This window comes from Flavobacterium sp. GT3P67 (assembly GCF_004349155.1).
Classification (GTDB): Bacteria; Bacteroidota; Bacteroidia; order Flavobacteriales; family Flavobacteriaceae; genus Flavobacterium; species Flavobacterium ranwuense.
In genome coordinates this window covers 288,357-346,027 of sequence record NZ_SMLF01000001.1, presented here as the reverse complement: position 1 = coordinate 346,027, position 57,671 = coordinate 288,357, and the positions used below count along the sequence as shown (strand labels likewise).

General features: G+C 35.1%; 50 protein-coding genes (2 of these 50 cut by a window edge). 41 read left to right on the top strand and 9 right to left on the bottom strand.

Annotation, left to right across the window (positions count from 1 at the left end; translation table 11 throughout):
- From E0H99_RS01465 to dusB, 28 genes are all read left to right on the top strand, one after another.
- Window positions 1-1,054 carry the 3' portion of a phytoene desaturase family protein gene (locus tag E0H99_RS01465; protein ID WP_131990478.1) on the top strand. 602 nt of this gene lie to the left of the window's left edge, so 1,054 of the gene's 1,656 nt are visible here — the last part of the coding sequence; its start codon lies off the left edge, out of view; the stop codon is at window positions 1,052-1,054.
- A 47-nt stretch (window positions 1,055-1,101) separates the two neighbouring features.
- The gene (locus tag E0H99_RS01460) at window positions 1,102-2,010 is read left to right on the top strand and encodes a dialkylrecorsinol condensing enzyme DarA (protein WP_131990476.1); all 909 of its coding nucleotides are present in this window, start codon (window positions 1,102-1,104) and stop codon (window positions 2,008-2,010) included.
- Between the two features lie 12 nt (window positions 2,011-2,022).
- Complete coding sequence (locus E0H99_RS01455) at window positions 2,023-3,156, top strand: beta-ketoacyl-ACP synthase III (RefSeq protein ID WP_131990474.1); 1,134 nt, start codon at window positions 2,023-2,025, stop codon at window positions 3,154-3,156.
- A gap of 6 nt (window positions 3,157-3,162) precedes the next feature.
- Window positions 3,163-3,597 carry a hypothetical protein gene (locus E0H99_RS01450; RefSeq protein ID WP_131990473.1) on the top strand — a complete coding sequence of 145 codons (435 nt, stop codon included), beginning with the start codon at window positions 3,163-3,165 and terminating at the stop codon, window positions 3,595-3,597.
- Window positions 3,598-3,606: 9 nt separating this feature from the next.
- Window positions 3,607-4,095: an ABC transporter permease gene (locus tag E0H99_RS01445; protein WP_131990472.1), complete on the top strand. Its 489-nt coding sequence runs from the start codon at window positions 3,607-3,609 to the stop codon at window positions 4,093-4,095.
- 1 nt (window position 4,096) lies between these two features.
- A complete protein-coding gene (locus E0H99_RS01440; RefSeq protein ID WP_131990471.1) occupies window positions 4,097-4,501 on the top strand; it encodes a hypothetical protein in 405 nt (134 codons plus the stop codon).
- A complete protein-coding gene (locus E0H99_RS01435) occupies window positions 4,501-5,499 on the top strand; it encodes a BtrH N-terminal domain-containing protein (protein ID WP_131990470.1) in 999 nt (332 codons plus the stop codon). The genes E0H99_RS01440 and E0H99_RS01435 overlap by 1 nt, the downstream gene beginning before the upstream one ends.
- A gap of 63 nt (window positions 5,500-5,562) precedes the next feature.
- Window positions 5,563-6,261, top strand: coding sequence for an ABC transporter ATP-binding protein (locus tag E0H99_RS01430; protein ID WP_165930250.1), 699 nt, complete (start codon window positions 5,563-5,565; stop codon window positions 6,259-6,261).
- Complete coding sequence (locus E0H99_RS01425) at window positions 6,251-7,534, top strand: ABC transporter permease (RefSeq protein ID WP_131990468.1); 1,284 nt, start codon at window positions 6,251-6,253, stop codon at window positions 7,532-7,534. Before E0H99_RS01430 ends, E0H99_RS01425 begins: the two co-directional genes overlap by 11 nt.
- Entirely contained in the window at window positions 7,509-7,958 is a 450-nt protein-coding gene (locus E0H99_RS01420) for an acyl-CoA thioesterase (protein ID WP_131990467.1), read from the top strand. Before E0H99_RS01425 ends, E0H99_RS01420 begins: the two co-directional genes overlap by 26 nt.
- Before the next feature lie 4 nt (window positions 7,959-7,962).
- Window positions 7,963-9,102, top strand: a complete 1,140-nt coding sequence (locus tag E0H99_RS01415; RefSeq protein WP_131990466.1) for a beta-ketoacyl synthase N-terminal-like domain-containing protein — start codon at window positions 7,963-7,965, stop codon at window positions 9,100-9,102.
- Window positions 9,102-9,719: a 3-oxoacyl-ACP synthase gene (locus E0H99_RS01410; protein ID WP_131990465.1), complete on the top strand. Its 618-nt coding sequence runs from the start codon at window positions 9,102-9,104 to the stop codon at window positions 9,717-9,719. The genes E0H99_RS01415 and E0H99_RS01410 overlap by 1 nt, the downstream gene beginning before the upstream one ends.
- Before the next feature lie 3 nt (window positions 9,720-9,722).
- Window positions 9,723-9,980, top strand: coding sequence for a phosphopantetheine-binding protein (locus E0H99_RS01405; RefSeq protein WP_131990464.1), 258 nt, complete (start codon window positions 9,723-9,725; stop codon window positions 9,978-9,980).
- Between the two features lie 169 nt (window positions 9,981-10,149).
- A complete protein-coding gene (locus tag E0H99_RS01400) occupies window positions 10,150-11,352 on the top strand; it encodes a beta-ketoacyl-[acyl-carrier-protein] synthase family protein (RefSeq protein WP_131990463.1) in 1,203 nt (400 codons plus the stop codon).
- Window positions 11,349-12,413: a beta-ketoacyl synthase chain length factor gene (locus tag E0H99_RS01395; protein ID WP_131990462.1), complete on the top strand. Its 1,065-nt coding sequence runs from the start codon at window positions 11,349-11,351 to the stop codon at window positions 12,411-12,413. Before E0H99_RS01400 ends, E0H99_RS01395 begins: the two co-directional genes overlap by 4 nt.
- A gap of 53 nt (window positions 12,414-12,466) precedes the next feature.
- Window positions 12,467-13,183, top strand: coding sequence for a polysaccharide deacetylase family protein (locus E0H99_RS01390; RefSeq protein WP_240723422.1), 717 nt, complete (start codon window positions 12,467-12,469; stop codon window positions 13,181-13,183).
- On the top strand, window positions 13,173-13,808 hold the full coding sequence (locus E0H99_RS01385; protein WP_131990460.1) for an outer membrane lipoprotein carrier protein LolA: 636 nt from the start codon (window positions 13,173-13,175) through the stop codon (window positions 13,806-13,808). Before E0H99_RS01390 ends, E0H99_RS01385 begins: the two co-directional genes overlap by 11 nt.
- Complete coding sequence (locus E0H99_RS01380) at window positions 13,774-14,412, top strand: hypothetical protein (protein ID WP_165930242.1); 639 nt, start codon at window positions 13,774-13,776, stop codon at window positions 14,410-14,412. The genes E0H99_RS01385 and E0H99_RS01380 overlap by 35 nt, the downstream gene beginning before the upstream one ends.
- A gap of 5 nt (window positions 14,413-14,417) precedes the next feature.
- On the top strand, window positions 14,418-14,999 hold the full coding sequence (locus E0H99_RS01375) for an outer membrane beta-barrel protein (RefSeq protein ID WP_131990459.1): 582 nt from the start codon (window positions 14,418-14,420) through the stop codon (window positions 14,997-14,999).
- Between the two features lie 14 nt (window positions 15,000-15,013).
- A complete protein-coding gene (locus E0H99_RS01370) occupies window positions 15,014-15,655 on the top strand; it encodes an outer membrane beta-barrel protein (RefSeq protein WP_131990458.1) in 642 nt (213 codons plus the stop codon).
- A gap of 5 nt (window positions 15,656-15,660) precedes the next feature.
- Window positions 15,661-16,038, top strand: coding sequence for a 3-hydroxyacyl-ACP dehydratase (locus tag E0H99_RS01365; RefSeq protein WP_131990457.1), 378 nt, complete (start codon window positions 15,661-15,663; stop codon window positions 16,036-16,038).
- Window positions 16,035-16,520, top strand: coding sequence for a hypothetical protein (locus tag E0H99_RS01360; RefSeq protein WP_131990456.1), 486 nt, complete (start codon window positions 16,035-16,037; stop codon window positions 16,518-16,520). The genes E0H99_RS01365 and E0H99_RS01360 overlap by 4 nt, the downstream gene beginning before the upstream one ends.
- A gap of 17 nt (window positions 16,521-16,537) precedes the next feature.
- Window positions 16,538-17,719 (top strand): DUF2062 domain-containing protein, encoded by a 1,182-nt coding sequence (locus E0H99_RS01355; protein WP_131990455.1) that lies wholly within the window; start codon window positions 16,538-16,540, stop codon window positions 17,717-17,719.
- A 3-nt stretch (window positions 17,720-17,722) separates the two neighbouring features.
- Window positions 17,723-21,409: a 1-acyl-sn-glycerol-3-phosphate acyltransferase gene (locus E0H99_RS01350; protein WP_131990454.1), complete on the top strand. Its 3,687-nt coding sequence runs from the start codon at window positions 17,723-17,725 to the stop codon at window positions 21,407-21,409.
- Window positions 21,406-22,923, top strand: coding sequence for a phytoene desaturase family protein (locus E0H99_RS01345; protein WP_131990453.1), 1,518 nt, complete (start codon window positions 21,406-21,408; stop codon window positions 22,921-22,923). Before E0H99_RS01350 ends, E0H99_RS01345 begins: the two co-directional genes overlap by 4 nt.
- A 17-nt stretch (window positions 22,924-22,940) precedes the next feature.
- Entirely contained in the window at window positions 22,941-24,611 is a 1,671-nt protein-coding gene (locus E0H99_RS01340) for a C45 family autoproteolytic acyltransferase/hydolase (RefSeq protein WP_131990452.1), read from the top strand.
- Window positions 24,608-25,906 (top strand): phenylacetate--CoA ligase, encoded by a 1,299-nt coding sequence (locus E0H99_RS01335; RefSeq protein WP_131990451.1) that lies wholly within the window; start codon window positions 24,608-24,610, stop codon window positions 25,904-25,906. The genes E0H99_RS01340 and E0H99_RS01335 overlap by 4 nt, the downstream gene beginning before the upstream one ends.
- Before the next feature lie 79 nt (window positions 25,907-25,985).
- Window positions 25,986-26,978 (top strand): tRNA dihydrouridine synthase DusB, encoded by a 993-nt coding sequence (gene dusB / locus E0H99_RS01330; protein WP_131990450.1) that lies wholly within the window; start codon window positions 25,986-25,988, stop codon window positions 26,976-26,978.
- Window positions 26,979-27,018: 40 nt separating this feature from the next.
- Here dusB and E0H99_RS01325 read toward each other — a convergent pair whose 3' ends face one another.
- From E0H99_RS01325 to rbfA, 3 genes are all read right to left on the bottom strand, one after another.
- A complete protein-coding gene (locus tag E0H99_RS01325) occupies window positions 27,019-28,446 on the bottom strand; it encodes an MATE family efflux transporter (protein WP_131990449.1) in 1,428 nt (475 codons plus the stop codon).
- A gap of 167 nt (window positions 28,447-28,613) precedes the next feature.
- Window positions 28,614-29,813: an ABC transporter permease gene (locus tag E0H99_RS01320; protein WP_131990448.1), complete on the bottom strand. Its 1,200-nt coding sequence runs from the start codon at window positions 29,811-29,813 to the stop codon at window positions 28,614-28,616.
- Between the two features lie 3 nt (window positions 29,814-29,816).
- The gene (gene rbfA / locus E0H99_RS01315; RefSeq protein ID WP_131990447.1) at window positions 29,817-30,209 is read right to left on the bottom strand and encodes a 30S ribosome-binding factor RbfA; all 393 of its coding nucleotides are present in this window, start codon (window positions 30,207-30,209) and stop codon (window positions 29,817-29,819) included.
- 251 nt (window positions 30,210-30,460) lie between these two features.
- Between rbfA and E0H99_RS01310 the strand changes: the two genes are divergently transcribed.
- From E0H99_RS01310 to E0H99_RS01285, 6 genes are all read left to right on the top strand, one after another.
- Window positions 30,461-33,610 carry a UvrD-helicase domain-containing protein gene (locus E0H99_RS01310; protein ID WP_131990446.1) on the top strand — a complete coding sequence of 1,050 codons (3,150 nt, stop codon included), beginning with the start codon at window positions 30,461-30,463 and terminating at the stop codon, window positions 33,608-33,610.
- Between the two features lie 71 nt (window positions 33,611-33,681).
- Complete coding sequence (gene kbl, locus E0H99_RS01305; protein ID WP_131990445.1) at window positions 33,682-34,875, top strand: glycine C-acetyltransferase; 1,194 nt, start codon at window positions 33,682-33,684, stop codon at window positions 34,873-34,875.
- Between the two features lie 133 nt (window positions 34,876-35,008).
- Window positions 35,009-36,442, top strand: a complete 1,434-nt coding sequence (locus E0H99_RS01300) for an OmpA family protein (RefSeq protein WP_131990444.1) — start codon at window positions 35,009-35,011, stop codon at window positions 36,440-36,442.
- Between the two features lie 65 nt (window positions 36,443-36,507).
- The gene (locus E0H99_RS01295) at window positions 36,508-39,273 is read left to right on the top strand and encodes a PD-(D/E)XK nuclease family protein (RefSeq protein WP_131990443.1); all 2,766 of its coding nucleotides are present in this window, start codon (window positions 36,508-36,510) and stop codon (window positions 39,271-39,273) included.
- Between the two features lie 54 nt (window positions 39,274-39,327).
- Window positions 39,328-39,579, top strand: a complete 252-nt coding sequence (locus E0H99_RS01290; RefSeq protein ID WP_131990442.1) for a hypothetical protein — start codon at window positions 39,328-39,330, stop codon at window positions 39,577-39,579.
- Complete coding sequence (locus tag E0H99_RS01285) at window positions 39,576-40,247, top strand: ATP-binding cassette domain-containing protein (RefSeq protein WP_131990441.1); 672 nt, start codon at window positions 39,576-39,578, stop codon at window positions 40,245-40,247. Before E0H99_RS01290 ends, E0H99_RS01285 begins: the two co-directional genes overlap by 4 nt.
- On the opposite strand, the gene E0H99_RS01280 is transcribed toward E0H99_RS01285, so the two are convergent.
- Window positions 40,244-41,026, bottom strand: coding sequence for an alpha/beta fold hydrolase (locus E0H99_RS01280; protein ID WP_131990440.1), 783 nt, complete (start codon window positions 41,024-41,026; stop codon window positions 40,244-40,246). The genes E0H99_RS01285 and E0H99_RS01280 overlap by 4 nt on opposite strands.
- 129 nt (window positions 41,027-41,155) lie before the next feature.
- On the opposite strand from E0H99_RS01280, the gene E0H99_RS01275 reads away from it, so the two are divergent.
- Window positions 41,156-42,340, top strand: coding sequence for an AbiH family protein (locus tag E0H99_RS01275; RefSeq protein ID WP_131990439.1), 1,185 nt, complete (start codon window positions 41,156-41,158; stop codon window positions 42,338-42,340).
- Window positions 42,341-42,387: 47 nt separating this feature from the next.
- Here the strand turns inward: E0H99_RS01275 and E0H99_RS01270 are convergent, their stop codons facing one another.
- Window positions 42,388-43,188: a TIGR00266 family protein gene (locus E0H99_RS01270; RefSeq protein ID WP_131990438.1), complete on the bottom strand. Its 801-nt coding sequence runs from the start codon at window positions 43,186-43,188 to the stop codon at window positions 42,388-42,390.
- Window positions 43,189-43,587: 399 nt separating this feature from the next.
- The gene (locus E0H99_RS01265) at window positions 43,588-44,880 is read right to left on the bottom strand and encodes an aminopeptidase P family protein (protein ID WP_131990437.1); all 1,293 of its coding nucleotides are present in this window, start codon (window positions 44,878-44,880) and stop codon (window positions 43,588-43,590) included.
- A gap of 125 nt (window positions 44,881-45,005) precedes the next feature.
- Here E0H99_RS01265 and E0H99_RS01260 point away from each other — a divergent pair, with 125 nt between their 5' ends.
- A complete protein-coding gene (locus E0H99_RS01260) occupies window positions 45,006-47,861 on the top strand; it encodes a WD40/YVTN/BNR-like repeat-containing protein (protein WP_131990436.1) in 2,856 nt (951 codons plus the stop codon).
- Between the two features lie 54 nt (window positions 47,862-47,915).
- Here the strand turns inward: E0H99_RS01260 and aceA are convergent, their stop codons facing one another.
- Complete coding sequence (aceA, locus tag E0H99_RS01255) at window positions 47,916-49,196, bottom strand: isocitrate lyase (RefSeq protein ID WP_131990435.1); 1,281 nt, start codon at window positions 49,194-49,196, stop codon at window positions 47,916-47,918.
- Window positions 49,197-49,255: 59 nt separating this feature from the next.
- Window positions 49,256-50,857, bottom strand: a complete 1,602-nt coding sequence (gene aceB / locus E0H99_RS01250) for a malate synthase A (protein WP_131990434.1) — start codon at window positions 50,855-50,857, stop codon at window positions 49,256-49,258.
- Window positions 50,858-50,974: 117 nt separating this feature from the next.
- Between aceB and E0H99_RS01245 the strand changes: the two genes are divergently transcribed.
- The 4 genes from E0H99_RS01245 (at window position 50,975) to E0H99_RS01230 (ending at window position 56,259) form a co-directional block, all read left to right on the top strand.
- The gene (locus tag E0H99_RS01245; RefSeq protein WP_131990433.1) at window positions 50,975-52,456 is read left to right on the top strand and encodes a helix-turn-helix domain-containing protein; all 1,482 of its coding nucleotides are present in this window, start codon (window positions 50,975-50,977) and stop codon (window positions 52,454-52,456) included.
- A gap of 292 nt (window positions 52,457-52,748) precedes the next feature.
- Window positions 52,749-53,411 (top strand): succinate dehydrogenase cytochrome b subunit, encoded by a 663-nt coding sequence (locus E0H99_RS01240; protein ID WP_131990432.1) that lies wholly within the window; start codon window positions 52,749-52,751, stop codon window positions 53,409-53,411.
- A gap of 12 nt (window positions 53,412-53,423) precedes the next feature.
- Complete coding sequence (locus E0H99_RS01235) at window positions 53,424-55,424, top strand: fumarate reductase/succinate dehydrogenase flavoprotein subunit (RefSeq protein ID WP_131990431.1); 2,001 nt, start codon at window positions 53,424-53,426, stop codon at window positions 55,422-55,424.
- A gap of 88 nt (window positions 55,425-55,512) precedes the next feature.
- A complete protein-coding gene (locus E0H99_RS01230) occupies window positions 55,513-56,259 on the top strand; it encodes a succinate dehydrogenase/fumarate reductase iron-sulfur subunit (protein WP_131990430.1) in 747 nt (248 codons plus the stop codon).
- Window positions 56,260-56,375: 116 nt separating this feature from the next.
- Here E0H99_RS01230 and E0H99_RS01225 read toward each other — a convergent pair whose 3' ends face one another.
- Window positions 56,376-56,939: a hypothetical protein gene (locus tag E0H99_RS01225; protein WP_131990429.1), complete on the bottom strand. Its 564-nt coding sequence runs from the start codon at window positions 56,937-56,939 to the stop codon at window positions 56,376-56,378.
- 75 nt (window positions 56,940-57,014) lie between these two features.
- Between E0H99_RS01225 and E0H99_RS01220 the strand changes: the two genes are divergently transcribed.
- Window positions 57,015-57,671: the 5' portion of an amidohydrolase gene (locus tag E0H99_RS01220; RefSeq protein ID WP_131990428.1), read on the top strand. It continues 114 nt past the right edge of the window; 657 of the gene's 771 nt are visible here — the first part of the coding sequence; its start codon is at window positions 57,015-57,017; its stop codon lies beyond the right edge, outside the window.

Sequence of the window (57,671 nt, the reverse complement as noted above, 5' to 3'; positions counted from 1 at the left end):
TTTTCCGGTACATTGCTCTGTGATGAGCCACTATTTTGATGGTGGATTTTATCCTATGGGCGGTGGTGGTGGCATTGTAAAAGCAATGACCAACGGAATTAAAAAATACGGTGGCGAAGTGCGAGTAAAGCAAGCTGTCGAAAAAATTATTATTGAAAACAAAAAAGCAGTTGGAGTTCAATTAAAAAGTGGCCAAAAAATTTGGGCTAAAAATATTGTTTCCAATGCCGATCCGTCCATTACTTATCTCAATTTGATTGGGAAAACGCATTTGAGCAAAAGCTTGTTTGAAAAATTGGAGAAAACAAAATACTCGGTTACCTCATTGATTTTATTCTTGACTTTAGATATGGATGTTACTCAATATGGGATTGATTCTGGAAACATCTGGATGATGAAAGATGAGCATGACGACGCAAATTTTGAAGATTTAATGAGCAATGATTGTACTGAAGGCGATTCATTTCCTGCGGTGTTTATTAGTTGCACGACCATGAAAGACCCGGTAAGTTTCAACGGGAGATACCATAATTTTGAAGTGGTAACGTATGTGAATTATGATAATATCAAAGAATTCAATGCTTTGGAAGAGTATCATGATGAAAGCTATACCATCTTCAAAGAGAAAGTCATCAGTAAATTGATGAACAATATCGAAAAAGTTATTCCTAATGCCAAACAAAATATAGTTCAGGCCGAATTAGGGACGCCAAAAACGAATGAGTTTTACATTAATTCTACTAAAGGGAATGTCTATGGAACGGAAAAAACATTAAATCAGGTGGGCCCTTTTTCTTATAAAAATAAATCCGAAATAGAGAATCTGTTTCTTTGTGGGGCAAGCACGCTTTCACACGGAGTTGGTGGCGCAACGCATTCAGGAGTCATGGCGGCGGCCTCAATTTTGAATTGCAGACCAGAAGATTTATTGGTGGAAGATGCCAATCAGAAATTGCGAATTTATGATGCCGAAGATGTATCAACATGGCCAGAATGGATTCATGTAAAAAGATCAGATAAGAGAAGAACTTTCAAGGGAGTAAAAGTCTATTAGTATAAATTGTATTTTTTAGTTAGATTCGTGTTTTATAAATTGTAAAAATGAAAAACGTCCTCGTTATATATTATTCTCAGTCGGGGCAATTGGAGTCTATTGCCAGAAATGTTGCAAAGCCGCTTCTGGATTCCGATGAAATGAATGTTTTATTTCATGAAATTAAGTTAGAAAAACCATTTCCTTTTCCTTGGAAGAATGAAGAGTTTTTTGGCGCTTTTCCGGAATCTTTTTTACAGATACCTTCACAATTAAAGCCCGTTTCTTCGGAAATATTGAATACAAAGTTCGATTTAATCCTTTTGAATTATCAAGTTTGGTATTTGTCTCCCTCTATTCCAATTAATTCTTTTTTGAAAAGTCCTGAAGCTAAAATTCTTTTAAATAACATCCCTGTTGTAACTATAAGCGGTTCAAGGAATATGTGGATAATGGCTCACGAAAAAATTAAAGCTTTGTTGAAACAAAACAATGCGCAGTTAAAAGGGAATATTGCTTTGGTTGACAGAGTTGGTAATCTAATTAGTGTCATTACAATTGTAGAATGGATGTTTTCGGGTGTAAAAAAGAAATATCTAGGACTCTTCCCTTTACCGGGAGTTTCTGAAAAAGACATCCAGGAATCGTCTAAATTTGGAAATGTAATCCTGTCCAGTTTACAAGAAAATAATTTTGGCCAATTGCAACCCCAGTTAGTGGCAATTGATGCTGTCAGGATTAGTTCCTATCTGGTAACTGTAGATAGAACCGCCAACAAAATCTTCCAGAAATGGTCCAATTTTATCATTAAAAAAGAAGCGGAATCGAGAAAATTTTGGTTGAAGTTTTTTAAAGTTTATTTATTGCTCGCAATTTGGTTAATATCGCCAATCGTATATATTCTTCACGTTCTTACCTATCCATTCAAGATTAAAAAAGTAAAAAAAGAAATTCAGTATTTTCAAGGAGTTCAATAAAATAAGTTAATTATGTTTGAAGTATACATTACAAAAATTGGAAAATGTTTGCCAAATGAAGCCATTTCAAATGACGAAATGGAAAATTATTTAGGCCTTATAAATGATACCGCTTCCAAAGCAAGAAGACTGATATTAAGAAACAACAAAATTGTTAGTCGTTATTATGCTATTGATAAGGACGGGAACAGTACCCATAATAATGCCGAATTGACTAATAATGCCATTCAGGAATTGTTTGACGATAGTTTTACAGCCCAGGATATGGAATTGCTTTCCTGTGGAACTACAACACCAGATTTACTTGTGCCATCTCATGCGTCGATGGTTCACGGCTTGCTAAAAAACAAAAACCTTGAGTTAAATTCATCTGCGGGTGTATGTTGCGCAGGTATGAGTTCTTTGAAATATGGGTTCCTTTCCGTAAAATCCGGAAGTACAAAAAATGCCGTTTGCACAGGTTCCGAAAAACTTTCTTCATGGATGCTGTCCGGTAAATTTGAGAATGAAGTTGTTAATTTAAAAAATCTGGAAGAGCAACCTATACTTGCTTTCAAAAAAGATTTCTTAAGATGGATGTTGTCTGATGGAGCTGGAGCTTTTTTATTAGAAAACAAACCCAAAGGAGACATCTCTTTGAAAATTGAGTGGATGGAAGCCTATTCTTATGCATACGAGCTCGAAACGTGTATGTATGCTGGCGGAGATAAATTAGAAAATGGAGAAATAAAACCTTGGAATGACTATAATCCTGATCAATGGCTGAAAGAGTCTTTGTTTGCTTTTAAACAAGATGTTAAATTATTGGATGAGTTTATATTGGATAAGGGAGTGCAAAGTGTGTTTGATGCATTGTCAAAAAATAATATTACCGCCAACCAAATTGATCATTTTTTGCCACATGTTTCTTCTCATTATTTTGTTGACGGTTTAAATAAATTACTTACTGAAAAGGGTCTTGATATTCCAATGGAAAAATGGTTTATGAATCTGGGAACTGTTGGAAATGTTGGTGCAGCATCAATTTATTTGGCATTAGAAGAATTAATGAATTCCGGAAAATTAAAAAAAGGAGATAAGATACTTTTATCTGTTCCAGAAAGCGGACGATTTTCTTATGCTCTTGCCTATTTAACGGTTTACTAAAAACGTATGGAATCAACAAATGCAGTGTTTCAGAAAGATTTTGTGGAAAAATTGTTGCCACAAAAATTTCCATTTGTAATGGTGGATAAGTTGTATTCATACACTGAAACAGCTTTGGTTTCTGGACTGAAAATTGAAAATGACAATTTGTTTTTTCATGAAGGAAACTTTGTGGAATCCGGATTAATAGAACATATGGCACAATCGGTGGCGTTGCACACTGGTTATCAGTTTTACTTGAAACAGGAACCGGCACCAACGGGCTATATTGGTTCAATCAAGGATGTTGTAATAAAAAAAATGCCAAAACTGAATGACGAAATCCAAACAACGGTTACGATTCTTCAGGAATTTGGGGGGATAACCTTGGTTGATATAGTGACAAAATTGAATGATGTGGAAATTGCAAAAGGTCAGATGAAAACAGTTTTAGCAAAATAATTTTTCAAAATGGACACTTCAATTGACATAAAAAATTATTTGCCACACCGAGCTCCAATGCTGATGGTAGACATGGTTTTGAAAATGGATAATGAAAAAGTTGAAACCGTTTTCGAGATAAAAGAAACCAATATTTTTATCAAAAATAATATTTTTGTTGAAGTAGGATTGATTGAAAATGCGGCGCAGACTTGCTCGTCAATTGTAGCCAAGGGTTATTTTGTAGATGAAAATAATGAAGACAAAGAAGGAGTAAATGTGGTTGGATTTATAAGTGCTTTAAAAACATTAAAAATATATGCGCTTCCAAAAGTAGGTAGTATCATTACTACCAGAGCGACGTTAGTTTCAAAATTTGTAACTGATACTTATAGTTTGTGTACCATGAGTTGCCAAACTTTCCATAAGGAAGAATTGCTTTTAGAAGGAGAAATTAATCTTTTCATTCGTCCAACCCCAGCCCTCCCCAAAAAAGAGAGAGCAAAAAAAAGATTGTAAGATGAAAAAAGAAGAAGTACCGCAGGACAAAGGCAATCTTTCAAATAAAAACATGAGAGAATTGGTTTATGCAACCGATGAAAAAGGGAATTACACCACCGCTTTGAGTACCGGTTGGGAGCCAAAAACAATTGCTCTTTCTAATTCTATTGAAGAAATAAGTGAGCGTATTGCTATTGCAAAAGAGCAAGTAAAAAATAATGAAGTGAGTCCCATTTGTTATTTTATGGAATTCAGCAGAATGGATATTGCTGTTTTATCCAGTTATGTAGGCATGTGGCAATGGCGTGTAAAACGACATTTTAAACCCAAGATATTTGCTGGATTAAGCGATAAAATTTTGCAAAAATATGCTGACGCCTTCAATATTTCTGTTGCTGAATTAAGAAATTTTAAACCTCATTAATGGAAACTAATTTTACGCACCATCAATCTGCCCATTGTGAAAACGGAGTAGCTTCCAATTTGTTAAAACACAATGGTTTGAATATTAGCGAACCAATGGTTTTTGGAATTGGCTCAGGTCTTTTCTTTGTTTATTTGCCTTTTCTAAAAGTAAATTATGCTCCTGCCATCAGTTACAGACCATTGCCTGGACAAATTTTTAATAAACTGGCCAAACGTTTAGGCTTGAAAATAAAAAGGCAAAAATTTTCCAGCGAAGCTAATGCTACTAAGGCATTAGACGAAAATTTAAAAAACAATATTCCATCAGGATTGCAAGTTGGGGTTTATAACCTTACCTATTTCCCGGATGAATATCGTTTTCATTTCAACGCCCATAATCTTGTTGTGTATGGCAAAACCGAAACTGATTATTTAATCAGTGATCCAGTAATGGAAAACGTTACGACTTTAACACATGAAGAATTAAATAAAGTGCGTTTTGCCAAAGGGGCTTTTGCGCCAAGAGGACAAATATATTATCCAATTCAGATTCCACAAAATGTGGATTTGAAAAGTGCCATCATCAAAGGAATAAAAAATACCTGTCGTGATATGTTGGCTCCAATGCCTATTATTGGTGTTCGGGGAATCCGATTTGTAGCCAAGCAAATCAGGAAATGGCCTATCAAGAACGGTACTAAAAAAGCCAATCATTATTTGGCTCAAATGGTGCGAATGCAGGAAGAAATAGGTACTGGTGGCGGAGGTTTTAGATTTATATACGCCGCTTTTTTAGAAGAAGCTTCCGTTATTTTAGAAAATGGAGAACTAAAAATCCTTTCACAAGAAATGACCACAATTGGCGATTTATGGCGGGATTTTGCCGTAGAAGCATCTAGAGTTTATAAAAACAGAAGCACAAAAGCAGATGTGTACAACACGATTGCCGAACAGCTTTTGGATATTGCCGACAAAGAAGAAGTGTTTTTTAAGAAATTGAAAAAAGTAATTAGCTAAAAAAATATATTGCAACCAATCATACAAATATCAAATCTATCTAAAAAGTACAAAGATGCCGAAATGTATTCTTTGAATGACTTTACTTTATCTATAAATGAAGGTGAAATCTTTGGATTATTGGGACCAAATGGCGCTGGAAAAACTACATTAATTTCGATGCTTTGCGGTTTAATAAAACCAACTTCGGGGAGTTTTACGATCGCTAATCTGACGTATGCCAAAAATGCAAATGATATCAAAAAAATTATTGGAGTTGTTCCTCAAGAATATGCGCTGTACCCCACATTAACCGCAAGGGAAAACCTATTGTATTTTGGAAGCATGTATGGCTTGAAAGGTGATATTCTAAAAGATAAAGTAATCGAAAGTCTTGATTTTCTTGGTCTATTAAAATTTGCCGATAAGCGTATAGAAACTTTCTCTGGAGGAATGAAACGCCGTGTAAACTTGATTGCAGGAATTTTGCACAATCCAAAAGTCCTTTTTTTGGATGAACCAACCGTTGGTGTTGATGTACAATCAAAAAATGCGATTATTGATTATTTAAAAGAACTAAACAATAGCGGAACAACCATCATTTATACTTCACATCATTTATCTGAAGCCGAAGATTTTTGTACCGATATTGCCATTATAGATCGAGGTGAAATTTATGCAGAAGGCACACCAATGGGTTTAATAACAGCCACGGCAAATGCCAAAAATCTAGAAGATGTTTTTATTGCTTTAACCGGAAATGAATTGAGAGATGATATATAAACTGTACCGATCGGTTTACAAAGAATTTCTGCTGTTAAAAAGAGATTTAGGCGGAGTAATCATTCTGTTTATCATGCCTTTGGTGTTGATAATTATGGTTACTTTAATTCAAGACAATACACTAAAAAACATAAGCAATACAAAAATCCCCATTCTATTGGTCGATAATGACAAAGGGAAGGTGTCGAAAACCGTTTTTGAAAATTTACAAAAAAGCGAAGTATTTAGTGTCGTTACTCAAATTGATAACGAACCATTGACAGAAGCACTTGCCAAAGAAGCTGTCTTTAAAGGTAAATACCAATTGGCAATTATCATTCCTTCTCGCTTAAGTTTGGATTTGCAGGTTAAAATTGATCAGAACGTCGAGAAAATAGTGAGCAGTTTAGGATTTACAGACAGTTTAGCAATACCGAAAAACACTAAAATTGTCAATCAAAAAGAAGTAAAACTTTATTTTGATCCAGCTACGCAAATGAGTTTCAAAAATGCCGTAATGAGTTCTATTGATAAGATGATTTCGCAAATAGAAACACATTCTATATACACTGCTTTTCAAGAGCAACTGGGCGAAGGCACTGCAAGTTTTGAACAGAAAAGCTTCATTACTTTCAAAGAAATAATTCCAAGGGTAAACAATAAAGAAATAATTCCAAATTCGGTGCAACATAACGTTCCTGCTTGGACACTTTTTGCCATCTTTTTTATTGTAATTCCGTTGTCTATCAACATTGTCAAAGAAAAAACACAGGGAACTTTCGTTCGTTTGCGCACCAATCCTGTTCCCAATAGTATCGTTTTAGCAGGAAAAACAATAACCTATCTCATCATTTGTATGATTCAATTTTACATGATGGTGGCGGTGGCCTTATTCCTATTTCCTCATATCGGATTACCATCACTTAATATTGAAGGCAATTTATTTTTGATGAGCATTGTCGCTTTATTTTCAGGTTTTGCGGCTATTGGCTTCGGAATTTTAATAGGAACCGTTGCTAAAACCCAAGAACAATCAGCACCGTTTGGAGCGACTGCCACCATTATTTTAGCAGCAATTGGAGGTGTTTGGGTTCCCGTTTTTGCAATGCCAAAAGTGATGCAAATCATAGCGCAATCTTCACCAATGAATTGGGGATTGAATGCGTTCTACGATGTACTGTTACGCAATGCCGGTATCCTAGATATTTTACCGGAAATAAGTTTGTTGTTTTTGTTTTTCGTAATTACCATAACCATTGCATTATTGTATGATAAAAAGAAAAGATCCGTATAACGAAGCCACCGCTTTGACCGTTTCTCAAGAAATTAGAGTACGTTTCAACGAAACCGACCCGCTCGGAATTGTATGGCACGGCTATTATATTACGTATTTTGAAGATGGTCGTGAAGCATTTGGTCGGCAACATGGGATTTCATATCTCGATGTTTTCGATAGCGGGTTTACAACTCCCATCGTAAAATCGACTTGTGAGCATAAATTATCATTGCGTTATGGGGATGTGGCTCGAATAGAAACCACAATTGTAGATACGCCTGCAGCAAAAATGATTTTTAGATATACTATTTTTGACGCCAAAAATGAAATTGCTTGTACTGGTGAAACTGTTCAAGTTTTCTTAGACAACAAAGGAGAATTAATGTTGACCAACCCCCCATTTTACGAAGAATGGAAGCGTAAAGTTGGATTACTAAAATAAGAAAATGCTAAAAGAAGTTTATATAACCGAAACGAATTGCATCACACCCATTGGGTTTGATGTCGCCACTAATATCAAAAATATTGACGGCGGAATTTCGGGTATTCAATTGCATCAAGATTCTGGGTTAATGAAAGATCCTTTTTATGCTTCAATAATTGAGGATGAGAAATTAAATACGGCTTTCGCCAAAATTACTCCCGCACAAAATTATACAAGGTTAGAAAAAATGATGATTTTGGCATTGCAACCCATTGTTGAAAAATCAAAGTTAGATTTAAACGAAAAATCAGCCTTTATACTTTCTACCACCAAAGGAAATATTACTGCTTTAGAAAACCCAACTGAAGAAAATATTGCAAAAGCACATTTGCATCAACTAGCCAAAACTATTGCTGATTTTTTTGGATTTGCAACTGAACCTATTGTAGTTTCAAATGCCTGCGTATCGGGAGTTTTAGCAATTTCGGTTGCCAAAAGATTAATTCAAAGCGGCATGTACGACAATGCATTTGTCGTTGCTGGCGATGAGGTTTCGGAGTTTGTTTTGTCGGGATTTAATTCCTTTCAAGCCATGAGCGATTTGCCCTGTAAACCGTATTCCAAAAATAGAAATGGAGTAACGCTTGGAGAAGCTGCTGTAGCAGTTTTGGTTTCATCGAATAAAGAAAATGCTAAAATAAAAATCATCGGTGATGGTTCTATCAACGATGCTAATCATATTTCGGGGCCTTCAAGAACAGGTGAAGGACTTTTTAGAAGTATTGAAAGTGCTTTGGCGGAAGCCGAAATAAATCCAAATCAAATTGATTATATTTCTGCTCACGGAACGGCAACTCCTTTCAATGACGAAATGGAAGCGATTGCATTTAATAGATTGGGACTTGAAAATGTTCCCGTTAATAGTTTGAAAGGGTATTATGGACATACTTTGGGAGCATCCGGATTGCTGGAAACCGTCATCGGAATCCAGTCGGTTCTGGAAAGTAAATTGTTTGCTTCTTTTGGATTTGATGAATTGGGAGTAAGCCAATCCATAAACATCATTAAAAAAAGTGAAACTAAAAACAGTCATTATTTTCTAAAAACAGCATCGGGTTTTGGAGGTTGTAACACGGCGGTTTTATTCGAAAAAGTAAACTAATGACAGCAAAGAAAACCTATATACAATCTTTTTGTAGCATTCAGAATAACGAAATTATTCTGAACGGAGAAACCGTTTTCAATACAGAACCTACTGTGTTTTCTGATTTTTCAAAGAAGGCCTACCAAAATTTCGAAATGAATTATCCGAAATTTTTTAAAATGGATAGTTTGAGCAAGCTTGCTTTCTTAGGAGCTGAAATGCTTTTGAGGAAAGAAATTGATGCTACAAAAGAGAACAATATTGCCTTGTTATTTGCCAATAAATCATCAAGTTTGGATACGGATGTGAAATTCCAAAACTCTATTTCCGACAAGGAAAATTATTATCCGAGTCCTGCGGTTTTTGTTTACACATTGCCCAATATTTGTTTGGGGGAAATTAGTATTCGGCATCAACTGAAAAGTGAAAATTCTTTCTTTATATTTGAAGCCTTCAATCCAGTATTTATGGTGAATTATGCAAACGTGTTGTTGAACACAAAAAAAGCGGATAAAGTACTTTGCGGTTGGGTAGAATATTACAATGAAGAATCCAAAGCCTTTCTCTATTTAGTAGGTACAGAGGGAAACACAGAACATCAAAAAGAAACAGTAGAAAAATTATATAATAAATAAATTATGGAAGCATTAAAGCAGGAATTAAAAGAAAAAATAATAGCAGTTTTGAATTTAGAAGACATTAATTTGGAAGACATCAACGACAATGACCCTTTATTTGGCGATGGATTAGGACTGGATTCTATCGATGCATTAGAGCTTATCGTTATGTTGGATAAAGATTATGGAATCAAATTAGTCGATCCAAAAGAAGGGAAAGTTATCTTTCAATCTATTGAAACGATGGGGAATTATATTAAAGAGAATAGAACTAAATAATTTAGATTTTAGATTAACGATTTTAGAATTAATAGCTACAGATTTTTACAAAAAATCGATTAAATCTAATCTTTTCGAAAATTTTAAATTTACGATAAATCAAAAATCGTTACCCGAGCCTGAAAGAGCGAACAGGCGAAGCAATCAACATTCAAAAATCAGAAATCCAATGAACAAAGGAGTTGCCATAACTGGAATGGGAATTATCTCTGCTATCGGGAATACGGTAGAAGAAAATTATTTTTCATTAGTGAATAATAAAGTGGCTATTACATCTATAGAAAACATTCCTACGGTTCATAAAGCAGTAATTAAGGTTGGGGAAATAAAGAAAACTAACCAACAATTAGCAGATGAATTGCAACTTGCTGCGGATAATAATTTCTCCAGAACAGCTTTGCTTGGGACAATTGCTGCTAAACAAGCTGTACAAAATGCAGGAATTAGTTCGATTAATGAATACAGAACGGGATTAATTTCGGCAACAAGTGTTGGCGGTATGGACATGACCGAAACACATTATTATGATTATTTTGAAAATGAAAATCTTGTAAAATACATCAGCTGTCATGAAGGTGGTGATGTGGCTCACAAAATTGCCGATGAGCTGGGTTTACAAGGAATGGTAACCACTATAAGTACCGCTTGTTCCTCGGCTGCCAATGCGATTATGCTTGGCGCACGATTGATAAAAACAGGAAAACTGGATCGAGTAATTGTTGGCGGAACCGATGCTTTGGCAAAATTTACGATCAACGGATTCAAAACGCTAATGATTTTATCGGATGGGTATAATATGCCATTTGATAATGACAGAAAAGGATTAAATCTGGGAGAAGCAGCCGCTTATTTGGTTTTAGAATCCGATGTGATTGTTGAGAAAGAAAACAAAAAAGTCTTGGCCCGTGTTTCTGGATATGGAAATGCAAACGACGCTTTTCATCAAACTGCCTCATCAGAAAACGGAGACGGTGCTTTTCTGGCTATGGAAAAAGCATTTCAGGTTGCGAATTTAAAATCGGAACAAATTGATTATATCAATGTTCATGGAACGGCAACGCCCAATAATGATTTGTCCGAAGGAAGAGCCATTATGCGGATTTTTGGAGAAAATAAAACACCTGATTTCAGTTCCACCAAACCGTTTACAGGACATACTTTGGCCGCTGCGGCCGCCATTGAAGCCGTTTACAGCGTTTTGGCAATTCAGAACAATGTGGTTTTTCCTAATCTGAATTTTAAAACCCCGATGGAAGAATTTAATTTAGTACCACAAACGACTTTAAAACATAAAAATATTGAACATGTTTTGTCGAATTCTTTTGGATTTGGCGGGAATTGTTCTACTCTTATATTTTCCAAAAGCATATGAGAAAGACGTATATCAATGGGGTAGGTTGCATTTCGGCTCAAAAAACTGTTGACACTGTTTTTTTGGAAGAAGCGGAGTTAAATGAAAGCGGCACGATACTGCCGTTAAAAATTCCTGTTTACAAAGATTTTATTTCGCCGGTTGCTATCAGAAGAATGGCAAAAGGGGTAAAAAACGGAATTGTGGCTTCAGCATTGGCAATGAAAGAGGCAAAAGTAACAACCGTTGACGCGATTATTACTGGAACAGGAATGGGTTGCATCGAAGATTCGGAGAAGTTTCTAAAAACGATTCTTGAAAATAAGGAGGAATTCTTAACGCCAACCTCTTTTATCCAATCGACACACAATACTGTTGGCGCTCAAATAGCTTTGGGATTGCAGTGTAAGGCGTATAATTTAACGTACGTAAATGGTTCGGTTTCTTTTGAATCGGCTCTTTTGGATGCAAAAATGAAAATGGAAGAAGAGGAAGCATCAACCGTTTTAATTGGCGGTATTGACGAAATTGCCGATTATACAACTTCCCTTTTCAAATTGGCCGGATTTATAAAGAAAGAAAATCAAAGTCCTTATCGAGTTTTAAACTCAACTACAAAAGGAGCTGTTCATGGGGAAGGGGCCATTTTTTTTGCTTTGGAAAACAAAAAAAAAGAGAATACTTATGCTGAAGTTTTGGATATTGAAATCCTGAATAAACTGAAAGTAGAGGTTCTTGAAGATAAAATCAAAACTTTTTTGAATGCGAATTCATTGCAAATTTCTGATATTGATGCAGTTATTTTAGGTTACAATGGCGATGTCGAATATGATACGTATTACAATACTCTTTCGGAAAATGCTTTTGTAAATACGCCACAGGTTTATTACAAACATTTGTGCGGAGAATTCAATACCGCATCTGCATTTGGATTGTGGGTGGGTGCAAAAATCATCAAAACACAACAAATCCCTGAAATTTTAAAAGTAAATACCCTAGAAAATACAGAATATAAAACGATCCTTTTATACAATCAATACAAAGGAATTGACCATAGTTTTACTTTAATTTCAAGATGTTGAAACATAAAATAACAACGATTTTTTTTATAACGATTTTAATACTACTGGCTCTTTTGAGTTTTTTTGTAACAATTGAAACTACGTATTTTGTTGGTATTGGTTTTATTTGGTTTTTAATTGTAATGATTGGCTCTTCATTTATTTCTTCCAATTATCATGTAAAAGCCTATTGCAATAATCCTTCGGAAAAAGAAAAGAAAATAGCCTTAACATTTGATGATGGTCCAGATGAAATGACTTTGTTGGTTTTGGATTTATTAAAAAGATACGATGCCAAAGCCACTTTTTTTTGCATTGGAAAAAAGATCGAAAAACATCCTGAAATTCTCAAACGCATTGTCGCCGAAGGACATCTTGTGGGAAATCATTCGTTCAGTCATTCTCATTTTTTTGATTTTTATGGAAAAAATAAAGTAACAGAAGAATTACAAAAAACAAATGCGCTAATTGAGAAAATTTCGGGAAAGAAAACACAGCTTTTTCGCCCTCCCTACGGAGTTACAAATCCCTCCATTCGTCGTGCTTTAGAAATTACAAAACATAAAGCAATTGGCTGGAATATCAGATCTTTGGACGGTGTGATTAAAAACGAAAAAAAGATTTTTGATAGAATTATAAAACGTGTAAAGCCGGGTGGAATTGTACTTTTGCACGATACGTCTATGCATTCCGTAAATGTCTTGGAACAATTTTTGCAGTTTTTGCAAAAAAATAATTATACGGTTGTTTCGTTAGAACAACTTTTGAATATAGAAGCTTATGAAAACTAAAACCTATTTGTTAGTATTATTTTTATGCCTTTGTAACTGGTTTTCGTTTGCCCAGGAACAAAAAATGACCGAAAGCGAAATTGTTGCTTTCAAACAATCAGTTGCCGTTGTTTCTAAAAAAATAAAGTCTTTAAGCACTGATTTTACACAATACAAACACATGGCTTTTTTGTCGAAAGACATTGAAACTTCGGGGAGAATGGTTTTTAAAGAACCAAGTTTATTACAGTGGCAATATAAAAAGCCATACAGTTATTCGATCATTTTTAAGAATGGAAAAATTCTGATTAATGACGAAGGGAAGAAAAGTGCCGTTAATGTAGGAAACAGCAAAATATTTGCAAAAATCAACAAGCTTATAGTTGGTAGTGTAAGCGGAGATATGTTTGATGACAAAGAATTTACGATAAGCTATTTCAAAAATAAAGGACAAAATATTACCAAGTTCATTCCAAAAGATGCTACACTAAAAAAATATATCAAACAAATTGAATTGACTTTTGATAAAGAAGATGCGACCGTGGTTCAAGTAAAACTAATGGAATCCGCAGAGGATTTTACCCGAATTGTACTAAAAAATAAAGTGATAAATGCTAAAATCGACGATTCTTTTTTTACGAATTAGTTGTTTACTAATTCTTGTTTTGTCTTCTTGCGCAACAAATACAGTTGTAAAAGATTTTACCCCTGCAACTTTTGAAATAACAACCTTTGTAGCTCCATATTTTTCAAATCCGGAAATCGATTATGTGTATAAAGCGAATATAACCGTTTATGGAAATGAATTGACGGGGATTTTTATCGCAAAAAAGATAAATGATACCACGCACAGAGTCGTTTTTACGACTGAATTCGGCAATAAATTATTGGATTTTGAAATTTCGGAAACCGATTTTAAAGTCAATTCAATTGTGGAAGAATTAGATAAAAAAATCCTTGTCAATACTCTAAAAACAGATTTCAGGTTGCTTCTTAGAAACCAATTTTTGATTAATGAGCAATTCGAGAATGCAACCGATAAAGTTTATAAATCCAAAGATGGAAATCGATTTAACACCCTTTTTGTATCAAAAGTTGGCGAAAAGTTATACAAAATTGTGCATTCTTCTAAAACAAAAGAAAAAATAAACATCAATTTTGTTTCAGAAAACAATATTTTTGCGGAAAAGATTGTCATTCAACATCAAAATATAAAACTAAGAATAGAACTCAATTATTTTAAACAATAAACAATATGAAAAAAGGATTTTTCATCGCACTCTGTGTCTTTTTCGGAATTGCTCAAACACAAGCTCAAGTTACTTTCAAACCAGGATTAAGAGCCGGTTTGAACTTCTCGCATTTTACAAAAGGAGATAATTATTATTCTTCTAGTTATGACCCTGCAAGTGGTGGTAGTAATGCCAACTTTACAACGAAAACAGATTTTTATATTGCATTTTATGGTGCTTTAAAACTCACTAAATATTATACTTTACAGCCTGAGATTGAATACTCCAAGCAAGGCTCAAAATATAATGGGAATACCAACTTGAATGTCAATTATTTGTCTTTAAAGATGCTGAATAAATTCACTTTTAATGATCAGTTTAATATTCATGTTGGTCCAACAATTGATTTTGTGGTAGATAATAATTTTGACACCGATAGCGATGTTGATTTGGCTTTCGTATTGGGCGCGGGATATAATTTCAATTCAAATTTTGGAATAGAAGCAAGAGTAAAAAAAGGAATTGTTCCTGTAATAGATACGGATGTTAACCATATGAATGTTGTTTTCCAATTGGGGGCAACGTACACATTTGATGTGAAATAACATAAAAATATAAAATGTCTAAAAAAGGATTTATTATTGCCGTTTTTGCACTTTTAGGAGTCGCACAAGTTCAAGCCCAAGTAACTTTCAAGCCCGGTATACAAATAGGCTTAAATTTTTCAAAAATACAAAATGCAAATCTTAGCACAAAAACGGATTTCTATCTTGGGGCTTTTGGAGCATTAAAGCTTTCCAAGTTTTATACCTTACAGCCTGAATTAGTTTATTCGAGACAAGGAGGTAAAGGGAAGGTCGATGGCTTTTATTACGAGCAAGTTTCTCCATTTGAAATCAACACTGTATATGAAGAAAGAGATGCTGATATTTCATTGCAATACCTATCCTTTGTAACTATTAATAAATTTAATTTATACAAGAACTTCTATATTCTAGTGGGTCCATGTTTTGACATACTAGTTGGAAATGACTTTAAAATTGATAAGAATAAAGACTTTAATGCAAATGTTTCCAAGGGTGAGGATATCGATTTTGGTATTATAGGAGGAGTAGGCTTTAGTTTACCAAAAGGGATTTCTTTAGAAGCAAGAATTAAAAAAGGGACTAGAGACGTTTTTGATGACAACACTGGCAGTGCAAATGTAAACTCAAATCTAGTTTATCAAATAGGAGCAACGTATACTTTCGGATTAAATTAAATAACATGCTATTAAAAGATTTCTACAAAATACTTTCATTAGAAAAAACCGATACTCAAAAGTATTCGGCTACTATTTTAATTAATGAAAAACATGAGATTTTTAAAGGACATTTTCCTGGAAATCCAATTATGCCGGGAGTCTGTATGATGCAAATTATCAAAGAACTAACAGAACAAATAGCTGAAAGCAGTTTGATGATGCAAACACTTACGAATGTTAAGTTCATGGCTTTAATCAATCCGGATGTCACGTCTGAATTGCGTTTAGAATTGGATGTTGTAATTTCGGAAGACGGCTTAGTAAAAGTAAAAAATACGACCTTTTTTAATGAAACGATAGCACTAAAATTAAGTAGTGTTTACAAAAAAACAGCATCATGAAATTGTTCTTCTCATTAGTTCTACTGATTAATTTTTTTTCTAATCCTGAGCTTTCAGAAATTAGAAAATTATACCTAAATGCGGTGAATTCAGAAAGTTTATCAAAAGAATTATTCTCAAAACTTGCGTGTATTACAAATGATGACAATAAAACACTGCTAGCTTACAAAGGCGCATCGATAATATTGCTGTCGAAATCCGCAAAAAAAGTTGCGGATAAAACGAAAGCTTTTAAAGAAGGCGCAAAACTGGTTGAATTTGCTGTAGCAAACGAACCGAATGCTATAGAAATCCGATTAATTCGTTTGAGTATTCAGGAAAACGTGCCTAAAATTGTAAAATATAATAAAAACATAAAAGAAGATAAGCATTTCATATTGACCCATTATAAGGAGCAATCTGCCGCTTTAAAAGAATATGTGAAAAATTTCATTATGCAATCCAAAAGCTTTTCAGCAATAGAAAAACAAACTGTCAAATAGTTAGCAGCGATAAATAAATGGAAGGTATTTTATATGATATTGACAGTGTCAATCGACTGAAAGTTTGTGTTATTGTACCCACGTATAATAACTGTAAAACGGTAAAACGAGTTCTCGATTCTATTTTGCATTATACTTCAAATATTATTATTGTTAACGACGGTTCCACTGATGAAACGGCTCGGATTTTAGAGGATTATACCCAACTGGTTCAAATATATTTTCCTGAAAATAGTGGAAAAGGATTGGCGTTGCGAGCGGGTTTTAAAAAAGCAAAAGAATTAAATTACAATTACGCTATAACTATTGATTCGGATGGCCAGCATTTTGCGTCGGACATCCCGAAATTCATTGATGCGCTAGAAAGTGAAGGCGAAGTTTTACTGATAGGAAGCCGTAATATGATGCAGGAAGGCGTTCCTAAGAAAAGTAATTTTGGTAATAAATTTTCTAATTTTTGGTTTTGGTTTGAAACTGGAATCCGATTGGAAGACACTCAGTCGGGTTATCGAATGTATCCGTTACAAAGCATTCCTGTCAATTATTTCACTCCCAAATTTGAATTTGAGATTGAAGTTATTGTCCGTTCTGCTTGGAAAGGCATTCGGGTGAAGAATATTCCAATTCAGGTCTTGTATGATCCAACGGAACGAGTTTCTCATTTTCGACCCTTCCGTGATTTTACTCGAATTAGCATTCTGAATACTGTTTTTGTTTTCATCACGCTTTTATATATCAAACCGAGAGATTTTTTCCGTAGCCTAAAAAAAAAAGGAATCAGGAAGTTTTTTCTGGAAAATATCCTGGAAAGCAATGATTCTAATGCAAGAAAATCATTTTCGATTGCACTAGGTGTTTTTGTAGGAATCTCACCGTTTTGGGGATTTCAAACGGTTCTTGTTCTGTTTTTGGCGGTTGTATTTAAACTGAATAAAGCCATTTCGTTTACTTTTTCCAACATCAGTTTTCCCCCGCTGATTCCTTTTATTATTTATGGGTCATTGAAAATTGGCGGCTATTTTAGTAACAATAAAACGCATTTATTTTTAGACACTTCCATGACTTTTTCCGATATTCAGAATAATATTCACCAATATCTCGTTGGAAGTTTTATTTTAGCCATTATGATGTCAATAATTTTTGGTCTTTCGGGTTATTTTGCATTGACGCTTTTTAGTACTTTTAAAATTAAAAAATAAAGAATGCACCATTATTTTTTTGCCATTCATTCCTTTGTGAATAGAAGGAAATTCCTTTCTATTGGAATTGCATCAGTCGTACTTATTGTATTTGGTTTTTTCGCTTCCAAGATTAAATTTAGTGAAGACATTACCAAATTAATTCCGACCAACGAGAAATCGGATGTTACTGCAAAAGTTTTAAACCAATTGAATTTTGCCGATAAAATCACCGTTACGATTCATCTTGAAAAAGAAGGAACTTCGGAGGATTTAGCCGAATATGCCCATGCTTTTTTAGACAGCGTTTCCAAGGAATGTAAACCTTATATTAATTCCATTCAGGGAAAAATTGACGAAGAAAATATTCAGGAAACAATGGATTTTGTATATAGCAATTTGCCGTTATTTTTAGATGAAAAAGATTATGCAACCATTCAAAATAAATTGAAAAAAGACAGTCTTGCGAATAGCGTTGCCGGCAATTACAAAACCTTAATTTCGCCAACAGGGATTGTTGCCAAAGATTTTATACTTCAAGATCCGTTGGGAATTTCTTTTATTGCATTAAAAAAACTGCAACAGCTCAATATAGGAGATGATTTTCAGTTGGAAAACGGCTTTGTAATGACCAAAGACAAAAAGAAATTACTCTTGTTTATTACGCCCGCTTTGCCATCGAGTGAAACAGAAAAAAATACTTTTTTTGTTGCCAGACTCAACGCGATAAAAGACCATTTAAATCATCGGTTTAAAAACAAAGCACAAGCAAGTTATTTTGGATCAACACTTATTGCAGTTGCCAATGCCAATCAGATTAAGAGCGATATCATTATGACAACCACTGTTGCGATGATTACGTTAATGTTGATTTTAATTCTGTTTTATAGAAAAATATACATTCCGCTGATTGTTTTTTTGCCGACTGTTTTCGGCGGACTTTTTGCCATTGCGTTATTGTATTTTGTCAAAGGTACGATTTCGGCAATTTCGTTGGGAATTGGCTCGATTTTACTGGGAATCACCATCGATTATTCGCTGCATATTCTCACGCATTATAAACATAACAGTGACGTAAAAACTTTATATAGAGACATTACAATGCCTTTAATTATGAGTAGCACAACGACAGCTGTTGCTTTTTTATGTTTGCTTTTCGTAAAGTCGGAAGCATTGAATGATTTGGGAATTTTTGCGGCAACTATTGTAGTGGCTTCGGCGGTATTTTCATTGCTTTTTGTACCACATTTGTACAAACCCAAAGAAGAAAATTTTGGACACAAGAAAAACAGCATCAATAATCTGGCGAATTTCTCTTTTCATAAAAATAAATTCCTGATTGGGAGTTGTATCGTAATTATAATTGCCTGTTTTTTTACTTACGATAAAGTGGTTTTCAATAACGATTTATCGCAATTGAATTATGTTCCAAAAGAAATAAAAGCAGCAGAAAAAGAATTGGAAGAAAGCACTAATATTACTTCTAAATCAATTTACCTGGCTTCTTATGGCAATTCTATGGAGGAAGTTTTACAAAACAATAACAAGCTGTTTTCAAGTTTAGCAAAGGAAAAGTCAACCCGCAAAATTCTAAATTATAGCTCCATAGGCGGCATCGTGATTTCCGAAAAAGAACAACAAAAAAGAATCGATACTTGGAATTCCTTTTGGGATGAAAATAAGAAAGCAGATTTAAGGAGGGATTTAATTTCTGAAGGTACAAAATTCGGCTTCGAGCCGTCAACCCATCATATTTTTTTCGAGCATTTAAACAAGACTTTTAAACCGATTGCTTTTGAAGAATATGCACAGCTCAATGCCTTGCAACTTAAAGAATTTGTAACGGAAAAAAACGAATTTTTCACGATTTCGACTTTAGTAAAAGTTTCCAACGATCAACGGGATGCTTTTGTAAAATCAGTGTCATCTGAGCCACATTTAGTGGTTATTGATCGTCAGCAAATGAATGAGACTTTTCTTGGGGAACTCAAAACAGATTTCACTACACTAGTCAATTATTCTTTTATCGCTGTGGTTCTCATTTTATTTTTATTTTTCAGAAGAATAGAATTGGTCATCATCAGTTGTATTCCAATCGTTATTACTGGAGTTGTTACGGCAGGAATTATGGGTATTTTCAATATTCAACTGAATATTTTCAGCGTGATCGTTTGCACTTTAATTTTTGGACATGGTGTTGATTTCAGTATTTTTATGACTAGTGCATTGCAAAAAGAATATACCAATGGGAAAAACGAAATTGCGATTTACCGAACGTCAATAATTTTGGCGGCAATTACGACCATTTTAGGAATTGGTGCGTTGGTCTTTGCGAAACATCCGGCATTGATTTCGATTTCATCAGTCTCGCTGATCGGGGTTTTTGCCGCATTGATTATTACGTTTATTTTTTATCCAATTTTGTTCAAATTATTCTTGTCGAATAGACCCAAAAACGGAAAAGCACCATTCGAAATCAAAAGAGTATTGCATTCAATTTTGTCCTTCACGTATTATGGATTAGGGGGGTTTCTTTTATCTATTATCAGTGTTGTTTTGATGAAAATAATTCCAATTTCCCGAATAAAAAAGGAGAAAGCATTTCATTTTCTTATGTCGAAATTCATGCAATCGGTGTTAGTCTCCTATCCGTCGATTCGTAGAAAAATAATCAATACACAAAACGAAACTTTCGATAAACCTGTCGTAATCATTGCGAATCACACCTCGTTTTTAGATATTTTGGCGGTTGGAATGTTGAGTCCTAAAATCATATTTTTGGTAAGTGACTGGGTTTATAATTCCCCAATTTTTGGCAAAGGCGTTCGGTTAGCAGGATTTTATCCGGTTTCCAGCGGGATAGATAATGGTATTGAACATTTGAGAGCTAAAATTGATCAGGGATTTTCATTAATGGTTTTTCCGGAAGGAACGCGTTCCGTGGATAATACGATTAAACGTTTTCACAAAGGCGCCTTTTATTTGGCAGAACAATTTCAATTGGATATTGTCCCAGTGGTTATTCATGGCTATTCCGAAGTATTGCCTAAAGGTGATTTTGTTATTAATGGTGGGAAAACAACAGTAGAAATTTTAAAACGGATTGCTCCTGATGATGTTACTTTCGGTAAAGATTATTCAGAACGAACAAAGAAAATAAGCACTTTTTTTAAAGCACATTACAAAAAAATGCGTCAGGAATTAGAGGGAACGGACTATTTCAAAAAAATGATCATTAATAGTTTTGATTATAAAGAAGCCGAGGTCATACAAGCAGTTAAAAAGGATTTGCACAAGCATTTAGAGTTATATTATAGATTAATTAATGATATTTCCCCAAAGGCAAAAGTGCTGCATTTGGCGGATGATTACGGACAATTGGATGTGTTGCTTTCACTTCAGGAATCGCAAAGAAAAATCGTTTCTTATATTTCGGATGAAGAAAAAAGAGCGGTTGCCAAAATGAATTATATTGTAAAGAAAAGAAGTATTCACTATCTTGAAACTATTGAAAACTTTGGATCAAATAAATATGATGTGGTTTTGATTTCTGATCGACACCTCAAAATTAATTTGGAGGATATCGGAAATTTGGCAAAAACGATTATTCTAATAAATGCTCCAAATCTAAAAGACACCGTGTTGAGTTTTGGTTTTGATGTTGATATTGAAATTGAAAAAGGGATTATTTTAAGAAAGAACATGCGATGAAAGAGCATTATGATGTGGTTGTTATTGGAAGTGGATTAGGCGGATTAGTGTCTGCAATTATCTTGGCGAAAGAAGGGTACAGCGTATGTGTGCTCGAAAAAAACAATCAGTTTGGAGGAAATCTTCAAACTTTTGTTAGGGATAAAACGATTTTCGATACCGGAATACATTATATCGGAGGATTAAGTGAAGGTCAGAATTTGTATAAATATTTCAAATATTTAGGTATTATGGATGATTTGAAACTCAAAAAAATGGATGAGGATGGTTTTGACATTATTTCTTTTGAAGACGAGAATAAGGAATATCCGCATGCGCAAGGGTATGAAAATTTTGCAAATCAATTAGGGAACTATTTCCCCGAAGAAAAAGAATCGATTCAAAAATATTGTGACGAAATTACAAAAACCTGTGATTCATTTCCTTTGTATAATTTGAATTGGGAAGGGAAATACGACAGTGAAATATTGTCAATAAATGCTAAACAATATATAGATGAGCTAACGGATAATAAAAAATTAAGAGCCGTACTTGCGGGATCTAATTTTTTATATGCCGGAATTGAAGAAAAATCTCCTTTTTATGTCCATGCTTTATCCGTAAATTCGTATATTCAAAGTTCTTGGCGTTGCATCAATGGCGGAAGTCAAATTACCAAACAATTGATAAAACAGCTCAAAAAAAATGGCGGTGAAGTTTATAAACACAAAGAAGTTGTTCAGTTTGAGGTAGAAAATAATAAGGTGAATTCGGTTAAGATGAAAGATGGTACTGAAGTTTCAGCCCAGTTTTTTATATCTAATGTAGATCCTAAAACTACTTTGAAAATGGCAGGCAAGGATAATTTCAGAAAGTCATTTTACAACCGAATCCAGAGTTTAGAAGGCGGAATTTCTGCTTTTAGTTTGTATGTGGTTTTCAAACCAGAAACGTTCAGATACTTAAACCATAATTATTACCATTTTAAGGATAGCAATGAAGTTTGGACAGCACATGAGTATTCCGAGGAAACCTGGCCAAAAGCGTTTATGGCTTCGATGAATGCTTCCAAAAAACAGGAAGTTTGGGCTGATGGAATGACTTTTATCACCTATATGAAATTTGATGATTTAAAACCTTGGAAACAAACGTATAATACTGCTGCAGAGAAAGAAGATAGAGGCGAAAGTTACGAATCATTTAAAAATCGGAAATCCGAAAAATTTCTTCAGGGAATAGAACTTAAATTCCCGGGAATTAGAGATTGTATCCAGTCGGTACATACTTCGACACCACTTTCATACAGGGATTATATTGGCGGACACAACGGGAATATGTACGGTTATGAGAAAGATTCCAATAACCCGATGAAAACATTTATTGCTTCAAAAACCAAACTTGATAATTTATATTTGACTGGTCAAAGCATTAATATGCACGGTGTTTTAGGCGTTACAATTGGTGCAGTGGTAACCTGCTCGGAAATTGTGGGAAAAGAATATTTGGTTAATAAAATCAATCAGTTTTTGGAGTAAATGATAAATTAACGGATATGAAAAGACAGTTTCAATTTGCAATTTTATTTGGGTTTATCCTAACAATTATTTCATGTGGCACTTCAAAATCAATGCGTCATCAACCACAATTGGCGGGGTATAATAACGCTGTCCCAATTGTGAAAAAACATTCGAGCACTTTTTTCTCTTCGGGGAGTAATTATTTATTGAAAAACAAACAAAACCTTTGGGAGCTTTATGTAGAAGGGGACCCGCTCGAAAGAGGATTAATAATGGGAAGCCTCACAGATTCATTATTAAAAAAACAGGATCGTGTTTTTTTCTCTAAAATAAATGATTTGGTTCCGTCAAAATTCAGACAGAGAGTGCTGCGTAATTTTTTAAAATGGTACAATCGAAAAGTATACCTCAATGTACCTAACGAATATCAAGCCGAAATTTATGGTATTTCACGATATAGCTCACATGAATTTGACTACCTCGCCTCTCCGTTTCTTAGAAGTTTGTATTTGCATGCTGCTCATGATATAGGGCATGCAGTACAGGATTTGGCATTGGTGGGTTGTTCTTCTTTTGCTGCTTGGGGCGAAAAATCGAAAGATGGCAGTTTAATTATAGGCAGGAATTTAGATTTTTATGCCGGTGATGAATTTGCCAAAGATAAAATGGTTGCCTTTATTAATCCAAAAGAAGGCTATCCATTTATGATGGTAACTTGGGCAGGAATGATCGGCGCCATTTCAGGAATGAATAGCGAAGGATTGACAGTAACAATTAATTCCGGGAAGTCTAAAATTCCGTTGATTGCCAAAACTCCTGTTTCTATTTTGACGAGAGAAATATTGCAATATGCCGCGACTATTGATGAAGCGATTGCCATTGCCAAAAGCAGAAAAGTCTTTGTTTCCGAATCTATTATGATTGGAAGTGCTCGTGATAAAAAAGCGGTTTTGATTGAAGTTTCTCCAAATGGCTTAGGTGTTTATGATGTTCCAAATAACAATCAATTGCTATGTTCCAATCATTTTCAAAGTGCCGCTTTAAAGAATAACAATAGGAATCAAAAACAAATTAAAAACAGTCATTCTAAATATCGTTTTGAAAGAATGGTGGAATTATTTGATGAAAATAAAAAAATAAATCCTGAAAAAGCAGTTGAAATTCTTCGAAATAAAGATGGTTTGAATAATTTAGCTTTGGGTTATGGAAATGAAAAAGCACTGAATCAATTATTGGCGCATCACGGAATTGTTTTTAAACCAGAACAACGATTGGTTTGGGTCTCATCAAATCCCTATCAAATGGGCGAATTTGTTTGTTATGACTTAAATAAAATTTTCAAGAATAGACATTCAAAAGATTTCATAGTTTCATTGGAACAAGAAAATCTGAATATCCCAAAAGATCCCTTTTTGGAAACCAAAGAATATAAAAATTATGAACTTTATCGAATTGAAGACCGAAAAATAGATTCTTTTTTAAAAAAGAAACAAGATTTACCAACCAATTTTGCCGAAAATTACCAATCTTTGAATCCCGATTATTGGGTTGTTTATTACAAAGTAGGACTTTCCTTTTATCAAAAAAAAGAATATAAATTGGCGCAAGAGCAATTCGAAAAAGCATTGACCAAAGAAATTACCACGCTTCCTAAAAAAGAAGAAATTGAAAAGTATTTAAAGAAAATTAAAAGAAAACTGCAATGATTCCAAAAATAGAAACCGCCACATTAGCCGAAATTAAAGCTTTTCAGGAGCGAAAATTGTTGGAACTTTTAGATTATGTGAATCAAAATTCGCCTTTTTATAAAACTCTTTTTGAGAAAGAAAACATTGATGTCAGCAAAATCAAAACATTAGAAGATTTACAGTTTTTGCCCGTTACAACCAAAGAAGATTTGCAAAAACACAATGATGATTTTCTATGTGTTCCAGCCAATAAAATCATCGATTATGCCACCACATCAGGGACATTAGGCAAACCGGTGACTTTTGGTTTAACCGACAAGGATTTAGATCGACTAGCCTATAATGAAGCCATTTCCTTTGATTGTGCAGGCATAAAAGAAGGTGATATCGTGCAATTGATGACTACCATCGACAGGCGGTTTATGGCTGGATTGGCCTACTTTTTAGGGCTCCGAAAAATGAAAGTTGGCGTGATTCGGGTTGGCGCCGGAATTCCGGAATTGCAATGGGATTCCATTTTAAAATACAAACCAAACTATCTGATAACCGTTCCTTCCTTTTTATTAAAACTCATAGAATATGCCGAGGCTCATAATATTGATTATAACAAATCGGGTATAAAAGGAGCAGTTTGCATTGGCGAATCGCTTAGAAACCAAGATTTTTCGATGAACACCTTGTCTAAAAAAATAACGGAGAAATGGAATATTAAGTTGTATTCGACTTATGCATCTACTGAAATGAGTACTGCTTTTACAGAGTGCGAACATTCGATCGGTGGTCATCATCATCCGGAATTAATCATCCTAGAAGTTTTGGACGAAAATAATAAACCTGTAAAAAATGGTGAATCAGGTGAATTGACTTTTACCACTTTAGGAATTGAAGCTATGCCGTTGGTGCGTTTTAAAACCGGAGACATTGTACAATTGCATAATGAACCTTGTGCTTGTGGGAGAAACACTTTGCGTGTTGGACCCGTTATTGGTCGAAAACAACAAATGATAAAATACAAAGGGACGACCTTGTATCCGCCAGCAATGAATGATGTTTTGAATAATTTTTTAACTATAGAAAGTCATATTATCGAAATTTCAACCAATAATTTAGGTACGGATGAAATCCTTATAAAAATTGCGGTAAACCAGCCGTCTGAAACCTTTTTGCAGGAATTAAAAGATCATTTCAGAGCCAAGCTAAGGGTTAGCCCGAAAATTGAATTCACCACAAAAGAAATCCTGAATCCACTGATTTATAATCCGATGAGCAGAAAGCCAATTCATTTTTTTGATAACAGAATTAACACTCTTTAACACTTTCATAATGAGTGTATTATTACTCTTTTTGTTTTTTTACGTCTAAAAATCGTAATTTTGCAAAAAATTAAAAATAATGGTCAAGATTGGCAACATAATATTACCTGAATTTCCTTTACTTCTCGCGCCCATGGAAGATGTGAGCGATCCGCCTTTTCGCAGATTATGCAAAGCCCATGGTGCCGATTTGATGTATTCGGAATTTATTTCTTCCGAAGGATTGATTCGGGATGCCATCAAAAGCAGAATGAAATTAGATATTTTCGATTACGAACGCCCAGTTGGAATCCAGATTTTTGGTGGAGATGAAGAAGCAATGGCCATGTCCTCAAAAATTGTTTCAGCAGTAAATCCGGATTTAATAGATATTAATTTTGGTTGTCCTGTCAAAAAAGTCGTTTGCAAAGGCGCCGGTGCCGGCGTTTTAAAAGACGTTGATTTGATGATTCGTTTGACTCAGGCTGTTATCGATAGTACGCATTTACCGGTGACTGTAAAAACCCGTTTGGGTTGGGATGACAATTCCATTAATATTGATGAAGTTGCGGAGCGTTTGCAAGACATTGGTGTTGCAGCTTTGAGTATACACGCCAGAACTCGTGCCCAAATGTACAAAGGCCATTCCGACTGGTCTCATATTGCCCGAGTAAAAAATAACCCAAGAATCACAATGCCTATTTTTGGAAACGGTGATATCGATTCTCCAGAAAAAGCATTACATTATAAAAACGAATACGGTATCGACGGAATCATGATTGGTCGCGCCGCCATTGGTTATCCTTGGATTTTCGACGAAATCAAACATTACTTCAAAACAGGCGAGCATTTGCCAAAACCTACTGTTGTCGATAGAGTAGAAGCGGTGCGCAACCACCTCACTTGGGCAATGGAATGGAAAGGAGAAAGACTAGGAATTGTTGAAACCAGACCTCATTACACCAATTATTTTAAAGGAATTCATTCCTTCAAAACCCACAAACAAAAATTAGTAACGCTAGATCGTCCTGAAGAGTTGTTTGCCGCTTTGAATGAGATTGAAGAGGCGTATGCAGGATACGAGGTTGTTTAAATATAAAAGGCTTGACAATTTAATTGTCAAGCCTTTTTTCTTATACTTTTATACGTTTCCACTTCCCCCTTTTGTAGAGAACGATACTTGCCAAAGTAATTGCGGTTTCGGCTATAGGAATCGCTATAAAAACACCTGTTGGTCCCATTTTATAATATTTGGATAATAAATAAGCCAGCGGAATTTGGAATAACCAGAATCCGAAAAAATTAATCATTGTTGGAGTCCAGGTATCGCCGGCTCCATTGAATGTATTAATTAACACCATCCCAATTCCGTAAAAAACATATCCCAAACACATTGTTTGTAATGCTTCAACGGCAATCTTTTGAATAATAAGGTCATTCGTGAAAAATGAAATCAGGGAACGGGAAAAAATCAGTGTAATAACCGTAATAATTGCCATAAAAATTACATTGTATTTTGCGGTGGTAAAAACCGATTTTTCGGCACGTTCAATTTGTTTCGCTCCTAAATTTTGCCCCACCAAAGTTGCAGCGGCATTACTTAATCCCCAAGCAGGAAGAATAAAAAACATCATGATGCGCAATGCGGTTTGATATCCAGCTGAACCGTGATCTCCACCTGTGGTGGCGACCAATTGAGCCAGAAATATCCAACTGCAGGAAGCAATTACAAATTGTAATACTCCAGGGGCCGCGATTTTTACCAATGCTTTTATTTGTTCCAGATCTGGGATAAAATAAGAAGGTATGATTTTTAAAATTCCTCTGCCATTAAATAAATGATACAATTGGTACAAAACACCAATACTTCTTCCGATAGTTGTTGCCAATGCGGCACCCATTAATCCGAAAGCAGGAATGGGTCCAAATCCGTTAATTAATATGGGACATAAAATAATGTTGCAAATATTGGCCAACCAAAGACTTTTCATGGCAATGGCAGCATTTCCTGCGCCACGGAATATTCCGTTAATAAGAAATAAAAGCATGATGCATAAACTTCCGCCCATCATAATGCGAGTGAAGTTAACTCCGTATTCAGCAGCTTCAACGGAGGCTCCCATAAGCAACAAGATGTCTTTGGCATAAATAAAACCAAAAATGCTGATTATTGTATTGATAACAAATGCAATAATGATGGCTTGCATTCCGGCTTTTGCGGCAGCAACAGGATCTTTTTCGCCAATTCGACGCGCAACAACTGCAGTAGCGGCCATACTAATTCCGATAGCAACAGAATAAACAATCGTGATTACCGACTCTGTCAAGCCAACCGCTTGAATTGCATAACTGCTTTGCTCTAAATGGCCGACAAAATATAAATCGACTAAAGCGAAAACCGATTCCATAAGCATTTCCAATACCATCGGAATGGCTAGAAGAATTACCCCTTTTTTTATGCTTCCAGACGTATAATCAAAAGATTCATCTCCTTTGATCGCTTGTTTTAATGTTGTGAAAATTCGAGAAAATAAGTTTTTTTCTAATGTTGTTTCTGTCATGATAAATTAGGATTAATGAGAGGATCAGTCCAGACCTATTAGTCTGAACCAAAAAGTAAATAAAGTGGTCCTAATTATTCGAAAAATAAAGAAGGACTAGACAGAAACTATCATAGCTTTTAGATTTTATGAAAGGTAAATGTAAATATTCTTTTTAATAAAAAAAATTAATCCAATAACTTCTTGCTCACGCGACTACTCGCAATCAGCGAAGCAATAAAGCCAAGCGTGATAATTGTTCCCATAACAATCAGTACATTTTCGAGAGAAAAAATCACAGGATACGCAAGCGTAGGAGTAATCATAACCAGTTGAAAATATTCTTGTAGCAAAACGATTATAATTCCTAAAACCAAGCCAATAATTCCGCCAAAAACACTCAATAAAGTGCCTTGAAGTAGGAATATTTTTCGTAGATCTTTGATTTCAGTTCCAAGATTAAAAAGGGTTTTTAGGTTTCCTTTTTTGTCCAAAATCATCATAATCAATGCGCCAATCAAGTTGAAAAGCGCTACAACTAACACCAAAGTGAATATTAAATACACCGCAATATTCTCGGTATTCAACATTTTATAGAGCGATTCATTGAGTTGTGCCCTGTTTTTTACGGTGATTTTATTGTTGAAAATTGTTTTAAGTTGATCTATAATAGCAGTTTCATCAGCGCCAGTTTTTACTTTGATTTCAATTCCAGAAACCTGATTGGTTTTGTATTCCAATAATTCCTGTGCTAAACCTAAATCGGCAAAAACATATTTCGAATCCAAATCTTCGCTGATGGCATAAATCCCAACAGGGATAATATCCGTTTTATTAAAAGCTTGTTCCGGATTTTCGATAGCGCCTTTTCCTGGTTTTGGAACTAAAACCTCCAATTGACGATTAAAATCCAATAATCCCATCGAGAATTTCTGGGCAATCCCATAACCAACCACCACTTGATACGTATCTGGTTTAAGCCATTGACCATTGAAAAGTTTTGTTTCTATAGCATTTACTTTGCTGAAATTGGAATCAACACCTTTGAGATAAGTAACTTCCTGTTTTCCGTCAAAAGTGAATAAAACACGCTCTTCAATAATTTTAGTATACGAAGCTAAGCCGTCGATTTTCTTGATTTGGCTTTCCTGACTTGGAGAAATCAAAAAGGATTTTCCTAAAGTGCTGCTTATTTTTAGATCAGGATCAATGTCATTGGTAAACGAAAGACTAAAAACTTTCAGTCCGCTAAAAACAGATAAAACCACAAACAAAGCCATGGCGCCAACAATAATTCCCATGCTGGCAATGCGATTGATAATATTGATAGCATTGTTTTTGCTATTGCTAAGAATATAGCGTTTGGCTATGTAAAGGGGGAAATTCAAATTTTATTGAAATCTGCGTTTATCTAAAAGATCTCTGTTTTCTATAGGATTATCTTTATTTGCTAACGCATTGTCAATTTTTTCGATATAGTCTAAAGAGTCGTCAATAAAGAAAACCAAATTAGGAACTTTTCTTAATTGTAAGCGAACACGTTGTGATAAATCGTGTTTTATTGTTTTAGAATTGGACTTAACCGCCTCTAAAATCTCTTTTGCTTTATCCTGAGGAAAAACGCTTAAATGAACTGTAGCCACAGATAAATCTGAAGTTACAATAACCTTGGATACCGAAATAATTAAATTAGCTACTCCGTTTTTTCTCACTTCACCTTGCAGGATATCAACCAAATCTTTTTGGATAACCCCACCTATTTTTTTCTGTCTATTTGTTTCCATGCTGCAAAAATACTACTTTTAAGTTTTATCCCGAAGTTTCGGGGCAAATTTTAAAAGTAACCTGTTAATAGTTGTGTTTTTAGGAGCTATTTCCTGCTGTCCGCTATATCTTTTGTTCCTCGTTAAAAAAAACGAGACACAAAAGGATGCCGCTTCCATCAGGGCTAGTCCCGACGCTTCGGGATTTGGAAATTAGAACGCTAATTCTAAATCAGAAATCTAAAATCGTTAATCAGAAATCTAAAATCTTAATGCAAAGACCATCATTCTCCATATACGACGCATCGGCCGGATCCGGAAAAACCTATGCGCTTGTCAAAGAATACTTGAAAATTATCCTTGTCGCGCCAAAGAACGACGCCTATCGCAACATTCTCGCCATTACGTTTACCAATAAAGCGGTACACGAAATGAAAAGCCGAATCGTAGGCAGTCTTTCTGAATTTGCTAAAGACGAACCGGCGCAAAAAGCGCAGGATTTAATGCAGGATTTAGCAATAGATACGGAATTATCCATCATTCAAATCAAAACCAAATCACAGCAAATCATCAAGCATATTATTCATAATTATGCTGCTTTTGATATTTCGACCATCGATAAATTTACGCATAAAGTGATTCGTGCTTTTGCTCACGATTTGAATTTGCCCATGACTTTTGAAGTCACATTGGACACCGAAAATTTATTGGTTGAAGCCGTCGATGCCATTATTGCCCAAGCCGGAGAAGATGAGACATTAACAAAACTGCTTATCGATTTTACGATGGAAAAAACCGACGATGACAAATCTTGGGATATTTCACGTGAAATTCTAGAAACTGGTCGTTTGGTTCTTAATGAAAATAATCGAAATGAGATTACTCATTTTCAAGATAAATCCATAGCCGAATTTGTTGAAATAAAAAATAAATTAGCCGATGCTTGTAAAGTTTTAGAGAAAGAAAGTATTGTTTTTGCAGAAGAAGCATTGTTATTAATTGATAAAAATGGGATTGATGTAAAATCATTTTCTAGAGGTACTTTCCCAAATCATATTAACAGTATTCAACAAGGAAAATTCAATCCAAAGAATAAAACCTTTCATGAGTTTGATGATATTGCTATCAATAAAACTGCAAAAGACCGAGCGATTATTGAAAATCTGATTCCTGAATTTTTACAAATCCTGACCAAAGTTTACAAAACTTTCGAAAAGATAAATTTCTATAAAGCGTTCTTGAAAAACATTACGCCTTTGTCATTGTTAAATACCGTAAGTAATGAATTAGCCAAAATTCAGGAAGAACAAAATGTACTTTCCATTTCAGAATTTAATGCGATTATCCATCGTGAAATTCAGAATCAGCCGGCACCTTTTATATATGAGAGATTGGGCGAGCGCTACCGTCATTTTTTCATCGATGAATTTCAGGATACTTCTGAAATGCAATGGCAGAACCTGATTCCGCTGATTGATAATGCACTTTCGGGTCAGGATGATTTTGGTGTAAAAGGAACTTTGATGATTGTGGGCGATCCGAAACAATCTATTTACAGATGGCGTGGCGGAAAAGCGGAGCAGTTTATCGAGTTGAGTAAAAACCAAAATCCGTTCAATAATCCCGATAAAAAACTCGAACATTTAGATAAAAATTATCGTAGTTATTCACAGATAATCGAATTCAACAATGATTTTTTCCAATTGATTTCGAACGAATTTGAACATTTGGATTATAAAGAGTTATATGAAAATCACAGTCATCAAAAAACGAATGACAAAACCGGTGGATACGTAAATATTTCTTTTATTCCAAAAGTAGAAACTTCGGAAGATGAAGAAACTTTGGATAAAACCGATTTGTATGTTTTGGCGACATTAAATACGATTCAAAAAACGTTAAAACAAGGCTTTCAATACAAAGATATTGTGATCCTTACTCGAAAAAGAAGTCAAGGAATTGCGATTGCGAATTATTTGACAGAACAAGGAATTCCACTTTTGTCATCGGAAACATTAATGATTCAAAATGCGACCGAAGTTCGATTAATTATTCATTTATTAAAATACTTGAAAAATAGTTCTGATCTGGAATCCAAAGCAAATTTTCTTCAATATTTAGCACAAAACAGTCAGGATAAATTACCGATTCATGATTTTATTGCTCAAGGAATGGCGTTGTTTCAGGAAACTGATTTCGAAAATTGGTTGATGAGTTTTGATGTTTCACTTTCGTTTCAAAACATTAGAAAAAAATCATTGTATGAAGTGGTGGAGACAATAATAGCAAAGTTCCTGAACTCAAAAATAAGTAATGCCTACGTTCAATATTTCCTGGACATTGTTCTGGAACGAGACATTCGCAACCAAGCAGGGATTTCGGACTTCTTAAATTTCTGGGATAAAAATGCGGAGAAATTCAGTATTCCATCTCCGGAAGGGACTAATGCAGTTCGTATTATGACGATTCATAAATCGAAAGGATTGGAATTCCCGGTTGTGATTTTTCCTTTTGCAGAGGAAGATTATAGTCTAAAGCCAAAAGATAAGTTATGGCTCAACGCGGAGGAACAGGATTTTGGTTTGCCAAAAGTGTTGATTGACAATAGTAAAGCGGTGGAAGGATTTGGCGATGAAGCTGCGGAGGTTTACAATCAAAAAAAGCAGGAAGAATTATTGGATAATGTCAATGTTTTGTATGTGGCTTTGACGCGAGCTGAGGAACAATTGTATGTAATTTCAAATATGAATTTATCTAGTAAAGGAGAAGTTCCAAAAAATAACATGTGTGCGTTTTTTATTAATTATTTGATAAACAAAGGAGAATTTGACGAAAGTAAATTGGAGTACGAATTTGGGAAATCAACAAAGTTGTCAAATGAAAAGAAACATGTCGATACTTCTAAAACGATTCCTTTAGTTTCAGAAATTCTAAATCCCAAAAATATAAAAATTGCGCAGCGAGAAGCTCTTATGTGGGGAACGCACCAGCAGGAAGCTATAGAATACGGAAATGTGGTTCACGAAATTTTGTCTTTTGTAAAAACAAAAGCCGACGTGGATTTAGCGATTACAAAATCCATAGAGAGCGGATTAATCACTTTTAGCCAAAAAAAAACAGTTTTTAAAACTATTCAGGAAATTGTTAATCATAGTGAACTTTCAACTTATTTTTCTGAGGGAAATGAAATTATGAATGAACAAACCATTATTCAGAAAGAAGGAAAAACAATCAAACCTGACCGAATGGTTGTGACCAAAGAAAAAGACGTATTTCTGTTAGATTATAAAACAGGAATTCACAATTCAAAATACCAATTACAATTAGAAAATTATCAACATGCGATTGAATTAATGGGATTTAAAGTGGTAAAAAAAGCACTCGTGTATATAGGTTTGTCAATCGATGTAGTACATTTGTAGCCAAAAACTAAAAACTTGAGTCTTCGTGTCTTTAAGACAAAAACTTTAAACCTTAAACTTTAAACAAAATTATGTACGGGAAAATACAACAACATCTGCAGTCAGAACTTCAAACGATTGTAGATAACGGAATTTTTAAATCAGAAAGAATTATCACTTCACCACAAGGAGCAGAAATCACTATTTCTACAGGAGAAACGGTTTTGAATTTTTGTGCCAATAACTATCTGGGATTGTCTTCGCATCCAGAGGTGATTCAGGCGGCAAAAGATGCATTGGATACACATGGTTTCGGAATGTCATCCGTGCGTTTTATTTGTGGAACTCAGGATATTCATAAAACATTAGAGAAAAAGATTTCTGAATTTTACGGGACAGAAGACACGATTCTTTATGCTGCAGCATTTGATGCAAATGGAGGGGTTTTCGAGCCGTTATTAGGAGATCAAGATTGCATTATTTCTGACAGTTTGAATCATGCTTCCATTATTGACGGGGTTCGTTTGTGTAAAGCAGCACGCTATCGTTATGAAAACAGCAATATGGAAGATTTAGAAAAGCAGTTGATTAAGGCTACAGAAGCTGGAACTCGTTTTAAATTAATTGTTACGGATGGTGTTTTCTCGATGGATGGTGTTGTAGCGCCATTAGATAAAATTTGTGATTTAGCTGATAAATATGATGCGATGGTCATGGTTGATGAGTGTCATGCTGCGGGATTTATAGGTGCAACCGGAAAAGGAACGCTCGAGGCAAAAGGTGTGATGGGGAGAGTAGATATCATTACGGGAACTTTAGGAAAAGCACTTGGTGGCGCTATGGGTGGTTACACTACTGCCAAAAAAGAAATTATTGAAATATTGCGTCAACGTTCCAGACCTTATTTGTTTTCAAATTCTTTAGCGCCCGCAATTGTAGGAGCTTCTATCAAAGTTTTTGAGTTATTAGAAAATGATACGACACTAAGAGATAAATTGGAATGGAACACTAATTATTTCAAAGAAGGAATGAAAAAAGCCGGTTTTGACATCATTGATGGTGATTCTGCAATTGTTCCAGTGATGCTTTATGATGCAAAATTATCTCAAACTATGGCAAATGAACTCTTAAAAAAGGGGGTTTATGTCATAGGATTCTTTTTTCCAGTGGTGCCAAAAGATAAAGCTAGGATTAGAGTGCAATTATCGGCAGCTCACACAAAAGTCCATTTAGACAAGGCTGTCAGTGCTTTTGTTGAAGTTGGGAGAATGTTAAATGTTGTATAATTTCGATTTGAAGTTGTATAATTTCCACTTTTGACGATTTTTATAGGTTTTTTTTAACATTTAGTTTTGTAGTTAAAAATTTACGCATTACTTTTGTTTATAATTAACTAAATCGTAATTAAAAAAATTAAGTATGAAACATCTTAAAAAACTTTTACTTGCTGTGATGATGGTGATGGGTCTAAGCTCTCACGCACAAGACAGTAACAATCCATGGGCTATCTCTTTTGGAGTTAATGCCGTTGATACTAAAACCAGTGCTGGTGGAGGAAAAAATTGGGCAGATCGCCATTTTTCTCAACCATTTGCAGTTAAAGACAATTGGAATATTCTTCCTTCTGTATCGTACCTTAGTGTGTCGAAATACATAGGGGATAATTTCTCATTTGGACTTTCTGGTTCTGTGAACAAAATCGATAAATATGTGAGATTTGCTCCAAATGCAGTTGGTCATGATTCTCGTGGATATGTTGTTTCTAATCCAGGAGACTTAATGTATTATGGTATTGATGCAACTATTAGATATAGTTTCATGAATTTGATTAACTCTAAAGTTATTGATCCGTCTCTATCTGTTGGAGGAGGTTATACTTTCTTTGGAGACAGTAGCTACGGAACTTTAAATCCAGGTGCTGGTTTAACTTTTTGGTTTACTGAAAATGTTGGATTAGAACTTGCTACAAAATATAAAAAATCTTTTGGTGATAGAGAAGATGCACCTGGTGTTCCAGATGCTCCGTCACATTTTCAACATTCAGCGGGTCTTATCTTCAAATTCGGAGGTAAAGATACAGATGGTGATGGGATTTATGACAAAGATGATGCTTGTCCAGAAGTTGCTGGTTTAAAAGAATTCAACGGATGTCCTGATACTGATGGAGATGGAATCCAAGATAGTGCTGATGCTTGTCCAGATGTTGCTGGTTTAGCTGCATTGAACGGATGTCCTGATACAGACGGAGATGGAATTGCTGATAAAGATGATGCTTGTCCAGAAGTTGCTGGTTTAGCTGCATTAAAAGGTTGTCCAGATGCTGACGGTGACGGTGTTGCTGATAAAGATGACAAATGTCCTACTGTAAAAGGTCCTAAAGAAAACGCAGGTTGTCCTTGGCCAGATACTGATGGAGATGGTGTTTTAGACAAAGATGATAAATGTCCAGACGTAAGAGGAACTGTTGCTAATCAAGGTTGTCCAGAAGTTTCAGAAGAAGTTATGAAAACTTTAAATAACTATGGTAAAATAATCTTGTTTGATTCTGGTAAATCTACTTTCCAAAAAGGTACTTACACAGTTTTACAATCAATCACTTCTATCTTGAAAGAATATCCTTATTCAAAATTCATGATCGAAGGTCACTGTGATAGTGATGGTAGTAATGAACTTAACCAAACGTTATCTGAGAACAGAGCTGCTGCAGTTAAAAATTATTTAATTGAAAACGGAATTGCTTCTGACAGACTTAGATCTACAGGTTTTGGAGAAACTAAACCAATTGCAACTAACAAAACTGCAAAAGGTAAAGCAATGAACAGAAGAGTTGAAATATCTTTGATTAAAGAATAATTTCTTTCTAAAATATTTATGGAAAACGCCTCGATTTATCGGGGCGTTTTTTTTATTTTTATAAAATGACAAATACTTCTTTTTTAGATAAAATAGCTTCGGTTTTAATCGAAAATTACTCGGACAATCTTTCTAATACAATTGTTGTTTTACCAAACAAACGAGCCAAAATATTCTTAATTGAAGCCTTAAAAAATCAAGTCACAACAAATATACTTTCGCCCGAAATTATAAGTATTGAAGATTTTGTTCAAAACATAGCCGGTATTCGTACCATAGAGCCCATTGAATTATTATTTGAATTCTACGAAGTCTACTTATCTATTACCGATAAAGCAAATCAACAAACCTTTGAATTGTTTGCCAATTGGGCAAAAACATTGTTGCAGGATTTTAATGAAATTGACCGTTATTTATTAGAACCATCCCATGTTCTTTCGTATTTGAAAGATATTGAAGACATCAAAAAGTGGGGAATTGAAGTCGAAAACAAAACGACCTTATTAGAGAAATATATTGATTTTTGGAAGTTACTGCCCAATTACTATCAATCCCTTTATGCTCATTTGCTGAATAAAGGAATCGGTTATCAGGGCTTGATTTATAGGGAAGCGGTAAACAATCTAAATCATTTTTCGAATTCTGTACAAGACAAACAATTTGTGTTTGCTGGTTTTAATGCGTTGAATGCAGCCGAAGAAAAAATAATCCAGCACCTTATCGCTTCTGATCAGGCCAAAATATATTGGGATGTAGATCAAACCTTTCTAAATGATCCATATCACGATGCAGGGCTGTTTGTACGACGTTTCAAAGAAAGCTGGAAACATTATAAACAACATCCGTTTGAATGGATTGTAAATGATTTTTCGCAGACTAAAAACATTCAGGTTATTGGAACACCAAAAACAATTGGTCAGGCTAAAATAGCCGGAAGTATTATTGAAAAGATCATCAATGAAAACCCAGAAGGGAAGCTTGATAAAGTAGCTGTGGTTCTGGGAGAGGAAAATCTTTTGGTTCCGCTTTTATATTCGTTACCGTCAAGCGTTGGCGCTTTGAATATTACTATGGGGTATTCGAGTAAAAACAATCCAGCGCAGATTCTGATTGCCAAATTATTCAAAATGCACACGAATGCATTCTCCAGAAATGCCAAAAGTTACGTGTTGTATTACAAAGATGTATTGGATGTTTTGACCCATCCTTTGGTGGAACCGTATGCGAAAACCAGCGCGCTTGTTCATACCATCAATCAAAACAATTATACTTTTATTACGCATCATAAATTGATGGAATTAAATGCAAATCCATCGGAGTTATTTCTTTTGTTATTCCAAAAATGGGAAAACGGCTCGATTCCGGTATTAGAGACTATTTCCAAATTATTGCAAACGATTAAAAACAATTTGAGCAATGACAATGAAGAAGAAAAAATCACTAAGTCTTTTGTTTTTGCCATTTTTAAGGTAATCAATAAACTAATTAATTATTATTCGAAGCACGAACATATTGATAAAATAGAAACACTTTATGCCATATACAAACAAGTAATTGATTTGGCCGAAGTTTCTTTTGAAGGAGAACCTTTGAATGGTTTGCAGATTATGGGAGTGTTAGAAAGCCGTGTTTTGGACTTTGATACTGTTATTGTTACTTCGATGAATGAAGGGAAATTTCCGGCGGGAAAATCGCAAAATTCTTTTATTCCGTATGATGTGAAACGCGAATTGGGTTTGCCGACATTCAAAGAAAAAGACGCTATTTATACGTATCATTTTTACCATTTGTTACAAAGAGCAAAGAATATCTATTTAATTTATAATACAGAAAGTGAAGGATTGGATGCAGGTGAAAAAAGCCGATTCATAACGCAACTCGAGGTCGAAAGGCAAAAAAATCATACTTTGATACATGAAATTTACAATGCAGTTTTACCTGAAACGGCATATCAACCGATGGTAATTCCAAAGTCAGAAAGTGTGATGGTACGATTGAAAGAAATTGCAGAAAAAGGGTTTTCTCCATCAGCATTGACGAGTTATATCCGAAATCCGATTCAGTTTTATTTCCAAAAGATTTTGCGCATCAGTGAAGTCGAAGAAGTCGAAGAAAATATTGCCTTGAATACGTTGGGAACCATTATCCACGAAACTTTGAAGGTTTTATACGAACCATTCATTAGTAAATTTATTTCAGAAAGTGATATTTTAAATTGTTTCAAACAAATTGACGCTGAGGTTTTAAAGCAATTTAAATTGGTTTACAAAGAAGGCGAGATCAAAAAAGGACGAAATTTATTGGCGTTTGAAGTCGCCAAACGAAATGTTTCGAATTTCTTGAAAGTAGAATTAGAAAGTATTAAGAGTGGCGATGCGATAAAAATTATTGCTTTGGAGCAAACATTTGGACGTACTTTAAATCATCCTAATTTACCTTTTCCGATATTGATAAAAGGTAATGTAGATAGAATTGAAGAGCGTAGCGGAATCATTAGAATTATCGATTACAAAACTGGAAAAGTAGAAAAAGCTAGCGTCACTTTGAAATCCTGGAAAGGATTAACGGAAGACATTAAAAGCGACAAAATCATTCAGGTTTTAGCTTATGCGTTCATGTACGAAAAAGAGGCGAAGGGAAAACCAATTGAAGCCGGAATTATTTCCTTTAAAAATTTGAAAGCAGGATTTCTTCCGTTTAATTTTAAAGAAGAAAAGGACACCAATTCAATTATAAATGAAGAAATTTTGAGTAATTATATAGAACAAATGGTTCTTTTATTAAGCGAAATTTTAGACGAGAATATACCTTTTAAAGAGAAAATAATTTAAATAGAATTTCCAATCAGAAAATTAACCAACATCTTCGAGTTTTACAAAAGTACTTTGACGATAAACGTGTCAATAAGCGCTTTGGTATGGGTTCTTGGAGGATTTGAAACCTTCAAATACGTACTTATTATTTTTGGTTTCTTTATCAGTATTTTGATAAAAGAAGTGAGTGCTAAAAATGAATACCTGTTTTATTACAACAACGGAATCTCAAAACTGCAGTTGTTTGTGTATGGTTTTATGCTGAATTTTGTTTTTTCGATGGTGCTGATTTTAGTCATTAATGTAGTATTGAAATTCGTATGACTAAAAGTGTTTTAGAAGTGGACAGTGTCCAAAAACAATATGATGGGAAAATCATAGTTTCTGATGTGTATTTAAAGTGCGAAACCGCTGATATTATTGGTATTTTAGGAAGAAATGGCTCCGGAAAATCGACATTGTTAAAAATCATTTTCGGAATTGTAACTGCTGATTTTAAATTTGTTCGGGTTGATGGCGTCGTGAAATCAAAAACCAGCGATTTGCTAAACCAAATCAGTTATTTGCCTCAAGAGAATTTTATTCCAAATTCATTTTCGATAAAAAAGACAATTCAATTGTCCATTACCAAAGAGAAATTGCAGGAATTTTATGCTGATGAAATGATTCAGATGATACTGAACAAAAAAATAAAGCATTTGTCCGGCGGAGAATTACGGTATTTAGAAATTAAATTAATCCTGAATAATGCGTCAAAATTTGTTTTACTGGACGAGCCTTACAATGGTTTGTCGCCAATCATGATTGAAAAAATAAATGGATTAATCACTGCAATGTCCCGTGTAAAAGGCATTATTATCACGGACCATAATTATGAAAATGTGATTAAAGTTTCCACAAAACTAGCGTTGATGAAAGAAGGGAAAATGCACCATTTAAAAGACAAAAGCGAATTGGTTGAAAAAGGGTATTTGAAATCAGGAATGATTTAGATGCTTTTGAAAAAAGCCAACAATACGATCAATAATTGGTTTTGGTTCTCAATATGACTCATGTGTCCGTCGGGAAAAGTCACCAGTTTCATAGCCGTGTTTTCTATCTGTTCTTTAGTTTCTTCGTAATTTAAAACAGGATCTTTTTCGCCCAGAATTAATAATTTTGGATAGGGTGTAAGATGCAATAACACTTCCCGATCTTGTCTTATTTTCATTCCTTCCAGTGACGCAACGATTCCTTGGAGCGGTGTTTTCAAAGCTTCTTTTTTTACGCTTTCAATTTCTGATGAAAGTCGTTCTCTGTTGGATTCGCTGAATAAGTTTGCGATAGAAAGTGAAACAAAATTGATAAAAGATTGTTTTACCGCTTTGATAGCTCGATCCCGATTTGTTTTTCGTTCCTCGCTGTCGGCTCGTGCGGTCGAGTTTAATAAAACCAATCCTTTTATAGTGTCAGGATACAATTCGGCGAAAGCCAATGCCACATAACCGCCCATAGAATGCCCGACAAAAATGGCTTTTCTGATGCGCAATTCCGATAAAACAGCGTGAACCGCATCAGCATTATCTTCCATTGTTTGTACGTAACTCAAACATTCCGTTTCGCCATGTCCCAATAAATCAATCGTGATGACACGGTTTTTTTTAGCAAACTCCGGAATGTAAAAATCCCACATGCCTTTGTTTTCCAAGAAACCATGAAGCAAGACAATAGCGGTTCCTTTCCCGGTATCGGAATAGGAAATGTTGGTATTTTTAAAGAGAATTTGTTTCAAAATGGAAATTTAGTCTACAAAAGTAGCATTTTATTTTTTTAACCATTTAAGAAATAGAAGGTCATATAGGCAATTGATGAAGGCGCTTGTATTAAAAACAGTACATTTGAGGAAAGCATTTTATAAAATATGAACAGACTTGTAATTATTGGGAACGGTTTTGATTTGGCTCATGGATTGCCAACTTCTTATAGAGATTTTATTGATGATTTCTGGAAAAATTTTAAAGATAAATGTAAAAGTGAGGAATATCAAAAATTGGTAATTACACATGATTTGTATAATGGATATTACAATGGATCTAATCGAATTGAGAATTTTAATGATTTAAAATTGAGTTTAAAAAATTATGCAAAAGGAAATGGACATAGATATGACTTAGATAATTTTGTTTGTAGTAATGAGCAGGGTATTATTTTTGCATTCAGAAATGTTTTTTTTAAATTAGTTAATAAAAAAAATTCTGAAAATTGGGTTGATATTGAAAATGAGTATTATAGAGAGTTAAAAACAATTGTGAAATTGAACTCTTTAACAATTGCAGAAAAAAAGCGACAAACGATAATTTTAAATAAAGAATTTGAAGAAGTTAAAAATCTTTTAGAAAGATATTTAAAAGTAAAAGTTGAAGAACAATATGATTTTACGTTGTATAGAGATAATCCCATTAAAGATATTCTCTTACCAGAATTAATAAATAGATTTGACGAGAAAGAATTTCTAAATGAATTTCAATATAGTGATCAATTATATGTTAAAGAATTTCTGCGAAAAGCAGAAAAAAATTATGATCTCACTACTTTTTTTTTAAATTTTAATTACACAAAATTAGTACAAGAATATTTTTATGGATTTGCATATACAAAACAAATAAATTACATCCATGGTAAACTAAACGATTCTATTAATAGAGTTAATTTTGGTTTTGGAGACGAAATGGATGATGATTATAAAATGATTGAAAACATAGATGATAATGAGTATTTAAGAAATTTTAAGTCTTTTCAATATCTACAAAGTTCAAATTACAAAAGTCTTTTAGATTTTGTTGAAAGTGATCGAAAATTTCAAGTTTATATAATGGGACATTCTTGTGGATTGTCAGATAGAACAATGCTTAATACAATTTTTGAACATCCAAATTGTATATCAATAAAGGTCTTTTATCATCAAAGAGAAGATGGAACTGATAACTATACTGAAATTATTCAAAATATTTCAAGACATTTCAATAAGAAGAAATTAATGAGAGAAAAAATAGTAAACAAAACACTTTGTGAGCCATTACCTCAAATGCAACTTCCTTTAAAATAAAAACGGCTCCCATTCCTGAAAGCCGTTTGAATTACTATTTTAAAAGATTAAAAACGATTATCACCGTCCAAAAGATTTCCAAGTCCACCTAATAAACTGCCTTCGTCGCGACTGTTTCCACCAGCTTTTGGTGCTGATGCGATGATTCTGTCGGCAAGTCGGCTGAAAGGCAAGGATTGTACGTAAACCGTTCCCGGACCACGAAGTGTGGCGTAAAATAATCCTTCTCCACCAAAAATAGAATTCTTGATGCCGCCAATAAACTCAATGTCGTAATCGACATCTTTGGTAAAGCCTACGATACAACCGGTGTCAACTTTTAGGATTTCGCCTGCGGCTAATTCTTTCTTGGCCAATGTTCCACCGGTATGTACAAACGCCAGACCGTCGCCTTCTAATTTTTGCATGATGAAACCTTCGCCGCCAAACAATCCGCGACCCAGTTTTTTAGAGAATTCGATTCCAACGGAAACGCCTTTGGCAGCGCAGAGAAAGGCGTCTTTCTGGCAGATGAATTTTCCGTTAAATTGCGTTAAGTCAATTGGGATAATTTTTCCGGGATACGGTGAGGCAAATGAAACTTTGCTTTTGGTATTGTTTTGATTGATGAACGCAGTCATGAAAAGACTTTCGCCGGTCAGGACTCTTTTTCCTGCGCTTAAAAGTTTATCTAATAATCCGTTTTCCTGCCCGGAACCGTCTCCAAAAATGGTTTCCATTTGGATATTATTGTCCATCATCATAAAACTTCCCGCTTCGGCAATTACAATTTCCTGAGGATCTAATTCTATTTCCACATATTGCATTTCCTCGCCATATATGTGGTAGTCTATTTCGTGTGCTTGCATGATTTCTGTACTTTAAGTTTTTATTTAAAAGTTTTTACCATTAAGAAATTAAGTTTCATTAAGAATCAGAGCTTAATTTTTCTTAATTTCTTAATGGTTATTGTTTATAAAAATATGATGTTTTTCAAAACATTTATTATTTTAAATAAGTCGGAAGCTTGATTATAAAGTTACGGTTTTATGATGAATTTTGGAGTTGATGTTATTGAGTTATATGTTTTCTTGTTGAAGCGCGCAAGGGATAATAGCGGAAAGCCCAGAGCACCGCATTTTTTTTGCGGTGCGAGGGCTTGCAGCGGATAGCCCGACGCAACCGGAGTTTACGGAGGTTGGGTTGCGCCCAAAAAAAAATCGGTTCACATTGCTGTAAACCGATTTGTTATTTGTTATCTGAAATTGTTATGCGTTCATTAATTCTTCGATTTCGTCCACTTCAATTGGGATGTTGCGCATCATGTTGAATGGTTCGCCACTTTCCTGAACGATGATGTTGTCTTCCAGACGGATTCCGAAACCTTCAGCAGGAATGTAAATTCCCGGCTCAACGGTGAACACCATATTGGCTTGCATGGGCTCGGTCAGGATTCCGTAATCGTGCGTGTCCAATCCCATGTGGTGGGATGTTCCGTGCATGAAATATTTTTTATAAGCGGGCCATTCCGGATTTTCATTTTGTACATCGGCTTTGTCAATAAGACCCAAACCTAGTAATTCTGAAGTCATTAATTTCCCGACTTCAATATGGTATTGTTTCCAAAGTGTTCCTGTTGTCAGCATTTTGGTTGCTTCATTTTTTACACGTAAAACCGCATTGTACACTTCTTTTTGTCTTTTGGTGTACTTTCCTGAAACCGGAATTGTTCGCGTCATGTCACTGGAATAATTGGCGTATTCTGCCGCAACATCTAGTAAAATCAAATCACCTGCTTTGCATTGTTGGTTGTTTTCGATGTAGTGCAACACATTGGCATTGTTTCCGGAAGCGATAATTGGCGTGTATGCAAAACCTCTGGAACGGTTGCGAATGAATTCATGGATCAACTCGGCTTCGATTTCGTATTCGGTAACGTTTGGTTTTACAAAGGATAATAATCTTCTAAAACCAAGTTCGGTAATGTTACAGGCTTTTTGGATTAAATCCAATTCTTCAGTTTCTTTTACAGAACGAAGGCGTTGCAATATCGGATTACTTTTTGCGACAGCATGTGCGGGATATTTGTCTTTCCACCATTTTACAAAACGGGCTTCACGCGTTTCGGTTTCTACGGTAGCACGATAATGTTCGTTAGTATTGATGTAAATCGTGTCAGAATGCGTCATCATTTCGAATAAGACTTTCTCAAATTCTTGTAACCAATACACGGTTCTGATTCCTGTTACTTCAAAAGCGCGCTCTTTAGTCAGTTTTTCACCTTCCCAAATCGCAATGTGCTCGCTGGTTTCTTTCAAAAAAATCATTTCTCTTTGATGCTCGTAAGGCGCATCCGGAAAAAGCAATAAAATGCTTTCTTCCTGATCTACTCCGCTTAAATAAAAGATGTCGCGGTGTTGTGCAAAAGGCAAAGTGCTATCAGCAGAAACGGGATAAATATCATTGGAATTGAAAATAGCAACACTTTTTGGCTTCATCTGAGCCATGAATTTTTCTCTATTTTTTATAAATAAATCTCGGTCAATTTGATGGTATTTCATAACAATTCGTTTTTATACATTGAAAATTCAAAAATACTAACTTTGAGAGAAAAGGATGTTAATTAGACTATAAAATTTTCAGATAACTATTTTTATGATTAATTTTCCAATTCAAATCAATTTACATGAAAAAAATAGTACTCTTTTCGGCCCTTATTCTACAAAGTGTTTCTTGGGGACAAGTTTCTACTGAAGTAATTCAGCAAGCCTTGGAAGCCAAAAAACAAATGGAGAAACAATCGCTTTTCCAGAATGTTACTTTCGAAAATGTGGGTCCAACGGTGATGAGCGGCAGAGTGGTCGATGTGGATGTGAATCCGGAAAATCCAACCGAATTTTATGTGGGGTATGCTTCAGGCGGACTTTGGTACACAAATAATAATGGGATGAGTTTTTTGCCTGTTATGGATGCGGCGCCTACGCAAAATGTGGGTGATATCGCGATAGACTGGAAACGAGGGACCATTTGGGTAGGAACTGGCGAAGTAAATTCGTCCCGCTCGTCTTATGCCGGAATTGGAATTTTGAAATCCGAAGATAAAGGAAAGACTTGGCAAAATATGGGATTGCACGACAGTCATCACATCAGCAGAATCCTGATTAATCCGTCAAATCCTGATGAAGTTGTTGTGGGAGCAGTGGGTCATTTGTATTCAAAAAATGAAGAACGAGGGGTTTATAAAACTACTAATGGCGGGAAAACGTGGAATAAAACACTTTATATAGACGATGAAACGGGGATTATAGATGTGGCTGTTTCGCCAAAAAATTTCAAGGTTCAATATGCGGCTTCTTGGAGTAAAGACAGAAAAGCATGGGATTTTATAGGAAGTGGAGCCACTTCGGGAATTTATAAAAGTAAAGATGCAGGATTGACATGGAAGCTTTTTACAACTGGTGAAAGCGGATTTCCAGTAGGGGAAGGCGTTGGTCGTATTGGTTTAGCGGTCTATGATGATTCTAACGTTTATGCCATTTTGGATAACCAATTCAAAAGACCGTTGCAGTCCAAAAAAAGTAATTCGTTACCGGTTGCGTTTTCTATGCCGGGAGACGAATTCTTAAAAATACCAAATAAAAGTTTGAATTCTATTTTAAAGAATTACGGATTGACCGAAAAATACAGAGCCGAAAATATTAAACACTGGGTTCAAAACGGATATTTGCAACCTGATGAAGCCGCCAAAGTGGTTCTGGATGCCATTAACAGTTTAGCCGAGACAGAAGTTATAGGTGCCGAAGTATACAAATCAGATAACGGAGGAAAAAATTGGACTAAGACCCATCAGGATTTTATCGATGATTTCTTTTATTCATACGGATATTATTTCAGCGTTATTTCTGTTGATCCGAACGATGTGAATAAAATTTATTTATCGGGTGTGCCCATTATAAAATCAAATGATGGCGGAAAAACATTTACATCCATAAGTGAAGATAATGTTCACTCGGATCATCACGTAGTTTGGGTGAATCCGAATAAATCGGGGCATTTAATTAACGGAAATGACGGCGGGTTGAATATTTCGTATGATGATGGAGCGCATTGGGTGAAAAGTAATTCGCATTCTGTGAGTCAGTTTTATTCAGTGAATGTGGATGAACAAGAACCGTATAATATTTATGGCGGAATGCAGGATAATGGTGTTTGGGTTGGACCAAGTAATTACAAATATTCGTCAGAATGGTACCAAACTGGAAAATATCCGTATGAAAATTTGATAGGAGGTGATGGAATGCAAACTCAAATCGACAAAAGAAATCCAAATATTGTTTTTACAGGGTTTCAATTTGGAAATTATTATAGAATAGATCGTGCGAATAACAAGCGTGAATATATTTCTCCAAAGCCAAAAAAAGACGAGAAGCCCTTTCGATTCAATTGGCAAACGCCTATTTTATTGTCTTCGCATAACCAAGATATCTTGTACATGGGGTCTAATTTCTTGCACCGTTCTATGAATCAAGGGGAAACTTGGACGGCTATTTCGCCTGATTTGACGCAAGGAGTGAAAGAAGGAAATGTCGCTTTTGGAACAATTGCTGCTATCAGCGAAAGCCCATTACAGTTTGGTTTACTCTACACGGGAAGCGATGACGGGTTGCTGCATGTATCGAAAGATGGCGGTGCAACTTGGAACAAAATTTCAGGAAATTTACCTCAAAACCGATGGGTTTCAAGAGTCGTGGCTTCGGCGCACAAGAAAGAAAGAGTGTATGCGACTTTAAACGGATATCGTAATGATGATTTTGCTAGTTATGTGTATGTGTCAGATGATTTTGGACAAACTTGGAAAAATATAGCGAATAATTTACCTGCAAGTCCAGTGAATGTAATTGTGGAGGATAATGTCAATGAGAATATTTTATATCTGGGAACAGACAACGGATTGTATGTTTCGTTAAATAAAGGAACGAGCTGGGATGATTTTTCTAATGGGATTCCTAATGTTGCCGTTCACGATGTAGTGATTCAAAAGAAAGCAAAAGATTTAGTGGTAGGAACCCACGGTCGTTCGGTGTATAAAGTCAATTTGGGACAAGTGCAAGAATTGAATGATAAAGTTGTAGCGAAAAATCTTCATGTTTTTGAGCTTAAAAAAATAGAAAAATCCAAAAATTGGGGTAACAGTTGGAGTTCTTGGGCTAAGGCTTCAGAGCCAAAAGTGGAGATTTGGTTTTATTCAAATGCTGATACAGAAGTTCTGCTGCAGATTGAAAACAGCTTAAAAGAAGTTGTTTTTTCTCAAAAGGTGAAAGCTGTAAAAGGGTTGAATAAGCAAGAGTATGATTTTTCTTTGACCAAAGAAGCTGCGGATAGATTAAAAAATAAAGACAAAAAACTAAAATTGGAACAAGCTAAAAACGGCAAATATTACCTTCCAATTTCAGTGAATAAAATCAGTATTCAAAAAGGAAGCGAGAAAGTCGTTACTGATCTTGAAATTATTGAATCAAAATTAACAGTCATTCAGCTTTAAAAACAAAAAACACGATTTCAGATGAAATCGTGTTTTTTTATGGTTGCTACTTTTCTAAAACTGTGCTACTTCTGTAGAATCTTTCATCGCAGTAGTAGAAGATTTTCCGATTGTCACGGTATTTTGTACCGCATCAAAATAAGAAGTTCCTACGAAACCTTGGTGTTTTACCGCTTTGAAACCGTGTTTTTGCAAAGCAAATTCTCTTTCTTGTAATTCAGAATATCCGGCCATTCCTCTTTCTTTGTACGCTTTAGACAATTCGAACATGCTGGTGTTCAACGCGTGGAATCCGGCTAATGTGATGAACTGGAATTTGTATCCCATTGCCGCAAGATCTTCTCTGAATGTTTCCATTTCAGCAACTGATAATTTAGCAGCCCAGTTGAAAGAAGGCGAACAGTTGTAAGCTAACATTTTCCCCGGGAATTTTGCGTGAATTCCTTCGGCAAATTGTCTTGCGTAATCAAGATCCGGATTACTGGTTTCCATCCAAATTAAATCAGCATAAGGCGCATAACTCAATCCTCTGTCAATTCCTTGTTCTACACCGCAATTTACATAGAAAAAGCCTTCTCCTGTTTTTTCACCTGTGATGAATTTAGCGTCTCTAGGGTCAATATCGCTAGTTAGTAAGTTGGCTGCATCAGCATCTGTACGGGCAACAACAATTGTTGGCGTCCCCATAACATCAGCTGCTAGTCTTGCTGCAATTAATTTATTGATGGCTTCTTGAGTAGGAACCAATACTTTTCCACCTAAGTGGCCACATTTTTTTGCAGAACTCAATTGATCTTCAAAGTGAACTCCGGCAGCTCCCGCTTCAATCATGGATTTCATTAATTCAAAAGCGTTAAGGTTTCCTCCAAAACCAGCTTCGGCATCAGCAACAATAGGAACTAGATATTCTTTTTTGTCTGCAGTTCCGTTAACGACTTGTATTTGGTCTGCTCTCAAAAGGGCATTGTTGATACGTTTTACTACCAATGGAACACTGTTAGCAGGATATAAAGATTGGTCAGGATACATTTCGCCAGCTACGTTTGCATCAGCAGCTACCTGCCATCCACTCAAATAAATAGCGTCTAAGCCCGCTTCAACTTCTTGAATGGCTTGATTTCCGGTAAGCGCGCCAAGTCCGGCTACAAAATCCTGAGAATTTAGCTTATTCCATAAAGTATTCGCTCCAATTCTGGCTACACTATGCTCTATTTGATAAGAACCTTGCAATTTTACCACTTCCTCTGCGGTGTATGGTCGCTCAATGCCATTCCATCTTGGGTTCGTAATCCAGTCGGTAACTAATTCTTGAATTCTTGTTTCTGTGGTTTTCATAGTGTTTATAAAGGTTTAATGGTGTTTAATAGTTTTTTTATTGCAATTGATGTTGGGTTTTAAATGTATTTGTATCCCGGAATGGTCAAAAACTCGATAAAACTGTCGTTCACGACCAGAATGTCTAGTAATTGTTCCGCCAGTCTGTATTTTTGTTCTTCATGATTTTCGTCTCCAACGAGCTTTCTGATTTTTTCAAATTCTTCCATAGCTAATCGGTGATAGTATTTTTCATTTAATACCTTTTGATTGTCCAAGATCACTCCGTTTTGTAGCCATTGCCACAATTGGGATCTCGAAATCTCGGCAGTAGCGGCATCTTCCATTAAATTATGTAAGGCAGCGGCACCTTGTCCATTGAGCCATGAAGCGATATATAAAACTGATATACTGATGTTTTTTCGAACGCCTTCTTCAGTAATTGTTCCTTTTGGAGTTTCCAGTAAATCACTTTCAGTAACGTGTACGTCTTCTCTTTTTACATGAATTTGGTTTTTAGTTGGCATGTATTTGTCGAATACCCTCATGGCAAGCGAAACTAAATCCGGATGCGCCACCCAAGTGCCATCATGTCCATTTTTCGCTTCACGTTCTTTGTCCGCAATTACTTTGTCGAAAGCTGTTTTATTGGCTTCTTCGTTGTTTTTTATCGGAATCTGAGCGGCCATTCCGCCAATTGCGTGAATATTTCGTTTGTGACATCTTTGAATAACCAATTGTGAATACGCACTCATAAATGGCGCAGTCATGGTTACCTGATCTCTGTTTGGAACTAGGAAAGTTGGATTTTTTCTTAGTTTTTTGATGTACGAAAAAATGTAATCCCATCGCCCGCAATTAAGACCTACAATATGGTCTTTCAATTCAAAAATGATTTCGTCCAATTGAAAACTGGCAGTTATCGTTTCGATTAAAACCGTGGCTTTGAATGTTCCGTTTTTCACGCCCAAATATTCCTGCGTAAATTCGAAAACTTCATTCCACCATCTCGCTTCCAGATAATGTTCCAGTTTTGGAATGTAAAAATACGGTGCCGTTCCATCCTCAATAAGTTGTTTGTGATTGTGAAAAGCATACAATCCAAAATCAATTAGGGAACCTGAAGTTTGTTCTCCGTCAATCAAAATATTTTTCTCCGGTAAATGCAAACCTCTTGGTCGAACAATCAGTACGGCAGTTTCGTCGTTCAGACTGTATTTTTTATTTTTTTTAGTGTCTTCAAGAGTGATGGTTTTATTTACCGCATCTTTCAGGTTTTGTTGGCCCGTCATTAAGTTGCTCCAAGTAGGAGAAGTGCTGTCTTCAAAATCGGCCATGAAAGTTTTTGCTCCCGAATTCAACGCATTGATGACCATTTTTCGATCGACCGGACCCGTTATTTCGACTCTTCGGTCTAATAAATCCTCTGGCGTTTTCGCTGCTTCCCAATTACTTTCTCTGATGCTTTTTGTTTCAGAAGGAAAAGTTGGTAAGGCACCTGCATCAAATAAATGCTGCTGTTTTTTTCTTTCTTCTAATAACAAAAGTCTTTTATCATTGAATCTTTGGTGCAATTCTGTTACTAAATCAATCGCTTCCTCCGTCAATATTTCTGGATAATGCCCTTTCGTTTCAGTTGCAAATTGTAATAATTTTTCGGTTGTTTCAATATTATCTTTCATGGTTAAAATGTTTTACATGACAATGTTACGAAAAGTTTTTTATAAAACAAGCGAACGTACGCTAAAATGAAAAATATTTTTTTTTGGCGTAAATATTTTTTAGCGTATCTTTGAAATATGAACATAGAAAAGGATTATATCAAGTTGATTTTTGGGTTAAAACTGAAGCAGGCTCGCACTAATAAGAATTTGTCTTTATTTGGTTTAGCCAAAATCACGGATCTTTCAAAATCATATTTAAACGAAATAGAAAAAGGGAAAAAGTATCCTAAAACGGATAAAATCATTCTGCTGTCTGAAAAGTTAGATGTTTCCTATGATAATATGGTTTCTTTGAAACTCGATAATAATCTGGCGCCTATTGGAGAAATTCTTAAGTCAGGAATTCTTAAAGAGATTCCTTTAGAGATTTTTGGGATTCAGGAAAATGACCTTATCGATATTATTGCCAATGCTCCTGCAAAAGTCAATGCGTTTATAAGTACGATTATTGAGATTGCGCAGCATTATAATTTGACAAGAGAAAGTTTTTTCTTGGCGGCTTTGCGTTCGTACCAAGAAGCGCATAATAACTATTTTGAAGATTTAGAACTTAAAGTGCTACAGTTTTCCAAAGCGTTTCATGTGAATATTGACACCAAAATTTCTATCGAGGAACTAACAGCGATATTAATCGAGGAATACGGTTATACGATCAAAGAACTCGTTTTTTCTGAACAAGAACAATTGGGGGATTTGAGATCGATATTTGTGCCAAAAAGCAAAACGTTACTCCTTTCGTTAGACATTGACGAGCCTCAAAAAGCGTTTATTCTGGCTAAAGAAATTGCGTATAATTATCTTGAGATTACCGAAAGATTATATACGTTCAGTTGGATTAAATTTGATAATTTTGATCAGGTTCTGAATAATTTTTATGCTTCTTATTTTGCGGGAGCGTTGCTTATTCCCAGACAACAACTGATAGATGAGCTGAATTTATTTTTATTAAAAACAGACCCAAAACCTCAGGAAATGGTTGCTTTAATGAGTGGATTTAATGTTTCGCCTGAGTCGTTCTATCAAAGGTTGACTAACATTTTGCCAAAAGATTTTCAGTTGAAAAATCTCTTTTTTCTTCGATTGTCTCATCAAATAGGAGCGGATACGTATCAGATAAAAAAAGAATTGCACATTACGAACCAGCAGGAGCCCCACGCGAATGAAATGAATGAACATTACTGCCGAAGATGGGTTTCTATACGCACGATTGAGGAGTCTTTGAAGCAAAAGAAAAGCCACTTTTTTGATGCGCAAATCTCCAGTTATGAAAACAGTAAAAATGAATATCTTGTTTTTTCGTCGGCAACACCAGATCCTTTTAAAGTAGATTGTATCCGCAGTATTTCGGTAGGGATTTTAATCACTCCGGCGGTAAAGAAAAAATTCAAGTTTATCGAAAATGATTCGATTAAAAAACAGATTGTCGGGGTTACCTGCGAAACCTGCGCGGTTAAAAACTGTTTGGAAAGAGCTTCGCCTCCAATACAATTAGAGCAAAAAATGCGAAACGAAAACACAGATTTAATTGTGCAGCAATACATGACAAAATTCAGTTAGACAGATGCTGTATTTAAAAAAAAAGCACCGAAAGTTCAAGTATGAATTCTCGGTGCTTATTTGTGGGAATGTAAAATGAATCAACCCGTTTGCTGCGTTTTTGTTAAGATTTCTTTCTTTTTTGTTTGGCTGTTTTTCAGGCTGTTTTTAGATTTATGTTTGATATTTAAAGATTTCTTGATGTTTTGTGTAAAACACTTTAAAATCATTATAAATAACAGCGAAAAGGTTGTAGTTCCTGTCTAATTGCTTTATTTTTGTAGAATTTTTTAAAACAAATTATATAAATCTTATGGCAAAATCTGCATTATTGAAATCGTCAATAGCAAAAAAAGTAGCTATGGCGCTTTCAGGACTTTTTTTGATGTTGTTTCTAGCACAGCATTTTTTTATCAATATGACATCGGTGTTTAGTGAAAACACTTTCAACTCGATTTCTCATTTTATGGGAAATAATCCATTAGTACAGTTCGTAATTCAACCCGTTTTAATTGCTGGAGTAGTTTTTCACTTCATCATGGGTATTGTTTTGGATTTTAAAAACCGTGCAGCAAGACCAATTGCTTATGCAAAAAACAATGGAGCTGCAAATTCTTCTTGGGCTTCAAGAAACATGATTGTTACTGGGGCAGTTATTTTTGCATTCCTTGGATTGCATTTTTATGATTTTTGGTTTCCAGAAATGATTTATAAATATGTAGATGTTAGTCCATTGGACGAAACCAGATATTTTCATGAAATGACAGCTAAATTTGAAAGTCCGGTTCGTACCGGTTTATACTGTTTGTCATTTGTATTATTGGCATTGCACTTGTGGCATGGATTCAGTTCTTCTTTTCAATCTGTTGGAGCAAGAAGAGTTTCTTTGGGAACTCAAAAACTCGGTTACGCTTTTGCAATTATAATTCCTTTTGGATTTATTTTTATTGCATTATTTCATCATTTCAATCATTAATATTCAATTATAATGGCATTAGACTCAAAAATACCAGAAGGTTCGATTTCGGACAAATGGACAAATTATAAAGATCATATTAATTTAGTAAACCCTGCGAACAAACGTAATTTAGATGTAATTATAGTTGGTACAGGTCTTGCTGGAGGTTCTGCTGCTGCAACATTGGCAGAATTAGGGTATAACGTAAAAGCATTTTGTTTCCAAGATTCACCGCGTCGCGCGCACTCAATTGCCGCACAAGGAGGAATTAACGCTGCAAAAAATTATCAAGGAGACGGAGATTCAACTTTCCGATTGTTTTATGATACTGTAAAAGGGGGCGATTATCGTGCTCGTGAAGCAAACGTACATCGTTTGGCTGAAGTTTCAGGAAATATTATTGACCAATGTGTGGCACAAGGTGTTCCATTGGCTCGTGAATATGGAGGATTATTGGATAATCGTTCTTTTGGAGGAACATTAGTTTCCAGAACTTTTTATGCAAAAGGACAAACAGGTCAACAATTATTATTAGGAGCATATTCTGCCATGAACCGTCAAATAGGTCGTGGAAAAATAAAAATGCACAACCGTCACGAAATGCTTGATTTAGTAGTCGTAGACGGAAAAGCAAGAGGGATTATTGCCCGTAATTTAGTTACTGGTGAAATAGAAAGACATTCGGCTCATGCAGTAGTTATTGCTTCCGGAGGTTACGGAAATGTATTTTTTCTTTCCACAAATGCAATGGGAAGTAACGCTACCGCAGCTTGGAAAATCCACAAAAAAGGAGCTTTCTTCGCAAATCCTTGTTACACACAAATTCACCCAACCTGTATTCCAGTTTCTGGAGATCACCAATCGAAACTGACATTGATGTCAGAGTCATTGCGTAATGACGGACGTATTTGGGTTCCTGCGAAATTAGAAGATGCTAAGGCTATTCGTGAAGGTAAAAAGAAACCAACGGATTTGTCTGAAGCGGAAAGAGATTATTATTTAGAAAGAAGATACCCGGCTTTTGGGAATCTTGTTCCTCGTGATGTTGCCTCTCGTGCTGCAAAAGAGCGTTGTGATGCTGGTTTTGGAGTTAACAAAACTGGAGAAGCTGTTTATTTAGATTTTGCTGCCGCAATACAACGTTACGGTAAAGAGCAAGTTTATGTAAAAGGTTTGGATGCCAATGATGCGGAGTTGGTTATCAAATTAGGAACTGCTGTTGTTGCCAATAAGTACGGTAACTTGTTTCAAATGTATGACAAAATTGTTGATGAGAATCCATACAAAACCCCAATGATGATCTACCCTGCGGTGCATTATACTATGGGAGGAACATGGGTTGATTATAACTTGCAAACCACTATTCCGGGTTGTTTCTCTATCGGAGAATCGAACTTCTCAGATCACGGAGCCAACAGATTAGGTGCTTCGGCATTGATGCAAGGTTTGGCTGATGGATATTTTGTGCTTCCTTATACTATTGGAGATTATTTGGCTCCAGATATTAAAATGGGAACAATTTCTACGGATTTGCCTGAATTTATTGCTGCAGAAAAAGCGGTAAAAGATCAAATCGAGAAATTCATCAACAATAAAGGAACACATTCTGTTGACTATTTTCACAAGAAATTAGGAAAAATTATGTGGGACAAAGTAGGTATGGCTCGTAATGAGAAAGGGTTAAACGAAGCTATTGTAGAAATTGCAGCTTTGCGTGAAGAGTTTTACAAAGATGTAAAAGTGCCGGGAACGGACAAAGGATTCAACCAAGAATTAGAAAAAGCGACTCGTGTTGCCGATTTTCTTGAATTAGGAGAATTGTTTGCCAAAGATGCTTTGCATAGAAACGAATCTTGTGGTGGTCACTTCCGTGAGGAATATGCTACTGAAGAAGGTGAAGCACAACGCGATGATGAAAATTTTGCTTATGTAGCGGCTTGGGAGTACAAAGGAAAACCGAGCGATGCTGTTCTGCACAAAGAAGCATTGGTTTTTGATAACGTGAAACTAGTTCAAAGAAGTTATAAATAATATAGTCTAATGTCTAACGTCTTAAAGTCAAATGGCTCAATGTCAATCGACTTTCGACTTTCGACTTTATGGCTTTCAAACTAAAAATATGAAACTTATATTAAAAATATGGCGTCAGAAAAATGCCGCTACGGAAGGAAAAATAGTCGAATATCCTATAGATCATATTGAGCCGGATATGTCATTCCTTGAAATGCTTGACATTTTGAATGATGAATTAATCATGAAAGGAGATGAACCAGTTGCATTTGATCATGATTGTCGTGAAGGAATTTGCGGAATGTGTTCTTTGTATATCAATGGGGAAGCTCACGGACCGGACAAAGGTATTACGACATGTCAATTGCACATGAGAATGTTCAAGGATGGTGATACCATTTTTATCGAGCCATTTAGAGCAAAAGCGTTTCCTGTAATTAAAGATTTAGTTGTGGATAGAAGTTCTTTTGACAGAATTCAGCATGCTGGAGGATTTATATCTGTAAACACATCAGGAAATACAATTGATGCCAATACAATCCCTATTAACAAGAAAGATGCTGATGATGCATTTGATGCAGCTGCTTGTATTGGTTGTGGTGCTTGTGTGGCGAGTTGTAAAAACTCATCGGCAATGTTATTTGTCGCTGCAAAAGTATCTCAATATGCTTTGTTGCCACAAGGAAGAATTGAGGCTACTGATAGAGTTTTAAACATGGTTAGCCAAATGGATGCTGAAGGTTTTGGTAACTGTACCAATACTGGAGCTTGTGAAGTAGAATGTCCAAAAGGAATTTCTCTTGAAAACATTGCTAGAATGAATAGAGAATATTTATCTGCAAGTTTGAAAGGGTAAACAAGTCATAAAGTCAAATGTCTTAAAGTCGAAAGCTTTAAGGTGAAAATCTGAAAACGCATTCAATGTCAAAGTTGAATGCGTTTTTTTATAATTAAAAATTAAATTTTGAACGTTTAGTCTTTCCATTCCCAAGGTGCAGAAGGTGTTGAGACTACTTTTGTGATATCAAATCTCAGGGTAAACAACCGGTCTGAACCGATGCGTCTTAAGTTATATGTAAAAGACGTTTCGTCTAAAGTAATCCACCAGACATTTGCAGAAGCATTTGGAATTAAATCACATGTTTCTTGATCTGCCGGAAAAAACTGAAGCGTCGATGAACCAGAATTAGACGTTGTTCCGCCATATTGTGTAACCTTGTCTTCGGAGCCATCTTCGTGGCGGTGGTCGTGTTTCAATTGAATACGGTCATTTTTGTATGTTAATACCCAAGTTCTCGATTTGTCATCTCCTACAAAAAAAGGAATTCGAATCGTATTATCATCACAATTGCGAACGTGCATCACTAATTTCTTATCTCGAAAAGTATCATTGGCAGCGCCTTCTTTTACTTCTCCTTCAAATGATTTGCCACATTGTTTTTGTAAATTTTCCCAGAATTGTTTAGCACCTGATTTTTCTTGTCCAAAAATTAAAACGGAAAATAGCATCGTACTTACGATTAGCATCTTTTTCATAAAGTTATTTTTTTTGCTAAGATAATGAACTCATGATGTTGTGATATTTCTTATTTTTATAAAAAATAAAACAACATGAAAGTTATCTTGATCCAAGCTCCTTTGATTTGGGAAAATCCAAAGCTAAATCGTGATTATTTCGAGGCCAGAATAAATGAAATTGCTTCGGCGGTTGATTTAATTGTATTGCCGGAAATGTTTACGAGCGGTTTTACAATGAGCCCTGAGAATGTTGCTGAAACAATGCAAGGCGAAACGATAACTTGGCTTAAAGTGTTGGCGAAAGCCAGAAACTGTGCCATTACGGGAAGTTTAGTTATAGAAGAAAATAGTAATTTCTACAACAGAATGGTATTTGTTTTTCCTTCAGGACAAATTCAATTCTATGATAAAAAGCACTTATTTACTTTGGCTGGCGAAGACAAAGTATACACAAGGGGAAATCAAAAAATAATTGTGGACTATTTAGGATGGAAAATTTGTCCATTGATTTGTTATGATTTACGATTTCCTGCTTTTTCCAGAAATTCAGAGGATTATGACTTGTTGATTTATGTGGCAAGTTGGCCAAAAACCAGAACCAATGCTTGGGATGCTTTATTGAAAGCACGAGCGATAGAAAATATGAGTTATGCGATTGGTGTCAATAGAATAGGGACTGATGCAAATGGTTACGAATACATTGGTCACTCACAAGCGGTCGATTTTCTCGGGAATTATGTCTTGGAACCA

Excerpts from the sequence above, each read along its gene's own strand:
- E0H99_RS01460 (WP_131990476.1), top strand. The coding sequence starts at position 1,102 with ATGAAAAACGTCCTCGTTATATATTATTCTCAGTCGGGGCAATTGGAG.
- E0H99_RS01455 (WP_131990474.1), top strand. The coding sequence starts at position 2,023 with ATGTTTGAAGTATACATTACAAAAATTGGAAAATGTTTGCCAAATGAA.
- E0H99_RS01450 (WP_131990473.1), top strand. The coding sequence starts at position 3,163 with ATGGAATCAACAAATGCAGTGTTTCAGAAAGATTTTGTGGAAAAATTG.
- E0H99_RS01445 (WP_131990472.1), top strand. The coding sequence starts at position 3,607 with ATGGACACTTCAATTGACATAAAAAATTATTTGCCACACCGAGCTCCA.
- E0H99_RS01440 (WP_131990471.1), top strand. The coding sequence starts at position 4,097 with ATGAAAAAAGAAGAAGTACCGCAGGACAAAGGCAATCTTTCAAATAAA.
- E0H99_RS01435 (WP_131990470.1), top strand. The coding sequence starts at position 4,501 with ATGGAAACTAATTTTACGCACCATCAATCTGCCCATTGTGAAAACGGA.
- E0H99_RS01430 (WP_165930250.1), top strand. The coding sequence starts at position 5,563 with ATGTATTCTTTGAATGACTTTACTTTATCTATAAATGAAGGTGAAATC.
- E0H99_RS01425 (WP_131990468.1), top strand. The coding sequence starts at position 6,251 with ATGATATATAAACTGTACCGATCGGTTTACAAAGAATTTCTGCTGTTA.
- E0H99_RS01420 (WP_131990467.1), top strand. The coding sequence starts at position 7,509 with ATGATAAAAAGAAAAGATCCGTATAACGAAGCCACCGCTTTGACCGTT.
- E0H99_RS01415 (WP_131990466.1), top strand. The coding sequence starts at position 7,963 with ATGCTAAAAGAAGTTTATATAACCGAAACGAATTGCATCACACCCATT.
- E0H99_RS01410 (WP_131990465.1), top strand. The coding sequence starts at position 9,102 with ATGACAGCAAAGAAAACCTATATACAATCTTTTTGTAGCATTCAGAAT.
- E0H99_RS01405 (WP_131990464.1), top strand. The coding sequence starts at position 9,723 with ATGGAAGCATTAAAGCAGGAATTAAAAGAAAAAATAATAGCAGTTTTG.
- E0H99_RS01400 (WP_131990463.1), top strand. The coding sequence starts at position 10,150 with ATGAACAAAGGAGTTGCCATAACTGGAATGGGAATTATCTCTGCTATC.
- E0H99_RS01395 (WP_131990462.1), top strand. The coding sequence starts at position 11,349 with ATGAGAAAGACGTATATCAATGGGGTAGGTTGCATTTCGGCTCAAAAA.
- E0H99_RS01385 (WP_131990460.1), top strand. The coding sequence starts at position 13,173 with ATGAAAACTAAAACCTATTTGTTAGTATTATTTTTATGCCTTTGTAAC.
- E0H99_RS01380 (WP_165930242.1), top strand. The coding sequence starts at position 13,774 with ATGCTAAAATCGACGATTCTTTTTTTACGAATTAGTTGTTTACTAATT.
- E0H99_RS01375 (WP_131990459.1), top strand. The coding sequence starts at position 14,418 with ATGAAAAAAGGATTTTTCATCGCACTCTGTGTCTTTTTCGGAATTGCT.
- E0H99_RS01370 (WP_131990458.1), top strand. The coding sequence starts at position 15,014 with ATGTCTAAAAAAGGATTTATTATTGCCGTTTTTGCACTTTTAGGAGTC.
- E0H99_RS01365 (WP_131990457.1), top strand. The coding sequence starts at position 15,661 with ATGCTATTAAAAGATTTCTACAAAATACTTTCATTAGAAAAAACCGAT.
- E0H99_RS01360 (WP_131990456.1), top strand. The coding sequence starts at position 16,035 with ATGAAATTGTTCTTCTCATTAGTTCTACTGATTAATTTTTTTTCTAAT.
- E0H99_RS01355 (WP_131990455.1), top strand. The coding sequence starts at position 16,538 with ATGGAAGGTATTTTATATGATATTGACAGTGTCAATCGACTGAAAGTT.
- E0H99_RS01350 (WP_131990454.1), top strand. The coding sequence starts at position 17,723 with ATGCACCATTATTTTTTTGCCATTCATTCCTTTGTGAATAGAAGGAAA.
- E0H99_RS01345 (WP_131990453.1), top strand. The coding sequence starts at position 21,406 with ATGAAAGAGCATTATGATGTGGTTGTTATTGGAAGTGGATTAGGCGGA.
- E0H99_RS01340 (WP_131990452.1), top strand. The coding sequence starts at position 22,941 with ATGAAAAGACAGTTTCAATTTGCAATTTTATTTGGGTTTATCCTAACA.
- E0H99_RS01335 (WP_131990451.1), top strand. The coding sequence starts at position 24,608 with ATGATTCCAAAAATAGAAACCGCCACATTAGCCGAAATTAAAGCTTTT.
- dusB (WP_131990450.1), top strand. The coding sequence starts at position 25,986 with ATGGTCAAGATTGGCAACATAATATTACCTGAATTTCCTTTACTTCTC.
- E0H99_RS01325 (WP_131990449.1), bottom strand. The coding sequence starts at position 28,446 with ATGACAGAAACAACATTAGAAAAAAACTTATTTTCTCGAATTTTCACA.
- rbfA (WP_131990447.1), bottom strand. The coding sequence starts at position 30,209 with ATGGAAACAAATAGACAGAAAAAAATAGGTGGGGTTATCCAAAAAGAT.
- E0H99_RS01310 (WP_131990446.1), top strand. The coding sequence starts at position 30,461 with ATGCAAAGACCATCATTCTCCATATACGACGCATCGGCCGGATCCGGA.
- kbl (WP_131990445.1), top strand. The coding sequence starts at position 33,682 with ATGTACGGGAAAATACAACAACATCTGCAGTCAGAACTTCAAACGATT.
- E0H99_RS01300 (WP_131990444.1), top strand. The coding sequence starts at position 35,009 with ATGAAACATCTTAAAAAACTTTTACTTGCTGTGATGATGGTGATGGGT.
- E0H99_RS01295 (WP_131990443.1), top strand. The coding sequence starts at position 36,508 with ATGACAAATACTTCTTTTTTAGATAAAATAGCTTCGGTTTTAATCGAA.
- E0H99_RS01285 (WP_131990441.1), top strand. The coding sequence starts at position 39,576 with ATGACTAAAAGTGTTTTAGAAGTGGACAGTGTCCAAAAACAATATGAT.
- E0H99_RS01275 (WP_131990439.1), top strand. The coding sequence starts at position 41,156 with ATGAACAGACTTGTAATTATTGGGAACGGTTTTGATTTGGCTCATGGA.
- E0H99_RS01270 (WP_131990438.1), bottom strand. The coding sequence starts at position 43,188 with ATGCAAGCACACGAAATAGACTACCACATATATGGCGAGGAAATGCAA.
- E0H99_RS01265 (WP_131990437.1), bottom strand. The coding sequence starts at position 44,880 with ATGAAATACCATCAAATTGACCGAGATTTATTTATAAAAAATAGAGAA.
- E0H99_RS01260 (WP_131990436.1), top strand. The coding sequence starts at position 45,006 with ATGAAAAAAATAGTACTCTTTTCGGCCCTTATTCTACAAAGTGTTTCT.
- aceA (WP_131990435.1), bottom strand. The coding sequence starts at position 49,196 with ATGAAAACCACAGAAACAAGAATTCAAGAATTAGTTACCGACTGGATT.
- aceB (WP_131990434.1), bottom strand. The coding sequence starts at position 50,857 with ATGAAAGATAATATTGAAACAACCGAAAAATTATTACAATTTGCAACT.
- E0H99_RS01245 (WP_131990433.1), top strand. The coding sequence starts at position 50,975 with ATGAACATAGAAAAGGATTATATCAAGTTGATTTTTGGGTTAAAACTG.
- E0H99_RS01240 (WP_131990432.1), top strand. The coding sequence starts at position 52,749 with ATGGCAAAATCTGCATTATTGAAATCGTCAATAGCAAAAAAAGTAGCT.
- E0H99_RS01235 (WP_131990431.1), top strand. The coding sequence starts at position 53,424 with ATGGCATTAGACTCAAAAATACCAGAAGGTTCGATTTCGGACAAATGG.
- E0H99_RS01230 (WP_131990430.1), top strand. The coding sequence starts at position 55,513 with ATGAAACTTATATTAAAAATATGGCGTCAGAAAAATGCCGCTACGGAA.
- E0H99_RS01225 (WP_131990429.1), bottom strand. The coding sequence starts at position 56,939 with ATGAAAAAGATGCTAATCGTAAGTACGATGCTATTTTCCGTTTTAATT.